The organism is Bacteroides sp. OM08-11, assembly GCF_003438665.1.
GTDB classification, from domain to species: Bacteria; Bacteroidota; Bacteroidia; order Bacteroidales; family Bacteroidaceae; genus Bacteroides; species Bacteroides cutis.
In genome coordinates this window covers 115,344-157,466 of sequence record NZ_QSTJ01000004.1, presented here as the reverse complement: position 1 = coordinate 157,466, position 42,123 = coordinate 115,344, and the positions used below count along the sequence as shown (strand labels likewise).

The 42,123-nt window shown below is 38.7% G+C and carries 28 protein-coding genes and 3 pseudogenes (1 of these 31 cut by a window edge); 13 read left to right on the top strand and 18 right to left on the bottom strand.

Going from position 1 to position 42,123, the window contains the following annotated elements:
* Positions 1–119: 119 nt before the first annotated feature.
* From DXC10_RS09120 to DXC10_RS09100, 5 genes are all read left to right on the top strand, one after another.
* Positions 120–3,269 (top strand): TonB-dependent receptor, encoded by a 3,150-nt coding sequence (locus DXC10_RS09120; RefSeq protein WP_101545103.1) that lies wholly within the window; start codon positions 120–122, stop codon positions 3,267–3,269.
* A 6-nt stretch (positions 3,270–3,275) separates the two neighbouring features.
* Positions 3,276–4,868 (top strand): RagB/SusD family nutrient uptake outer membrane protein, encoded by a 1,593-nt coding sequence (locus DXC10_RS09115; protein ID WP_101545105.1) that lies wholly within the window; start codon positions 3,276–3,278, stop codon positions 4,866–4,868.
* Positions 4,869–4,888: 20 nt separating this feature from the next.
* The gene (locus tag DXC10_RS09110; protein WP_101545107.1) at positions 4,889–5,596 is read left to right on the top strand and encodes a fasciclin domain-containing protein; all 708 of its coding nucleotides are present in this window, start codon (positions 4,889–4,891) and stop codon (positions 5,594–5,596) included.
* A 15-nt stretch (positions 5,597–5,611) separates the two neighbouring features.
* Entirely contained in the window at positions 5,612–6,574 is a 963-nt protein-coding gene (locus DXC10_RS09105; RefSeq protein WP_101545110.1) for a hypothetical protein, read from the top strand.
* Between the two features lie 82 nt (positions 6,575–6,656).
* Positions 6,657–7,325 (top strand): TonB-dependent receptor plug domain-containing protein, encoded by a 669-nt coding sequence (locus tag DXC10_RS09100; RefSeq protein ID WP_101545112.1) that lies wholly within the window; start codon positions 6,657–6,659, stop codon positions 7,323–7,325.
* Between the two features lie 76 nt (positions 7,326–7,401).
* Here DXC10_RS09100 and DXC10_RS09095 read toward each other — a convergent pair whose 3' ends face one another.
* From DXC10_RS09095 to DXC10_RS09070, 6 genes are all read right to left on the bottom strand, one after another.
* Positions 7,402–9,861, bottom strand: a complete 2,460-nt coding sequence (locus DXC10_RS09095) for a hypothetical protein (RefSeq protein WP_101545114.1) — start codon at positions 9,859–9,861, stop codon at positions 7,402–7,404.
* Between the two features lie 197 nt (positions 9,862–10,058).
* Entirely contained in the window at positions 10,059–11,837 is a 1,779-nt protein-coding gene (locus tag DXC10_RS09090; protein ID WP_101545116.1) for a RagB/SusD family nutrient uptake outer membrane protein, read from the bottom strand.
* A 22-nt stretch (positions 11,838–11,859) separates the two neighbouring features.
* Positions 11,860–15,006 carry a TonB-dependent receptor gene (locus DXC10_RS09085; protein WP_117737714.1) on the bottom strand — a complete coding sequence of 1,049 codons (3,147 nt, stop codon included), beginning with the start codon at positions 15,004–15,006 and terminating at the stop codon, positions 11,860–11,862.
* 331 nt (positions 15,007–15,337) lie between these two features.
* A complete protein-coding gene (locus DXC10_RS09080) occupies positions 15,338–16,810 on the bottom strand; it encodes a RagB/SusD family nutrient uptake outer membrane protein (RefSeq protein WP_101545495.1) in 1,473 nt (490 codons plus the stop codon).
* Between the two features lie 18 nt (positions 16,811–16,828).
* Positions 16,829–19,957 carry a TonB-dependent receptor gene (locus DXC10_RS09075; protein WP_117737713.1) on the bottom strand — a complete coding sequence of 1,043 codons (3,129 nt, stop codon included), beginning with the start codon at positions 19,955–19,957 and terminating at the stop codon, positions 16,829–16,831.
* A gap of 221 nt (positions 19,958–20,178) precedes the next feature.
* A complete protein-coding gene (locus DXC10_RS09070) occupies positions 20,179–21,411 on the bottom strand; it encodes a site-specific integrase (protein WP_101545159.1) in 1,233 nt (410 codons plus the stop codon).
* Positions 21,412–21,622: 211 nt separating this feature from the next.
* Here DXC10_RS09070 and galB point away from each other — a divergent pair, with 211 nt between their 5' ends.
* On the top strand, positions 21,623–24,238 hold the full coding sequence (galB, locus tag DXC10_RS09065; RefSeq protein ID WP_117737805.1) for a beta-galactosidase GalB: 2,616 nt from the start codon (positions 21,623–21,625) through the stop codon (positions 24,236–24,238).
* Between the two features lie 125 nt (positions 24,239–24,363).
* On the opposite strand, the gene DXC10_RS09060 is transcribed toward galB, so the two are convergent.
* From DXC10_RS09060 to DXC10_RS09050, 3 genes are all read right to left on the bottom strand, one after another.
* Positions 24,364–25,365 carry a uroporphyrinogen decarboxylase family protein gene (locus tag DXC10_RS09060; protein WP_101545162.1) on the bottom strand — a complete coding sequence of 334 codons (1,002 nt, stop codon included), beginning with the start codon at positions 25,363–25,365 and terminating at the stop codon, positions 24,364–24,366.
* Between the two features lie 190 nt (positions 25,366–25,555).
* Complete coding sequence (locus DXC10_RS09055; protein WP_101545164.1) at positions 25,556–26,029, bottom strand: copper resistance protein NlpE N-terminal domain-containing protein; 474 nt, start codon at positions 26,027–26,029, stop codon at positions 25,556–25,558.
* Positions 26,030–26,074: 45 nt separating this feature from the next.
* Positions 26,075–27,367 carry a hemolysin family protein gene (locus DXC10_RS09050; protein ID WP_101545166.1) on the bottom strand — a complete coding sequence of 431 codons (1,293 nt, stop codon included), beginning with the start codon at positions 27,365–27,367 and terminating at the stop codon, positions 26,075–26,077.
* Between the two features lie 85 nt (positions 27,368–27,452).
* Between DXC10_RS09050 and DXC10_RS09045 the strand changes: the two genes are divergently transcribed.
* Positions 27,453–28,271, top strand: coding sequence for an alpha/beta hydrolase family protein (locus DXC10_RS09045; protein ID WP_117737712.1), 819 nt, complete (start codon positions 27,453–27,455; stop codon positions 28,269–28,271).
* Here the strand turns inward: DXC10_RS09045 and DXC10_RS09040 are convergent, their stop codons facing one another.
* Both DXC10_RS09040 and DXC10_RS16725 read right to left on the bottom strand, forming a co-directional pair.
* On the bottom strand, positions 28,272–29,129 hold the full coding sequence (locus tag DXC10_RS09040; protein WP_101545170.1) for a DUF4595 domain-containing protein: 858 nt from the start codon (positions 29,127–29,129) through the stop codon (positions 28,272–28,274).
* Between the two features lie 8 nt (positions 29,130–29,137).
* Positions 29,138–29,854 (bottom strand): annotated as a pseudogene (locus DXC10_RS16725) (S41 family peptidase); the annotation flags it as partial.
* On the opposite strand from DXC10_RS16725, the gene DXC10_RS16720 reads away from it, so the two are divergent.
* Positions 29,813–30,052, top strand: coding sequence for a hypothetical protein (locus DXC10_RS16720; RefSeq protein WP_370448213.1), 240 nt, complete (start codon positions 29,813–29,815; stop codon positions 30,050–30,052). The pseudogene DXC10_RS16725 and the gene DXC10_RS16720 sit on opposite strands and share 42 nt — an antisense overlap.
* Before the next feature lie 213 nt (positions 30,053–30,265).
* Here DXC10_RS16720 and DXC10_RS16715 read toward each other — a convergent pair.
* Positions 30,266–30,502, bottom strand: a pseudogene (locus DXC10_RS16715) (peptidase S41); the annotation flags it as partial.
* 171 nt (positions 30,503–30,673) lie between these two features.
* Between DXC10_RS16715 and DXC10_RS09030 the strand changes: the two are divergent.
* Entirely contained in the window at positions 30,674–31,960 is a 1,287-nt protein-coding gene (locus tag DXC10_RS09030) for an O-acetylhomoserine aminocarboxypropyltransferase/cysteine synthase family protein (protein WP_101545172.1), read from the top strand.
* A 231-nt stretch (positions 31,961–32,191) separates the two neighbouring features.
* Positions 32,192–33,256 carry a tRNA 2-thiouridine(34) synthase MnmA gene (mnmA, locus tag DXC10_RS09025; RefSeq protein WP_101545174.1) on the top strand — a complete coding sequence of 355 codons (1,065 nt, stop codon included), beginning with the start codon at positions 32,192–32,194 and terminating at the stop codon, positions 33,254–33,256.
* A gap of 16 nt (positions 33,257–33,272) precedes the next feature.
* On the opposite strand, the gene DXC10_RS09020 is transcribed toward mnmA, so the two are convergent.
* Positions 33,273–33,938: a response regulator transcription factor gene (locus tag DXC10_RS09020; RefSeq protein ID WP_101545177.1), complete on the bottom strand. Its 666-nt coding sequence runs from the start codon at positions 33,936–33,938 to the stop codon at positions 33,273–33,275.
* Between the two features lie 86 nt (positions 33,939–34,024).
* Complete coding sequence (locus DXC10_RS09015) at positions 34,025–34,615, bottom strand: DUF4251 domain-containing protein (protein WP_101545179.1); 591 nt, start codon at positions 34,613–34,615, stop codon at positions 34,025–34,027.
* Positions 34,616–34,939: 324 nt separating this feature from the next.
* Between DXC10_RS09015 and DXC10_RS09010 the strand changes: the two genes are divergently transcribed.
* Positions 34,940–36,013 (top strand): sugar kinase, encoded by a 1,074-nt coding sequence (locus tag DXC10_RS09010; RefSeq protein ID WP_101545181.1) that lies wholly within the window; start codon positions 34,940–34,942, stop codon positions 36,011–36,013.
* 82 nt (positions 36,014–36,095) lie between these two features.
* Here DXC10_RS09010 and DXC10_RS09005 read toward each other — a convergent pair whose 3' ends face one another.
* Both DXC10_RS09005 and DXC10_RS09000 read right to left on the bottom strand, forming a co-directional pair.
* A complete protein-coding gene (locus DXC10_RS09005) occupies positions 36,096–38,090 on the bottom strand; it encodes an LruC domain-containing protein (RefSeq protein WP_117737711.1) in 1,995 nt (664 codons plus the stop codon).
* A 145-nt stretch (positions 38,091–38,235) separates the two neighbouring features.
* Positions 38,236–39,414 (bottom strand): MFS transporter, encoded by a 1,179-nt coding sequence (locus DXC10_RS09000; protein WP_117737710.1) that lies wholly within the window; start codon positions 39,412–39,414, stop codon positions 38,236–38,238.
* Positions 39,415–39,494: 80 nt separating this feature from the next.
* Here DXC10_RS09000 and DXC10_RS16520 point away from each other — a divergent pair.
* Positions 39,495–39,681 (top strand): annotated as a pseudogene (locus DXC10_RS16520) (hypothetical protein); the annotation flags it as partial.
* Here DXC10_RS16520 and DXC10_RS08995 read toward each other — a convergent pair.
* Both DXC10_RS08995 and DXC10_RS08990 read right to left on the bottom strand, forming a co-directional pair.
* Entirely contained in the window at positions 39,625–40,521 is an 897-nt protein-coding gene (locus DXC10_RS08995; protein ID WP_101545503.1) for an AraC family transcriptional regulator, read from the bottom strand. The pseudogene DXC10_RS16520 and the gene DXC10_RS08995 overlap by 57 nt on opposite strands.
* Before the next feature lie 8 nt (positions 40,522–40,529).
* Complete coding sequence (locus DXC10_RS08990; protein ID WP_101545188.1) at positions 40,530–41,435, bottom strand: AraC family transcriptional regulator; 906 nt, start codon at positions 41,433–41,435, stop codon at positions 40,530–40,532.
* Between the two features lie 294 nt (positions 41,436–41,729).
* Between DXC10_RS08990 and DXC10_RS08985 the strand changes: the two genes are divergently transcribed.
* Positions 41,730–42,123, top strand: the 5' end (the start) of a protein-coding gene (locus DXC10_RS08985; protein ID WP_117737709.1) for an MATE family efflux transporter. 1,028 nt of this gene lie beyond the right edge of the window; 394 of the gene's 1,422 nt are visible here — the first part of the coding sequence; its start codon is at positions 41,730–41,732; its stop codon lies off the right edge, out of view.

Here is a 42,123-nt window from a genome sequence, read left to right as displayed (position 1 = left end):
CAATGTTTAACTTTAAAAATAACGTATTGATATTATGTAAAGTTATGTGACATGACGATTCTAAAGTTTTTAAGTGAAAAAACTTGTTAAATTAAGTCTAATTTTAAAATGTAAAATTAATGAAACAGAAAGAACACAAATCAAAAGCACCGTTATGGTGCATTTTGTTGTTGCTGTTAAGTTTTTCTTTGAGTACAAATTTATATGCTCAAGAAATTACTGCAACAGGGACGGTTATAGATCAAAATGGGGAGCCTTTGATAGGCGTAACAGTTACAGTATTAAAAGGAACGAATGGAGCCATTACTGATGTAGATGGAAATTTCTCGGTAAAATGTAATAAAGGTGCTACATTAAAATTCAGTTACATAGGTTATAAAGACGTCACTCAAGTAGCTATGGGTACTAAGATGCGGGTAACAATGACAGAAGATGCCCAAGCGTTGGATGAAGTAGTCGTAGTGGGTTATGGTACGCAGAAAAAAAGAGATGTAACAGGATCTATTACCTCTGTAACAGATAAGGCTATTCAAGAGAAACAGCCTATTAATGTATACCAAGCTTTGCAAGGAGAAGCTCCGGGTTTGCAAATATCCAATAATTCAGGTGCTCCCGGTGATACAGGTACAATGTTGATTCGTGGTGCATCAACTATGGGTTCAGGAGTAAATCCATTATTTATAGTAGACGGTGTTCCTGTAGATAATATATCGTATATCAATCCGAGTGATATTGAGAGTATGGAAGTCTTGAAAGATGCTGCATCTGCTGCTATTTATGGTTCTCGTTCTGCTGCCGGTGTAATTATCATTACTACCAAACGTGGAGAAGAAGGTTCACCTGCACGGGTATCAGCCAAGTATAACCATTCCATCAAAATGTTAGATCATAAATTAGATCAAGCAAATGCATTCGATCGTTATATTTTTGAACGTAAGTCTAATGCAGGAACATCTTTGTGGAAAACCAGCAATGACTCTTTACATCCTAACTTCATGGCAGATAATGATTATCAAGATTTGGTTACCCGTGCTGCACATTCCGATCAGTTTGATATCAACATTAGTGGTGCCAAAAACAAGATGAATTATTATACAAGCTTAGGTTATCTGAATGAAAGAGGTTTGGTAGTAAACAGCTTTTATCAACGTATAACATCTAGAACAAATGTTGATTATCAAGCGACCGATCGATTTAAATTACTAAGTCGTTTTAATGTTGCCTATACCCATAAAAATAATATTAATACAGGTAAAGTTCTGCAACAGGCTATGAAACGTCCTCCTCAAATGGCACTTTATTTCCCTGACGGTTCATATGTATATAATAATGGTGGACAGTTTAACCCGATAGCTGATGCATATGAACGAGTTAATGAAACTACAGTATATGATATTCAATTATATCAGGGAGCAGAATATAAAATATTGAAGAATTTGGTTTGGAATGGAAATATCCAAGCTAACTATAAAGTGACGAGAACAGACGAGTTGGAACCGGGTAACTTGGTATCAAGTGGTGTTACGTCAGGTTCAAATGAAGCCAAGTTAGCTCGTAAACTAGCTGCTGAAACTTATGTGAACTGGAATCAGTCCTTCAATGATCATAATGTCAGTGCTATGTTCGGTGCCAGTGTAGAAGATTGGTATGATGAAGAATTTGCATTGGCCGGTAGTAATTACGTGTCAGAATCTATTCTTTCATCTAATGCCCAGGAAGTTAAAGATGCCAAGAATACATTGTCTACTTTTGAAGATCATGCAATGGCTGCATTTTTTGGACGTATTACTTATGATTATAAGAGCCGCTATATGTTCAATACGAACTTACGCTATGATGGTTCTTCTCGCTTTATTGGTAAGCGTTGGGGATTATTCCCATCTATAGGTGCCGGTTGGCGTTTTTCTGATGAATTTTTTATGAAATGGTCTAAGCCTGTATTGACCGATGCCAAGTTCAGAGTTAGCTGGGGTATGAATGGTAATGAAAGAGTTGGCAATTACGATGCAATCAACAGATATCTCATAGGAGCATATTATAATGGTGTATTGGGTGTAACACAAAATTCTCGCGTTGCCAATAGTGATTTAGGTTGGGAAGCGACCGAACAGACAAACTTTGGTTTGGATTTGACATTCTTGGACGGTCGTATTACTTTTGTTGGTGAGTATTACATAAAAAATACTAATGATTTGTTGTCATTGGAAAATATGCCTTCCGAATTAGGAGTAAGCGATATGCGTATAAATTTTGGTAAGATTCAGAATAAAGGTATCGAACTGTCAGTAACTGCATATCCAGTACAGACCAGAGATTTTTCTTGGCAAACTACTGTTAATTACTCACGTAACAAGAATAAAGTTGTGAAATTGTCCGGTGGCACTCCGTTTGTTGAAGATGGAAAATATTGGATTGAAGAAGGTGCTCCACTTGGGCAGTGGTATGGATGGAGACAACAAGGTATCTATCAATATGATGAATCTAACGCATATATAAAGAATAGTGATGGTTCATTTGGTGAACGTTTGACTCCGGTATTTAAGACAGATCCGAATAACTATAACAATATTGTTTATGGAACCAATGGTAAACCTGTTTTTTCTCATTATGAAACCTCTGATGGAAAAGAATATACAGGCCAAGTAGGTCAGATGACTACCTATGGACAGGTACTGAAAGGAGGCGATGTAATTTGGGAAGATAGAGACCATGATGGAGTTATCGGTGACAGTGATCGTAGTATTTTGGGGCAAGGCCTTCCAACTTGGTATATGGGATGGAGTAACTATTTGAATTATAAGAATTTCTCCCTTTCATTCTCATTCTACGGTAGCTTTGGTAATCAGATTTATAATAAGCAACGTCGTGAGTTGAATACTTATTCATCCTCTAATGCGACTCCTTATCATTCTGATATTTATAAGATATGGAAATATCAAGGTCAAATTACTTCCGGATATAGTGGACAAAAAGCCAATACAGGTGTTCAAAATGCCCGTGAATTATCTTCTTACTTCTTGGAAGACGGAGACTATATCCGTTTGACAAATATCCGTCTGGCCTATAGCCTAGAGAGAAAAATAGCACAAAAACTTAAACTTTCAGAGTTGACAGTTTATGTATACGGAAATAATCTCTTGACATGGACAAACTATTCAGGATATGATCCGTCCAGTATCTCCAATAGCAATGTTCTTCGTCCGGGGCAGGATAACGGTCGTTATCCGACAGCTAAAGAAATCGGATTTGGTATAAATGTAAACTTTTAACGAACTATGAAGAAATTAATATATTTAGGACTATTAAGCATGGGGTTGTTGACAACTTCTTGTGAAAATTTCTTGGACAGACAACCCAAGAGTGACTTGTCGGTCGATACATATTGGAAAACAGAGAAAGACTTGCAAACATGGAATGCAGGTATGTACGATGGGTTACAATCTACTTTAAAAACGAACTGGTTTGATTGGGGAGAAGTACGCGGCGGTACATTTGCACCACGTGGAACTGGTTGGGATACAAACTTATTATATAATGGTTTGACTTCTACTTCTGGTACTTCTTCTTGGAAAGACTTATACGCAACTATTTACCGTGCCAATGCAGCTATCAAACACATTCCGGAATGTCCGGTTGGTGAGACAGTTTCAGCACCTTATCTTGCACAAGCATATACAATGCGTGCATTGATGTATTTTTATGCCATACGTGTTTGGGGTGAAGTGCCGATGATTACCGAACCTTTGGAAGATGTAAATAGTCAAGAGCGTTATTATGGTCGTAACAGTTTGGCAGAAATTAAAACATTGATGTTGGGTGATATTGAAAAAGCTATGGATTTATTTGGTCCTGCCACCAATATGAAAGATGCATCTAAATATTCCTTGAACAGAGGATCTGCCTTGGCATTAAAAGTAGATATACTGATGTGGTATAAAGACTTTGATGATGCATTGGATGCTGCAAACGACTTGATTGATGACTATGGTTATAGTCTTGTAAGAGGCGACGCCTATCAAGAACAATTCCTAAAACCGGAATCTTCTCCGGAAATGATTTTCAATCTCTATTGGGATTATACGGAAGATGGTGGCGGATTTGGTTATGCCACGCGCCTTGCTTCAGGTTCCAATACAATTCCTTATCATCCGACAAAGGAAATATTCAATGAGTTGATTGGACGTAAATATGAAGGGGACAGCCGTATTGTGATGGTGATGGATACCATGTGGGTTGCCCATGAACTGACAGCCTATAACGTTTTCTCCATTACAGATGAAACCTATGACAATTTCTATAATAACCAGTATAGTAATCCTGCCGGTTTTATTGTTAAGTGTCCTAAATTCACTCCGTACAGCTCGACAGCCAATGATGGTTACGGTGGATATAATTACGCCAAGAATGGTGAAGACAATACTCGTATGCCACTTTATCGTTTGACGGATATTATGTTATTAAAGGCGGAAGCATTAGTACAATGTTCCACTCCTGATTTACAGGGAGCTATCGACATTGTTAATGATATCCGTCAACGTGCCGGTTGGACTCGTTTAGCAAGTTATACAGAATATAATACTCCCGATAAAGTATTGAACCTAATTATTGATGAACGTACAATTGAACTATGGGCTGAAGGTAAACACTGGTTTGATTTGGTTCGCAATAATAAAGTGAAAGAATATTTAGATCCATACATGCAAAATGCCGGTGATGATTATGGAGAAGAAGAAGGTTTTGTTATTGGCGTACCTGTTCCAACCAATCCTATTGGGGGTTATGGTAGAATTTTATGGCCATTGAATCAAGATGTGTTTAAGAAAAATCCTAATATGGCAGGGAAACAAAACCAGCCGTATACAGAATAAATCCATAAAGAAAGATTGTTATGAAAAAAATAAGCAAAATAATATTAGGTTTATTTCTGATTGTAGGAATGACCTCTTGTGAATTATTTGGACTGGATTTCTCGGAAAGTGCTGATTTTGAAGCCAAGAAATCCGATAATAGAGTAGAGATGAATGCATTGGACTTTATTAAAAGTCGTCCAGATATTTTTAGTTCTTTATTAGATGCTATAGAATATGCTGGTGTGGAAGACATGTATTTGGAATCTGGGAATACTTATATATTATTGACCAACAATGCATTAACTAATTGGGAATCTAATGATAAATGTTATTGGGCTCGTGAGAAAGTAGAAGTAAATGGAAACTTAGTAAGAGCAGGTTCATGGGATCAGTATGATAAAAAACAAGTAGCAGAATTACTGAAATATCATGTTGTCAAAGGAGAATATTCTTATCATAATCTGACTTCTGCCGCAATATGGACGGAAACCTATGGTGAAGGTTCTTTTGACTATAATAAAGATGGACAGACCTTGAAAGGTGATACTGCTGTATTATCCATGATGTTAGGTTATGACCGTAATCTTCCTTTGCAATTAAATAATTATGATTGGAATTACAGAGGTTTATTAGCAGCAAGTGCAGCAAGTTGCCGCACCACAAATTTGCATCTTAATAACGGTTATGCCCATGTGACTGATTACTACTTGGAACGTCCTACACGTAAATTCCTAGGACAAAAATAAATAAAATGATAAGTTATGAAGAAATTAATAATGAATATACTATTACTGTCAGGAGTGTTATTAACCTCTTGTAGTGATGACGGGGATGTAAAGATTGTATCACTTAATACTTTCGGCAATAAAGTGTGCATGAACGATCGCGTAAAAGTATTTGTTTCTGCCGAAACAAGCGGTGATGAGGTTCCTACATACGAATGGGGATGTTCGGAAGGTTCTATGACCAATCCTCAAGGATTATTTGAGAATGTTTGGCAAGCACCTAAGAAACCCGGTGAGTATGAAATTTGGGTAACGGTGAAATGTGGCGGTTCTAAAGAAACCCGGCGTGCCAAAATGACCGTGTTGGACGAATTGTTTTATTCGGACTTTGAAACGCCTTATTATAATGAGGGATATTCCAACTCTAGCATGACTTTGGCGCAAGATAGTAAAACTGGTTCCTTAAAACTGACATCTTCAAAGGACAAAGGTGTTTTCCAACGTAACTGGAATGATGAGACAATTGTGCCACCTTATTCTATGCAGATGCAATATAATCCTCAAACATTTAAAGATGGTAACTCCATTGATTTCCGGATTGCTTTCTCTTCGCTCAGTGAAGGGACAAAAGATTTGCGTAATATCAATTTCTCAATTGAACCGTTGACAGGTAATACTTACATTTATAGCCAATACTTTAATAAGGAGACCGGTGATATTGAATCTTTAGAAACATCTGCAACAGTAATTAATGACTTAAAGTTTACTAAAAGCTGGAAATATGTTTCTGTCTCCATAGATGCTTCTAACAATTTCATCGTGTACTTGAATGGCGTGAAGATTGTAGAAAGTACTTTCCTAAAAACATTCTTTCCACAGAGTTCTTATCCAATCAAGGGTTCCGGGGTTGCATTGTCTAATAAGGCAGTGGTTTTGGTTGATGACATGTCCGTTATTATTAATGGAGAAATTTGTAATGCAACTGAGAGAGTAAGATAAATATACTATATACATATAATAAAAAGAGAGGAAAGGATGTTCTGGATACATTGTTCCTCTCTTTTATTTAATATTAATTGTTATGAGAAAATTGATAATGTGCTTAATAGGTGTTTTGAGTTCTTTGGTTATTGCAGCTCAGGGCAACGTGGAAGGGGTCATCAGCGATGCTTCAGGAAAACCGGTTAAAGGTATAAAAATACGTTTGAATGGCTTATTTAAAACAAGTAAGACTAATTCAAAAGGAGTCTTTCGCCTAAAAAGAATTTTAGAAGGTGATACATTATTGATATATCCCACTGAAGAACAAATTGTGAGAATTCCTATAAAGCCCGACATGTCTCTTTTCCTGCAATTGGGTGATCATTCTTTAAGTTGCAGATATGGCACGAATACAGTAACATATATGTTCCAACAAGCACCTAAAGTCAATTATTCCAATAATATCATTACGAGACGCCAAATTATAGAATTCGCTCCCAATAACCTGATTGAACTATTACGGGGAAGGATTGCCGGATTGCAAATACAGGAAATGGGTGGAACAGCCAAAGCCTCTATTCGTGGTGTATCATCAATGTCATTGAATACAGAACCATTATTTATTATTGGAGGAACTCAATACGAAACACTGGAAGCCGCCAACAATGCAATTTCCATTGAAGACATTATGGAAGTGGAAGTTAAGAAAGATGGTTCCGAATATGGAATGAAAGGGGCAAACGGAGTTATTATAATAAAAATGAGATAGAGAAATCTTATTATAAAAGAATTTATAATGAAATACGTGGGAAAGGATAATTTTATCTTTTCCCACGTGTTCTATATCAATCATGTGGTTGTGGATTAGGATTGGTATGTGCTTCATATACTTTGAAATCCGCTAATTGCAAACTCTCATCTTTAATACCATTATCCGGGCGATCTGAAGTGCTTTGCATTTTTCTACCCAGACTACGATAAATACCGAATTTATTACGGATATTAGTAGCACCACTTCTCCATAAATCAATGTTTGAGAAAGATTTATTTACAAGAACTTTATTGTCACTGATACGGACAAGTTTAATACTGAATGTACCTTGATGGGTATAATGCATTTCTGTCTCTACTTGTATCCATTCATCTTCAAAATCACTTAGTGGAAGGTTATCAATAATGATTCCCTTACTTGAATGACGATTGTCTCCAGTGTGAATTACTTGTACACGCTTATTATTGCCATCACTGTCACTGCGGGTACTGATAGTGATAAGTGGGGCACCATTATTGCCTTCCTGCGCCTTTAATTGGTGGATATGGCAAAAACTCGTTGAAGGTTGAAAACCTTTGGGTAACCGGAATTTCCATTCCAAACGTTGCCATTCATTCCAATTTCCATTCAATTTACGCCAGTCGTAATTTGTCTGACTTTTCATCTCGTTTCTTTGACGGTCACTTAGTAATCTTCCACGATCGCTATCCAGCGCATCGGTTCCAGCGTGATTAGTGAATTTGAAAACATATTGCTGCAAAGTCGGATCAAAAATGATTTCACAATGTACACCTTGGTAATGGTCTTGCCGGGATATATTAGGATGTTCTGAATAATCCCATCCTAAAGAGCGCATATATTCGTGTATAGCTCTATAATCCTTACCTACCAACTTAGCGTCAGCTTGCATACCTCCCTGAAATGTATAGTCAGTAGTTGTAGGTGATAATTGCTGCATTGTCGGTCCATAACCAATATTCTGTAAAGCCGTTTCTCCTAATCGTTCTTTCAGCTGGGTCAGATAAAGGCTTTGAGGTGTTACCCGGGTATTGTGGACATCGAATATGCCAACCGGCAAAGTTGGCCCTGATTGATTGAAGGGACGGCGTAATGGAGTGCTTTCACCGGTACAACCAATAACCCAGTTGTATGTACCCGGTGGAATTTGATTTACATAACTTTTTGCTTCACAATTCCATGCTACAGACCATGCTGTTCCCCATCCATGTCCTGACCCCATTGAACCACGATTTTTAAAATCGATGCCTCCACCAGGTAACTTACAATTATCCAGTAAAAGTCCGGTACTCCAACGCTGATGTCCTTCAATATGGCCGTTACCCTTGAAAATACAGTTTAAGAAAACAATAGGGCCAGTTTGTCCAGCTCCCAAGGCTACGAACCAGATATTATCTCCCTGTACAGAACAATGATCCAATAGTATTTGTCCTCCGTTAGGAGCAAACTCCGCAGGCTTGGAAGCTCCCTGATGTAAAGCTCTTCTTATAACATTTACTTGCTGCAAGGTAATTCTCCGTCCACCGATACCTACACTTTCCATTGTTTCCATTGCATTGATATCTTTTGCCCAGCAATCTTCACCATTTATTCTCAAAGCATAGTATAGTGCTTTCGTATGGTTTACGGCTTGTTGAGGTGATTCGATACGAAGGTTTTCCACACCACATTGTTTAAGCCGTTGAATATTATTTACTACAATAACGGTAGTATTATTATCTGTAAATTTTGCATCATAATTATCCACAAGAGGAACAGTCAAGGTGACGGTATTGCCATCAATGGCAGCGATTGTACGTTCTGTAATCAACAGTTTACCTGCTTTAATCCAAGTTTGAGGTTTTCCGTCACGAACCAAGTCATCCATTTTCATAAATTTGATCCATTTTTCGGTAACAGGCTTACGAATTTCTATATTGTCACCAACCGAAAGTTTGGAAGCATCTGCCACAGTGAATTGATAAGAGCCGGCAGGGATATATTTATCAACCACTTTTATACCTTCCTCATTGGGTGAAATATCTCCCAAACGATTTCCAACACGTTGTCGCAGGCCATTATTCATAATGATAGCTGTATGTTTACTACCGGTCATTACAATAACACTACCACTGGGGTCACTTCCACTACCACGTAATACAACGCCGTCAGTGGTAATCTGTAGCGGGCGTTCACAAACATAGCGTCCAGGGGCTAAAAGCACAGCGCCTCTAAAACCATTTTCATCTTCAGGCAAAGCAGATACCATATCAATGGCTTTCTGAATATAGTCTGTACAATCAGCATTTTCTCCAAGTGGATGTACCGTGATTTTAGCGGGAACATACGGTAATGTTACTCCACCTCCCTTATATCCGGCATGGGAAAAATCAATAATCCGATCTCCTTTTTTTGTTGTTTTGTATACCAACTTTCCGTTGTCATCCGGATATACCCAACTACTCTTTGTAAAAGACTGTTGTGCCATGACAGATATTGAACATAGCAGGTAAACTAAAAATCCAACCTTTTTCATATTTTTCGTGTTTTCTATTTATAAACATTAAGTAATGGCAAATAACGGGATATTGATTTACATTAAATATATATTTTTTCTCAAAAGTTTGCAATATTATGTCTTTGAGTATAAAAAAGCGGAGATTAGTTTCATACTAACCTCCGCTTAATGTCCTTATAATCTACTACTTTTATAATAGTGAATTAAATGTACCTTCATTTCAAGGGATCAAAATTACCACTTTCCCAACCAATGGTCTGTTGTAATTGGGGATTTTGTTCAAAATGCTTGCGAGCCAGTCCCTGGAAATAATAATTGTCTTTTACATCCCATTGATAAGTTTCATCAATTTTCCATTTTTTGGTTGTGAAATATTTAAAATAATTTTCACTCATCAATTTTTCATCTTCTTGAATCATAGTGATGAATTTGTCACGTGCTAAAGAAGCGTATTCATCTTTTACTTGAATTTCTATTCTATAGCGGGAGTATCCGGTCATGTCTGAAAATATTTTACGGCGCATCATATCCCAAAAACGTTTCCCTTCGTATGCCAACTCAATACGACGTTCATAAAGTACTGCTTCTATCAATTCCTGTTGGCTCATATCGGCTTTCAGTCCATAGAGTCCATCTGCATTGGCTGTGATACCGGCACGTTTACGGATATCTTTTAGAATGGTATAAACTTCATCATCTTTATTTCCTATCTCTGCAGCACATTCTGCAAGATTTAGCAGAACTTCTGCATAACGCATTTCAATCCAGTCCATATCACCATGATCTTTGGCTTCTGTCGCTGTTTTCTCAGGGATAGAGAATTTGCATGAATAAAAACCAGTACCTGTTGGGCTATGAGTATCTTCACCACCTTTATAAGTGTACATACAACCTTTAAACCACTCAGGCATACCATTTAAAGGGTATTTAGCACCATTATAAACGATGATGTCATAAAAACGCGGATCACGATTTAGCCAAAATAACCCTCTTGTATCGGTTGCTTCTGGATCGAAAGCTTCTTTTGTACCGTCACCGTCAATATCTACTCCCGGAGCACTACCGTCTGCCATAGGGAAAGCAAGTACCATATCTAAAGTAGGATGATGATTGCCTGTGGCACCAACAGAAAATTCCAACGGACGAAGGCCTGCCATGAAGTTATGTGTACGTGCAGGATCAAGAAAACGAGTCGTAAGCACTGTTTCAGAGGTCGTTTCATTACTCCATATCTCACTGTATTTAGGATGTAGAGAACGTTCACCCGGTCCTGCTAACTCAGTTTTAGCCAATGAACAAGCATTGTATGCATCTTCCCAACGACTACGGTCATTATTCGGATTGAACTGTTCGCTGGCATAGGTCAGCAGTACACGGCCTTTAAATGCCATTGCCGCACCTTTAGTGATACGTCCAAAATCTTTGTCATCCCATTTGCTTGGAAGCGATGCTGCTGCGTTATCCAAATCTTTCACAATTTGTTCGATACATTCTTTGGCTGTATTACGGGTAACATATAAATTATCTACATGTCTGTCTTGCGGCTTAAGTATCAGAGGCACTCCACCGTAAATTTTCACCATCTGAAAATATTGATAGGCTCTCAAAAAAAGTGCTTGTGCCTTAATCCGATCACGTGTGTTTTCCGGAAGACTTCCGCTGTCAATACTAGTCAACAATACATTCAAAGCATATATTTTATCGTATACCCAATATTCTTCAAGAGGTCCTCCAGCGGTAGCAACAGCAGTCAGCCGACCATGAATAAAATCACCACCACCATTTCCTTCATCAGTGTATTTCGCATAATCGCCATCAAATCCCGGCATGTTATCTTTATAGCATTTATCCAAGAAAGCAGTAGCCAATATTTCGCTGTCCCAAGTAGACTTTTCACTAACAGCACTCAAATCATCCTTATCTAATACGGAAGAACAACTGCTCAACCCACCAAGAACGAATGCAGTAATTGTTATTATATATTTAGATTTCATTATATTCAATAGTTTAGTATGATTAAATAGTTACATTTAAACCAAATGAGAAATTTCTCATAACCGGATAATCTGAAATACTTGTTGCTTCAGGATCCATCCATTTTACTTTATTCTGCAATAAGAATAAGTTTGTACCATTCACAAAAATTCTGACCTTATCAATACCTATTGACTGAGTTAAATGTTTAGGTAGGTCATAGGATAATGATATATTTTTACAACGTAAGAAAGAGCCGTTACGTACCCAAAAGCTGGACGCTTCATTATTTTTATATTGCGTAGCACCGGGCATAGAGGCATTTGTATTTTCAGGAGTCCAATGGTCTTTATACCATTCGAAAGTACTAGTGTGCGCATTAATTCCATTACCACGGAAATCCATCAACTTCTTGTTACCTGCCATTCCTTGGAAGAAGATATCCAGCATAAACCCATTCCATTTTCCACCAATGGTGAATCCATAAGTAATAGGCGCTACTTTCTTTTCTATAATTACCACCTTATCGTCATCAGTAATAATACCATCTGGTTCATCACTCTCCGGTCCACGTACATCTTTATAAATTAACATACCTAAACCAGGTTTCTGTCCTTTGATAGTCATATTAGGATTTTCTTCCATATATTGTTTTAACTGTTCCTCTGTACGTATCATGCCAATACATTCAAATCCCCACTCACGTCCCAATGATTGTCCTATTTCAGATTTATACGGACGAATATTCTCGGCTTCATCTTTTTTAGACCACCAACTGTTAGCAAAACTAAAGTTTCCTCTAAAATAATAATCCAGTTTACCAATTCGGTCATTATATCCCAATTCTACTTCAAATCCTCGGGACTTAACTTCTGAGTAGTTTTCCTTAGGCAGACTTGCTCCGAATGTAGTAGGCACACTTACAGTTAAATTATCGAGAATATCATAGGTACGTCTGTAGAAATATTCAAAGCTGAAGTCTAATTTATTATTAAACCAGCGGCTGTCAAAACCAATATTATATGAGGTGGACTTTTCCCAGGTTAATTTCGGATTAGGTACTTCTTTGGGTTCTACACCATATGACAAACCGTTGAATACCGCACCGGTAGTAATACCATAACGTGCCATCCATTGCCATCCACCAATAGCATCATTACCCAATGTAGCTATTGAACCGCGTAATTTCATATAGTCTATAAAAGATATGTTTTCAGAAAAGAACGGTTCACTGGAGATACGCCATCCTGCCGATAGAGAAGGAAAGAATCCCCAACGTTGATCCGGAGCAAACTTGGTAGAACCATCCACGCGAAAAGCTGCTTCCAAAAGATATTTATCATCATAAGCATAATTCAGACGACCAACATAAGAGAGACGCCCACTTTCACCTACAGAACCTGCTCCGACAATTGACTCGGAAGCATCTCCACTCGCTCCAAAAAATTCGGGCATTTCCCAAGTAATTAGGTTATTACGTTGAGCATCGAACTTTTCACTATTACCTTCAGCTTGTTCATATACAAATAAAGCTCCTAAATCATGTTTACCAAATACACGATTATAGGTAACAAAGAAGTTTAATTGATAATCTTCTGCCAATTGATTTTCTTTAAACACATAGTTACCGTCATCACGGGTAGAAGTTGAAACGACTGTATTACTTGGATCTATATAATGATTATTGGTACCTGCTGTCTTAAAACTATACATTTCGTATGGGAAATTCACTTTTTTAATAAGACGATTATCCAAGTTTCTGTTATATTGCATTTTCAACGTCAAACCTTTGATGAAGGGTACACGATATTCAGCGGTGGCATTTACATTGACATTTTGCCATTTCTTTGTATGAAGTCCCGATTGTTCACTAATCAACATCAAGGGATGCCATTCAATAAAGTTACCTACAGGTTTACCGTCAATCATACTTGGAATCATCTTGGTACGTAACAATAACCCTTTGTATAAATCGTTCATACGATCACGGTCACCATCTGACTTCCAGTTCGGTTTTGTATCTTTACGATTATCTGTACTGATATTCAATCCTACTGTAAAGTTTTTACTGATATCAGCATCAATACTTGCGCGGAAATTATATTTTGAATATTTCAAATTATCAAAGGACCCTACATTGTAATAATAAGATCCTCCTATAAAATAGCGGACTTTTTCCGTACCACCTGTGATATTCAACGCGTGGCGAGTTGCCCATGGAGTTTTCCATGCATCATCCAAGAAACTATAATCTGTAGATGCAAAATGTGCTAATTCATCATCTGTATACCAGGAAGATTTTGTTGTGGGATCTTGTTGTTCCACATTCGGATTCCAAATCTTATTGTTAATATAACCTTGAATAGCCCTATCATTTAGATAAGTAGCGTGTTCATAAGCAGTCAAAGTTTCTGGGATCATGGCCGCAACATCAATACCTACCGTACCTGTATAATTGATAGTTGGTTTTACATTACCTCCTTTTTTAGTAGTGACTAATACAACACCATTTGCAGCGCGAGAACCATATACAGCGGCAGATGCACCATCTTTCAATACTGAAATATTAGCAACTTCACTGGCATCAAGTGCATCAAAAGCCATTTTATCTCTTACGACTCCATCTATAACGTAAAGTGGATCCGAGTTATTGGGAGTTCCTTTTGCACGTACACTGAAGGATGCAGATGTTCCAGGTTTACCGGTACCTTGACTAATATAAACACCTGAAAGACGCCCGGCAAGAGCAGAAGATAAGTTTGCGGAAGGAAATTCTTCAATAGCTTTTGCATCAACGCTTGTTACACTACCTGTAACGCTTCCTTTTTTTTGAGTACCATAGCCCACAACTACCACTTCATCTAATGCCTGTGAATCTTCTGTTAATACAATTTTTAATTTAGTACCTGTTGCTGTTTCTGTAACGTCTTTGTATCCAATGTAACTAAATTTAAGAGTAGCTCCTTTAGTACATTTAATTGAAAAATTACCCTCTACATCTGTAATAGCTCCATTAGTAGAGTTCTCTTCCGTGATTGTTACTCCAATCAGTGGATCACCATTAGAATCTACTACTGTTCCCATAACTGTTATACTTTGAGCTTGCGCCATTATACTCAAAGAAAAACCTAACAGTACCAATAAAATACGCCATGTTAGCGATTTTGATTCGTGTTCTTTCTGTTTCATCAATTTTACATTTTAAAATTAGACTTGGTTTAACAAATTTTCTCATTCTTTTTCTGATGTATCATCTTCTGTATTTTCGCATAATATCAATACGGAATTGAAACAGTAAAATTTGTTGCGGTAAAATATTATTATTTATAAGCGTTTGTTTCGTCTTGAAATATTTATTATAGAGAAATGGTATTAACGGATCTCCTTTATATGATTGAAGGTACTATTACTAAAAAATGACAAACTTTAGTTATAAAAATAGTCAATAAAAGAATAAGGTGATGTATCCCTCTGCGGATACATCACCTTATATAAATTCATGGAATATTAGATATAAATATTAGTAATTAGGATTTTGTACTAATATACCATTTGAAAAATCAATTTGTCCTTGTGGTAATGGAAGGTATTCGTGTTTTTTAGACCATGCAGGAATGATATTTGTATAGAGGGGATCTAATACAAGACCATTTAGTTTATCCATGATTTTCCATCGTCTCATATCATAATATCTAATTAACTCAAATGGAGTTTCAACCCGACGTTCATGACGAATAGCTTCACGCATTTGTTCTTGACTTAAGCCTTCGGGAAGGGCTTCCAGACCTGCACGTTTTCTTACAAGTTTTACCATATCTGCTGCTCCAGGTTTGCCCAATTCATTTGCTGCTTCAGCTCTTAGTAAAAGAAGTTCACCCCAACGTAAAATTACAATGTCTTGCTCGCTACGTTCTGTTTGGTTCCAAAAATCACTTTGTTTTAATACTGGACGTAGCCATTTGATCATACGTTTACCATTACTAGATTTAGTCAGATTAATCATATCACCACCTTCCCATTGATATACATCATTAAATGCAATAATCTGATTTAATCGATTATCTCCTTCTTCATATTCTTTAGTCAGATCTTCTACAGGATTTAGCATACCATAATTACCATATGAATTGTCAAAGATATGATAACTATTCGGAGCTAAATATTTAATGGAGAAAATAATCTCATTACTATTTTCCTGATTGGCCGGACGGAAAATATCTGCATAATTATCATCTAAAGAGTATCCCGTTATTGTTCCAAGTAATGTATAAGCTTCTTCCAAATCATCCATATGAGCTACTGTGCCATCGTCGCCATATGCATGAAACATTAAAACACGAGCCTTCAATGCTTTAGCAGCCCCCTTAGTTGCATGTCCCCCTGCTTCTTTATAAGTTTTATCATCCATTTTATTAATAGCGGATTGCAGGTCTGTTGTCAATTTTGTATAAACCTCCTCCAATGTGTTTTTGGGCATATTTTGTGTTTCCAGGGTCAAAGGTTTATCTATATATGGAACTTCTCCATAAAACATATACAATAAATAGTAACAATAAGAACGTAGAAACAGAGCCTCACCTTCCATCTGATTACGTACAGACGCAATGTCTGTACCTTGATATTTATTCAGTTGATCTATGAATATATTTATACGAGCAATAGCTCTATAGGCTTCCTTATAAATATTTTCGATCAAACCAGTGGTAGAAGGGTCTATGTTATCTGCTTGGATCATATCTGCATTGTATATTTTACTGGATCCCTGATTACCGTATGCATTATCTGTCAAACAGTCAAAAGTAGGAATGATCCATGATAAAGTTTCTTCTTGCATACCTTGATAACAAGCTGTTAAAGCTGATTCAAAATCCGCTTTTGATTGCCAATACACACTTTCGGAAGGTGTTGAGGTTGGAGGAGTATCTAGAATACTTGAACAGGAATTTAATCCCAATGCTCCAACGAAAAATGATATATATACTATTTTTTTCATTTTCATGTTTTTTGTATATTAGAACTGAAGATTTACACCAAATGATACAATTCGATTTTGTGGATAATAAACAAGACGGGTGTTAGCTTTGGAAGTGTAGTTACGTTCCGGGTCTCCTCCCTGAGGAAACTTAGTTATCGTCAACAAATTATCACCAGAGAAATAGACACGTAACTTTTCAATTTTAATTTTACGTGTTAATTCTTGAGGAATAGTATAACCAAATGTCAAATTCTTTAGACGGAAATACGACCCATTATACAAGAAAAAAGAATTAGCGCGAGTATTTTTGGTTCCGCCCATATTATCATAATACAAACGCGGATATTTTCCATTTGGATTTTCTTCAGTCCACATATTTTCAATGTAGTCCCAAGAAATCGGGGAACCTTGTCTAAATGGTTGAATACCCCAATCTTTAGCATAGTGTTTTACTCCCTGCACACCTTGTCCCATTATTGAAAGGTCAAATCCTTTCCATGTAGCACCAAGGTTGATCGTATATTCAAAATCGGGGAAACGTCCATCTATTACGGTACGATCGTAGTCATCAATAACACCATCCGGTTTTCCATCTTTACCACTAATATCTTTGAATTTAATATCACCAGGCTGAGTATTGTCGTTATATTGTTTAGGGGAATTTGCCACATCCTCCTCATCTTTAAAAATTCCAATGGCTTCAAGCATGTAGAATGATTCATAAGGTAAACCTTCACGACAGATTGTTCCGTTATTGATGTAGTCAGCTCCATATTTGGTTAACTCATTACGTGATCGGTCAAAGAAAACGCCGGCATTATAAGACAATCCCTGCATTTTACCAGAATTAACATAGCCATTATAAGATAAGCCAACTTCTATTCCTTTATTTACTAGTTCTCCACCATTTATATAAGGTGCATCCAAAGCTAATAAGTTGTTTCCTTGTGCCCTACGGAGAATATCATAAGTTTTTTTCTTATACCAATCAAAAGTAATATTCAATCCATTAAATAAAGTTGCATCAAAACCGAAATCCCCGATAGCTGTAGTCTCCCATTTCAGATCGACATTACTAAAAGCTGTTTGTGCTACACCTGAAGTCAATTCTGAATTATCAAAGCTGTAATCTTTACCAGTAGAAAGTACAGCATAATAAGAGTATAGGTCAATATTTTGATTACCCAGTACACCGTATGAACCACGAAGTTTCAAGCTATTCAACCAATTCCAATTCAGATTTTTCATCCATTGTTCTTCTGTGACACGCCATCCCAAAGAAAATGAAGGAAATAGACCCCAACGAGAGTTTTTGGCAATACGTGAAGTTCCGTCATAGCGAGCGTTAACTTCTAATAAATATCGTTGTTTGAAAGCGTAGTTTGCCCGGAAGAAAGCAGACATCAATCCCCATTCTTCGGATTTTCCTTCATTGGTTTGTACAGCAGCTGTACCGCCATTGATTTCATGTAACGGAAAATCATAGTACTGGCGATAAGCACCAACCATATCATATCTATAGGCTTCCAAATTATATCCAGCCATTAATGAAATATCATGGTCATGTTTCTTTGAAGTCCAATCATATTTAAGATATGTATAAAAGTTGAAGTAGGAACTATAATCCATGTCACTATCCAATCCTGTTCCTCCTGTGTTTAGGTTGTTAGCAGGCTCTCCGGAATGATACCAATATACTGGAGTAACTTGTGCACGCCAATCTTTGGTATGTGTCTGTTTGTAACGCATAGCTCCTTTGCTATACCAAGATAATCCTTTAGCCAGATTTAATTCAATCCATGCTTGTGCGTTAATATCAGTATTTACATATTTCTTGAAGTTCTCGGTTTCAATAATACCTACCATGTTTTTATTATTGCCTTCAAATTGATATGCTTTGTAAGTATATTTACGTATACCTGAACCATCATCCGGTAACCATGGCATATAAGTTGGTGCTTGAGAGATTGTGGACAAGTAGGCATCAGTATCTCCTTGACGGGTTTGTTGACGATAACTACGGCTTCCTGCAAAATACATACCAAACTTAACCCAACTATTGATTTCAGACTTCAAGTCCAATGCAGCATTATATCGCTCATAAGTTTGCCCCTTCATTGTACCAGGTTGTTTTACCATACTGATAGAAGCATTATATGAGGTTTTTCCTACTGTACCGGCTACACTTAAATTATGTTGTTGAACAAATGCTGGATTAAACATATAATCAATCCAATCAAAACTAGGATATTTTTCTCGATCAGATGGATTAGTATAGGCATCAATCATTTCTTGTGAATAACGATCTGTAGCTGGGGCACCAGAATTATCTTTTGCTATATTGAAATATTTCATATAGGTAGGAGAGTCCCATACCAAGTCTAATAAGGTTGTCGGAGTATGTATAGCGTAATTACCGTTATAAGCGACAGATACTTTATCTTTCACTCCAGCACCGTTTTTAGTTGTAATTAATATAACTCCATTAGCTGCACGGGAACCATAAATGGAAGCGGAAGCTGCATCTTTCAATACAGATACAGATTCAATCATATTAGGATCAAGTGTTGCTAAATCACCTTCTACACCGTTTATAAGTATCAAAGGATTAGAACCCGCAGAAGAATATGTACCTTGACCGCGAACACGGATTTGTACATTTTCATCGCCGGGAATACCACGGTCTGAAGTAACACGAAGACCAGGCATTTGTCCTTGTAACATAGTAGAAGTGTTTGCTACAGGTCGTTTAGCAAGTTCTTCTCCTCCGACAGCTGATACTGCTCCCGTTAGGTTTACTTTCTTTTGAGTTCCGTAACCGACTACCACTACTTCCTCTAAAGATTGTGCGTCTTCAATCAACACAATTTTTAAATTAGTTCTTGTTGCTGTTTCTGTTACGTCTTTATAACCAATATAGCTGAATTTGAGGATTGCACCTTTGGCACATTGAATAGAAAAGTTTCCGTCTATATCGGTAATCGTTCCGTTAGTAGTATTTTGTTCAGCGATAGTAACCCCAATAAGAGGATCATTATTGGCATCCACTACTACACCTTTTACCGTTATGTTTTGAGTTTGTGCCAGCGTACTTAAAGAAAAACTTAAAAGTACTAACAAAATACGCCATGATAGCGTTTTTGATCTGCATTCTTTTTTTTCCATTAATAAATTAAATTAAAAAATTAGACTTAAATTAACTAAGGATTCATACCTAATAATCTTTTTGAGTAAAATCATGTTTTGGGTTTTCGCATAATATCAATACGTTATGTGTTTTGTTAATGATTTTCTACTTTTAGTTGATTGATTTAATCTATACAAATAATTTGTGTTATGTGTCTATTTTTGAGTTTTGAACATGCAATTTGCATATACGTTCATTATTATGGATTGAATTTTGTTAATAGTGCCGAGTTCTTTTTTCTTTCATCAGCTTCAAAACTGGCGAGGTAATTCTCGGTGATGATAAGGTTGGAATGCCCGAGACTTTCGGATATATAGGCTATGTTGACTCCACTCCGTTTTAGGACTGTGGCAAATGAGTGGCGGGCAGAATAGGTAGTGATACGGGGAATTCCGATTTCATGAGCTATTTTTTTGAGAATTTGATTACATTCGGTAACAACTTCTCTTATTAGCTTTACCTTTTCAAAAGGATCTTCTGTTCCCTTGGCAAATGGAAAGATGTATGTTTCCGGAGATATATTAGGGTTTCCCCATCTGTTGATTATATGTTGCATTTCGGGGGTGATGACAGCATGTATGATTTTACTATGTTTGGTATTTCTGGCTGTTTTAGCGCGTATAAAACATATTTCCTCATTTATGATGTTGGAATATTGTAAGAAGAGCATATCACGGAAATTAATTCCATTGCAGAGATAGGAGAAAAACCATAAATCCCTGTATTTTTCGGTTGTTTCTGTACCATCACTATACGTTACTAATTGTTTGATCTGTTCCAGAGTTAGTGCGAGTTTTCGTCCGCTTCCGTTGGGAACTTCATATTTCCCTTTTCCAAAAGGATACTGGTTTTCTTTGATAATGCCATCTTTACGAGCCATGTTAATGATACATTTTAGATTTCTGAAATAGAAACTCATACTTGAATAACTACTTCCTGTTGAAAGCCAAAAGTGTTCACATCTGTTTAGCCAGTTTATGGTTACATCCTGAAATGAGATTTGTTTTCCTGCAAACTGTTCAATTTTATTTAGAGTACCTTTATAGGAGAGGTAAGTATTTGCTTGTCCATTTATTTTTAACTCTTCCATTTTTTTGAGGAAAACAGAATTAACGGAGATACCGGAATATCTTCCTAAGCGAGCATTCAAGATATCAAAGCTGAACTCTCCTCGGAAGACAAGAGTTTCAACTTGTTGTTTGATAATCGAAAAGCTATTTTCCAGGTTGGAACGTACCGTTGATAATTTACGAATTTTACTATTGGGAAGTAATTTCCATTCTTCGATGGAAAGTTCTTGTCCTGTTGAGTAATACTTTTGTTTACGATTGTAGATGACTTGTACTTTTACGGGATATAATCCGTTTTTTTTTGCTTTTCTTTTGTCTAGTACAGTGAGTACAGAAACACCGTCTTTTGAGTATTTGTACATAATCTAATTAATTAAATTATTAATATGTTTTCTGGATAAATTGCTGTAACATACAAATTGCATACAAAGTTGATAAATGTAGATAGAATTGGATGTTTTTTGATACGCAATCAATAGTAATTGAAACAAAGTTAATAGTATACGTTATTGTGTTTTTTTATTTTTGTTAAGAGATAGAAATATAATAATTGATAACAATTTTAATGTTATGATGAAGAAATTAATTTTCCTTTGGAGTTTATTGGTATTAGGATGGCAAACCACCTATGCAGATGGAAGTCCAACCCGGGAACGTGTCAACATCAATAGGGATTGGCACTATCAAGAGAATGATCCGGCAGGAGTTGACTCTACTTTACATTACTCTCGATTGAGGTCCTATTTACTTCCGTGTGCTAATGATTTTTTTATTTTTGGAGATAGGTACAAACGTCCTGAAGGAAATCCCGGGAATGATGTACCTTACGTTAAAACGGATTTTGATGACAGTCATTGGAGACAACTGGATTTGCCGCATGATTGGGCTATAGAAGGGCCGTTTAATATTGATTATGTGGGAGCTACCGGGAAATTACCCTATTGGGGAATACGCTGGTATCGTAAAAAGATTGATTTACCGAAGGAGGATGTAGGAAAGCAGATTTATTTGGATATAGATGGTGCCATGTCCTATGCTTCCGTTTGGTGTAATGGGAAGTATGTAGGTGGATGGCCATACGGGTATGCTTCTTTCCGTTTAAATTTGACTCCTTATGTAAAGGCCGGACGGCAAAACGTGTTGGCAATCCGTTTGGAGAACCCGGACGATGCTTCACGTTGGTATCCCGGAGGAGGAATTTATCGGAATGTATGGTTAGTGAAAACTTCACCGGTACATATATCTCAGTGGGGAACAGATATACGTAATAATTCTGTAAATGCTGATAAAGCCGTTATGGAAATGGGAGTGCGTATTGAAAATCATCAGGAGTCTGATGTACAAGCAACGCTTCATACCGTGATATATCATCAGGGTGAAAATGGAAATCCAACAGGAGAAGAAGTGGCTCGGGTAGCAGATAAGAAGATTGATATTAAAAAAGGAAGTTGGGGAACCGCACGTTTTAATTTCAGTGTCAGTAAACCTAAATTTTGGGATGTAGACTCTCCACATTGTTATGTTGCAGTAAATCGTGTATTTGTGGACGGAAAAGAAGTGGAAACTTATCAAACTTCTTTTGGTATCCGTACAGCTGAGTTCACACATGACAATGGTTTTATGTTGAATGGACATAAAGTAGCCATTAAAGGGGTGTGCCTGCATCATGATCTCGGAGCATTAGGTGCTGCGTTCAATGAAGTGGCGGCAGAAAGACAGTTGCGTATTATGAAAGAAATGGGAGCCAATGCGGTACGTACCTCTCATAATCCTCCGGCACCGGAATTGGTGGCTCTTTGTGACCGTCTTGGCTTAATGATGCAATTGGAGTTGGCCGATACATGGCATAAGGGTAAGAGAAAGAATGATTATAGCAGACTTTTTGATGATTGGAATGAAGCTGACATGCGTTCAGTAGTACGTCATTATCGCAATCATCCATCAGTAATTATGTGGAGTATCGGTAATGAAGTGATGGAGCAGATGACGGATATGGGTGTAGAGATAGCACATCGTTTGACTGCCTTCTGCCATGATGAAGATCCTACGCGTCCCACTTCTTTAGGCTGCAATAATCCTAACGCACTTTTCCGGGATATAGTAAATCATGTGGATATATTGGGACAAAATTATCGCCATCAGGCTTATGCTAAGTTTAAAAAGCAAAATCCTACGCGCAGGTACCATGCAAGTGAAACTTCTTCTGCCACCAGTTCTCGGGGAGAGTATTTCTTTCCGGTTACGACAGATCCCAATGACAGTCGTGTCGGGTTTCAGTTATCTTCATACGATATGACTACTATTGGTTGGGGATGTTCTCCCGAAGCACAATTTAAGATGAATGAAGAATATCCTTTTATGAGTGGAGAATTTGTCTGGACCGGATTCGATTATATCGGTGAGCCTACTCCATATAATAAAGATCTGACTAACCTTCTGAACTTCAGCGATCCTAAAGAATTGGAAAAAGCCAAAAGAGAGTTGGAAGAGTTAGGCAAAATCAAAACTCCTTCCCGCAGTTCTTATTTTGGTATAGTGGATTTGTGCGGCTTCCCCAAAGACCGTTATTATAATTATAAAAGTTATTGGCGTCCGGAAGTTCCTACTGTACATATTTTGCCTCATTGGAATTGGGAAGAGCGTATCGGTGAGATTACCCCTGTACATATATATACCTCTGGAGATGCAGTTGAATTGTTTTTGAATAATAAATCATTGGGACGTAAAGAGAAAGTGCATTCTTATGATCGTCTGATTTGGGAGGATGTGCGCTATGAACCCGGAACATTAAAAGCTGTTGCTTATAAGAATGGTGAAAAATGGGCTGAAGAAATTGTTGAAACAACCGGAAAACCAGCCGCCTTGCAAGTAGTGCCTGAAAAGAAGTTTTTGAAAGCAGATGGGGTAGACCTGTCTTTCGTTCGCGTTTTGATTGTAGATTCTAAAGGCCGTATGGTTCCACGTGCTAAAAATCATTTGAAATTTTCTGTTTCAGGTCCTGCCGAGATTGCAGCTACCGATAACGGCGATGCCACTGATCTGACTTCATTCCAAGCGCCGGAACGGAATGCATATAACGGTATGGCATTGGTGATACTTCGTAGTCAATATCAAAAAACGGGTAAAGTAGTGTTGACGGTTGAAGCTAAAGGTTTACCTAAGCAGAAAATTGTATTGGATGTGGAATGAAATCGTCGATAACAAATAAAAAGCGGATGTCTCACAACATCCGCTTTTCCAAACAATCTAACCAAAAATAATCAATCTATGAGATAATACCTATCAATTAACTACGAATTTAAAAAGCCTATGAATTATTTGTGAGTATGATGTGATGTTTGTATTGCAGCCCTCACGTTATCCATTGGAGTTTTGGGCAAAATTGTACAATCCGCTCCCAATATGAAGCGTTTACCTATTAAATCGTGTTTTAATGTGTTTACTTCTTGAATAACTTCGTTTACAGTTCCCTCTAAAATTGTTCCTTTTCTATATAAACCACCCATTACAGGACGTTTAAACAACCTTTCACAATCTTGTAAACTGAATGGTTTGCCATTTACTTCTATGGGAGCATTGACAATCTGTCCCGGATACGATATAAATCGGGTTAAATCATCATAACTGCCCTCATAGTCGCAAATGTGGAGAATATTTAATTTTGTGTTTGTGTTGCATTCTTTCATGACTCTCAGGTCGTATGGTTTAACAAATGTTTCAAAAAAATCAGCTGTTCCATAGAATTTTTGTTCGCCACCCTGAGTAGGAGTGTAGAAACCGTCTACACCAATCTCTTTACAAGCTTTTACATATCCTATTAATGCTTCGGTAAAATATTCGAGCGCACGTTTAATTCGTTCCGGTTCTTTAGTAGCATAGGCTACTACTGTTTTTGCCCCTACACTTTGAATTAGCATCTGGAATGGGGAATACACAGTTGGAAGAACCATTGCATTAGTTCCCGCAATATCATATATTCCTTTTACTATATCTAACGTAGGTTTAAAAAAATCAGCAGGCAGAGGTTTTATCAAATCCCAATCTTCTGCTTTTTCGATACGGACACGTCCGTATCCTTGCTCGAATTGGATTTTCACAAAATCCATTCCTGTTGACAGGAAATACCTCAAATGAGCATTAATTGCATTGTCTCCGACTTTGGCATCTTTACCAAAATGCATAAAGAACGCACAAGGTATGTATGATTTGTCTAAAGTTCCATCTAGAAACTGCTGCATCACTTCCCGTTTATTGGTCGGGATTTGTGCCTGTACCAAAGTGGTGATGCAAAGTAATATGAAGAATAACTTTTTCATTTGTGTTTCTCATTATCAGTTTCGTTGCTGCAAAGATAGGGGCGTAGTTAATATGAGACTTTCAATATCGTTCCATTACTTTGCTTTTTTGTCTCAAAAACGGTTTTTGATATTAAAATGACTGTTTTTTATATGAAAAAAGGACTGAGTTGACACAACCCAGTCCTTTTTAAAAGAATATGTATTAGTTCTATTTCACTTGAATAATATCATAATTCAGATCACTTACCGCTTCTTGCAGGCTGTCGTTGACCAAACGCAAAGTAGTATCGTTTACCACAACAAAGTATACGGGAGCTTCTCCATTGTCTGGGGTCAACTGATAAGCTGTCTTTTTCTTTTTGTTTACCTCTTTCTGGATAACCTTGCTTTTGCCTTTAGAAGTGAAACTCTTGTCTTGTCCTTGTCCGTCTGCATCCAGATAAGTGGTGACCAATGTATAACCACATTCACCGTCAGGGCCTACGCTATCTACACTCAATACATACTGAATACCCGGACCGTCGGCAGCAGGAAGTATGCCTTCGTATACAGCCACAGCAGAAGAATCGTTACCGACTACAGTCATTGCGCCTTCTTCCATTACACCATTGTTTTGATTTCCTTTTGATTGGCAGGACACCAATGCAGCTACGATAGCTACAAACATCATTACTTTTTTCATTGCTTTAACAGTTTAAGTTAATATATAAAGACGCTTACAGCGTGATTATTCTTCATTGTCTCGTTTGATAACAAGTAATTTATCCACTCTTCCGCGGTCCATGTCCACTATTTCGAAATCCAGGTTTTTATAACTGAACAGGTCACCTGCTTTCGGTACACGTCCTATAAGGAACATGGCGAGACCGCTTAAGGTAGTAAAATCCTCTTCTTTCAGGTCATCATAATTCAAGATGTTCATTGCTTCCATAAAATCATCTATGTTCATTGAAGCTTCTACCAGCATTGAACCATCTTGTCTCATTACGATTTCTTCTTCTTCCGTTTCATTCTCTTCCAAGATGTCACCGAAGATACTTTCCGTTAAATCGTGCAGGGTGATGATACCTTCCGTATTTCCATACTCGTCTACAACAACTCCGAACTTATTTTTGTTCTTCTTAAAGAGTTCTAAAACTTTCTTTGCATATAAACTTTCGGGAATAAACAAGGGAGCGCGTGCGATATTCCGCAAGTCGAACGGTTGGTCGTTACCTATCATAAGAATAATATCCTTTACCGAAACTATTCCGATAACCTCATCTTTACCTCTTTCTACCAGTAGATATTTACTGAAATGTTCTTCACGGATGATGCGTAACACTTCTTCTTGCGTATCCGTAGGATGGAGTACGACAATATCACGGCGGTGAGTCATCAAGTCATTGGCTCTTTTGTCTGAGAAACGGAATACATCGCGCAGCATTTCGGTTTCTTCTTTATCAATAACTCCTTGTTCCGAGCTTTGATGCAGGATCATTTTCAGTTCATCTTGCGTCATCTGCCGTTCTTCATCACTGTTCAGCCCGATAAACTTGTTCATTAACTTGGTAGAAGCACTGAGCAGACATACAAACGGATAGGAAATCTTAGTCAGTACAATCATAAAAGGACTAAGCATCGTTGCCCATTTTTCCGGGTTGTTCAAAGCCAAAGACTTAGGTACCAACTCACCGATAATGAGCGAAAGATAAGTGATGACTGCCACTACTGTAACCATGGCAAGCGTGTCGGCATATGCAGCAGTTCCCGGAATCAATTCGAACAATGGTTCTACATCATTAGCAATGGTAGCGCCACCGTATGCACCGGATATAATACCAATCAAAGTAATACCGATTTGAATGGTAGAAAGGAATTTCTCCGGTTCTTCCAGTTGCTTTAAAACTCCTTTAGCTCTTTTGTTCCCTTTACCGACTAACGTTTCTAGACGTGCTTTACTAGACGAGACTAAGGCTATTTCATACATGGCAAAAATGCCATTCAAGATAAGTAGGAATAGAATAATTATAAATTCCATATTAAGTTATGAATAGTTTTGCTGCAAAGATAACGTTTTTCAGATATTTATTGTTAATATTGTCACCTCTTAAGAAGATTAAACAATGAAAAGCAAATTATTCTTATTCAGTCTTTTGTCTGTATTGCCTGTTTTAGTGATGCAGGCTGCACGCGTAGATACCATAAATGTACAAAGTCCGTCCATGAAAAGAAGTGTCAAAGTGGTGTATATCATTCCCGACAGAGCTGTCGGGCAACAGCCTCAAGCTTGTCCGGTGGTTTATCTTTTGCATGGTTATGGAGGGAAGGCTGAAAGTTGGTTACTCTTGAAACCCGAACTCAAAGAGATTGCTGATGAGAAAGGTATTATCTTCGCGTGTCCCGATGGTAAAAACAGTTGGTATTGGGATAGTCCGAAAAATCCGGAATATCGTTATGAAACTTTTGTGTCCTCAGAACTGGTAAACTACACCGATATACATTATGCTACCATACCTTATAGGAGAGGGCGTGCCATCACCGGTCTCAGTATGGGAGGGCATGGAGCATTGTGGAATGCATTCCGTCATAAAGATGTATTTGGGGCAGCAGGTAGTACAAGTGGAGGTGTTGATATCCGTCCTTTCCCAATGAACTGGAAGATGAGTGAACAGTTAGGTGAATATGCCGCTAATAAAGCATCTTGGGATGTACATACCGTCATCAATCAGATAGATAAGATTGAGAATGGAGATTTGGCTTTGATAATAGATTGCGGTGAAAGTGATTTCTTCCTTGAAGTGAATAAGGAGTTTCATAAACGCTTGCTGGCACGTAATATCGATCATGACTTCATCACCCGTCCCGGAGAGCATAACGGTAAGTATTGGAATAATTCTATTGATTATCAAATACTGTTTTTCAGTAAGTTTTTTAAGAAATAATTATTCGATTACATAGTTTATGGTGCGATCGTAGTTCGCATTACCACTTTTTATTGTTTCGTTGCAAGACGTAATAATCCCTTCATTGTTAGTTTTATAGGAATAATGGGTGGTTTCATTGTTTCCCGTATTTCCATCGGGAATAATCTGGGTTATTAGAGTTTCCAATGGTTCTCCCAATAGTTTTCCATAAAGGGCGGCTGAGTGTAAAGACATCGGATACATCTCTGCAAGGAACAGGCATGGTATTTCCGACAGGTTTGCAATTTCATTGCCGGAGGAAGTAGTTGCAGTATATTTTTGCTCGTGAGTGTCTACTTTCTGGGTAATACGCAGTGTCCTGTAACTTTCATAATCAATATCGATGGAAGAATATATCTTTCCTTCATCCAGACTTTCCGTTATCTTCTTCAGATAATATTTATTCTCTGTATTTATGAGATAAGAGAAAGTATATGTACGGGTAGTAACCGCTTCCTGCCGGACACATTTTGTGGCATATCCTTTATCGTTAAATGTATAGGTAGACACATTACCATAATCATCGGTCACTATAGCCTGATGATTGTCATTATAGGTTATGGTTGTAACCGATTTCATTCCGGCCTTTTCACCTGCAACCGTATAAGTTTGTAAGGTAGTGAAGTCTGTTACTTTGCCTTGGTTATAGGAGTAAGTTTGAGTAGTGGTAACCGTAGGGACTCCTACTTCAAAGGGACTATCTTCCGACAGTTGGATTTTAGAAAAAGAAACCTTTGGGTAATTATCCTCTGTAATTCCATTATCTGTATCTTCCTGATTATCGCAAGACGTTACTCCTACAAGAAGAAGTGAAAGAGCAAAGATTACTTTTTTCATTATTGCTTTTACTTTATAATCAGTCCCTTGCGGACATTCCGTTTCATCATGACACTTTTGTCGGCTGTCATGCGTGTATTGCTTGGTTTGGGCAATTCTATGTTTCCAACGATCAGTTGCAATGTTGTGTTGAGTAACGTTTCATCCGGATTTCCCAGGGGAAGATAGTTTGCCAAATAAGCTGTTTCATTGATAGGATAGTCCGGTTTAAAACCTTCGGCATATTCCGACTCTCCGTTGGAGTTGAAGATTTCACATACAACCGGGCGAAGCACCCAAGGGTATCGGGAATTCAGATAAACGGCAGTTCCTACGTTTTCTCCTTTCGTAGTCTGTCCTATGAGAACAACGTTCATATAAGGTTTCAGACAGTTAATAAGCATTTCCGCAGCACCGGCGGTAGTTCCGCTGGTAATTACGTATAAGGTAGATAAATTCAGATTGGCACCTCCCTGTAGCAGTTGGGCATCCAATATGAGATCGCGGTTCTTTGCGCTTTGCTTGTTGTTATATTGCAAGAAAGCCAATGGGCTGTCCAGCTTGTCGGCAGGAGCGAGTATATCTCCTAAAAGTTGCACACACTCCATTTCTCCCCCCGGGTTGTAACGCAAATCAAGTATGAAGTTATTGACGCCTGCCTCTTTGCACTCTGAAGAAAAACTTCTCAGTATGGCATTGTAGTCTTGGCTGCCGTCTGTGGAACCGGGAACAAACTGATTGTATGCCAGATAGCCGACAATCAAGTTTGTATTCTGAAGAGTGAAGATACGGCGGGCATGGATAGCATTGTCCGTTACCGTACGGGCGGCGGGAAGATTGACATTCCGGTCCGATTGGATGATACCCATTTCTTTGTCTTCTTCATCTTTCTGAACCGTATATTTCCCGATAAGCAGTTCACGGTTACCTCCGTCTACCAGTAGTTTTTCTGTTTTCTTGGTAATGGAATCGCCGTCTATCAGCATGATCCATTCTCCTCGTTCCAGTCCGGCATTGGCAGCCGGAGAGTTTGGAATGACGTATGAAATAAGGGCATTATATACCGTATCGCTCGTTGCCAGTTTATATAAAGTATAGTCGAAACCATAACTTGGCACAGGTGTATTGTCTAAAGTATCTACCGTTGAAAAACCTTTGTCATAAGAAGACAAAAGACTTTTCAAGAAAGCCGCCGGTTCTTGGAAATAATTCAGTTCCTTGGGTGAAGGGATATCCTCATACCACAGATAATCTTGTCGCATAACGCTGTCTATCCATAAATCTCGTCCTGTCAAAGGATAATATTCAGGCCAACGGTCTTGTCCGCAGGAAAACAGTGTCGTTAGCGTAAGAATTCCCAATAGAGGGATCAGCAACAGGTTCCTTCTCTTCATCAGTATCTTTTTCATTGATTTTCGTTGCAAAAATAGCGAATAGTTCGCTTATCTACCATAAATATGGTATAAAATTCCCTATACTGTGTCATTGGTTACCCTGCTTTCTCCCTCTATCTTTGCAACATCAGGAGATAGGAACGATTATTAACCATTAAAATACAGACGACAATGGAAACAAAGAAATTGCATTTTGAGACTTTACAGCTTCACGTAGGGCAGGAGCAACCGGATCCTGCAACGGATGCCCGTGCAGTACCCATTTATCAAACCACCTCATACGTATTTCGTAACTCTGCCCATGCGGCGGCGCGTTTCGGCCTGCAAGATGCGGGTAATATCTATGGGCGGTTGACTAACTCTACACAAGGTGTTTTTGAACAACGTGTCGCAGCGCTTGAAGGAGGTGTTGCCGGTTTGGCGGTAGCTTCCGGTGCGGCAGCCATTACATACGCTTTCGAGAACATCACTCGTGCAGGCGACCACATTGTTGCTGCCAAGACAATTTATGGCGGTACCTATAATCTATTGGCACATACATTACCCGGTTATGGAGTCACTGCTACATTCGTCGACCCGTCTGATTTGTCGAACTTTGAGGCAGCTATTCAGGAAAATACGAAAGCCATATTTATTGAAACTTTAGGAAACCCGAACTGTAATATCATTGATATTGAGTCCGTCGCTGAGATTGCCCATCGTCATAAAATTCCTTTGATTGTTGATAACACATTCGGTACTCCCTATCTGATTCGTCCCATTGAGCATGGAGCGGATATTGTGGTGCATTCTGCCACGAAATTTATAGGCGGTCATGGAACGTCACTCGGAGGTGTCATTGTAGATAGTGGTAAGTTCGATTGGGTGGCCTCCGGAAAATTTCCGCAACTCACTGAGTCTGATGCCAGTTATCATGGTGTTCGTTTTGTAGATGCTGCCGGTTCTGCCGCCTATGCAGTACGTATCCGTGCGGTACTGTTACGAGATACGGGGGCTACTATCAGTCCGTTCAACGCTTTTATTCTGTTGCAAGGGCTCGAAACATTGTCACTTCGTGTGGAGCGTCATGTAGAGAATGCCTTGAAAGTAGTTGAGTTCCTGAAAAATCATCCTAAGGTTGCCGCTGTCAATCACCCTTCATTGCCGCAGCATCCCGACCATACTCTCTATGAGAGGTATTTTCCTCAAGGAGCCGGTTCTATCTTTACGTTCGAGGTGAAAGGAGGTGTTGAAGAAGCCCATCGGTTGATTGATAATCTCCGGATTTTCTCTTTGCTGGCAAATGTAGCGGATGTGAAATCACTGGTTATCCATCCTGCCACCACTACCCATTCGCAATTGAATGAACAGGAGTTGGCCGAACAGGGCATCAAACCGGGAACAATCCGCCTTTCCATCGGAACAGAACACATCGATGATTTGTTGGAAGATTTGTCGCAGGCATTGAACAAGTGCTGAAAACGAGTGAAAAGGTGACGGATATATTGAAGAGTGAAAAGTTGATATATAGATGTTTGTAGTTTCCTATGGGTGGAAACGCCCGTTCCCTTTAATGGAAACGACAATTTCCCTTAATAGAAACGCCGGTTTCCCTTAATGGGAACGCCGGTTTCTTACTATGGAAACGAGCGTTCCCCTTTATGGAAACGAAAGTTTCTCTTGGGGAAGGTGATAATTGGATAATTGATTATGGATATTGCTGTACTACTTTCGGGAGGTGTTGACAGTTCGGTTGTTGTACATCTGCTTTGTGAACAAGGTCATCATCCTTCTCTGTTCTACATAAAGATAGGGAAAGATGATGCCGATTTTATGGATTGCTCTACCGAGGAGGACTTGGAGATTGCTTCGGCCATAGCCCGTCGTTATGGGCTTTCACTGGATGTGGTGGATTTGCATCGCGAGTATTGGGACAACGTAGCTGCTTATGCCATCGATAAGGTGCGCCGCGGTTTGACCCCTAATCCGGATGTGATGTGTAACAAACTAATCAAATTCGGCTGCTTTGAACAGCAAGTTGGTAAGGATTTCGATTTTACCGCAACCGGCCATTATGCAACTACCATGCGGCAGAATGGAAAGACTTGGCTCGGTACTGCATTTGATCCTATAAAAGACCAGACGGATTTTCTTGCCCAGATAGACTCCTTGCAAGTTTCCAAGCTCATGTTTCCGTTAGGCGGACTGATGAAACACGAGGTGCGTGACATAGCCCGTAATGTGGGGTTGCCAAGCGCCCGGAGGCGAGATAGCCAGGGGATTTGTTTCTTGGGTAAAATCAATTACAATGATTTCGTCCGTCGTTTTCTTGGCGAAAAGGAAGGAAAAATTGTAGAATTCGAAACAGGGAAGGTGATAGGTATGCATCGCGGTTATTGGTTTCATACAATCGGTCAGCGCAAGGGACTCGGTTTGAGTGGAGGACCCTGGTTTGTGGTACGCAAGGATATAGCGGAAAATGTAATTTATGTTTCACGCGGATATGATACTGATAAACAGTATGGTAATCGGTTCTTTATGCAAGATTTCCATTTTATTACAGAAAATCCGTGGAAAGATATAAAAGGAGAAATACCGGTTACGTTCAAAATACGGCATACTCCGGAGTTCATGACAGGACGATTGTTGCAAGATGGTTCGGGTTATTGTGTTATTTCCGGGAATAGGTTGCAGGGGATTGCCCCGGGACAATTTGGGGTAATTTACGATGAAACTTCCCGTTTTTGTATCGGTAGCGGGGAGATTGGTGTATAGAATAAACCGCTACATCTTATATATAGTATTCCACAAGATCTACAATTCCAGCCTTCATGGCATATTTGGTGGCTTCGTGTGCATTGTTCACCCCTAGTTTCCTAAAGATATTTTTCCGGTGGCTGTTTATCGTGTGGAAGCTGAGGTTTCTTTCGGCGGCTATTTCTTTAGTTGTTTTCCCTAAAGCTATTTCTTTGAGAATATTCCTTTCGGCGGGCGTCAGCAGGTCATCTTTGATGGCGGGATGGGTAGTAGAAGATGTATTGTTGTTTATCGAAAGCAACAGGTTGCTGACATGATTGCAGATAAAACGTTCCTTGCGTGAAGCGCATTGCAAAGCTGTCAATATCTCCTCTTTGGAGTTGTCCTTCATTACTACTCCAAATGCCAGACTGCTGAAAAGTATTTGTCTGAGGAACGGGACACTCAGTTCGTCGGAGAAAAGCAGCCAGTCTACTTCTTTAAATCGCTCGTGCAATACAATGAGTTCCTCAGCTCCGGTGAAGTCGAATAATGTATAGTCTAAAATAACCACCGCTTCGGGATGCAGGCGTAATTGTTGTATCAGTTCTGCCTTGTTGTCAGCTTCCAATAACAGGGAAGTGTCTTTCTGTCTGCCCAGCAAGAACATCATACCTGCTTTGGTAATATCTTGGTTGTCTGCGATGATAAATTCTCTCATAATGAATTAAAATAAAACTCCGTTGCAAATGTACACTTTTTGAGTGATTTGCAACGGAGTTGAGAATATATATATTGTAAAGGGCTTTACCAAGAACGTCCCTTGAAGATATTCGATTGGTTCAACGGTACCAGGTTACCATTCAAGGTCATGGTGTTGGAGTTGAAGTTCGGGCTGATAGTTACGGTCGCATTGTTGCCGCCGTTGGTCAGCGTAAGGAATATCTGTGCGGAGATGCCGATACCTTGAATGCTGAAATTGCAATTTATGTTGCCTTTCTTGTCGGTATTCATCTGGATGTCGGAAACTGTACCGTCTACAGTTACGCCGCCAATTCCGTTAGGACCGGGATATACTGTGTTGAATGCTACCTGGACAGTACCACGCCCTTGATTTACCAATACAAAGTTGGTGTTGGAGGTAACGAAAGCGGTTTGTCCGTTGCGGAACATAACCTGGTTGGCCTCCAATACAAACTGGTGTGCTTTCAGTGCTGCTACGGCGTCGTCGTATGAAACGACATCTGCCGCTTGTTCTTCTGCTTTCAGACGGGCACGTTCTGCGTCTCTCTGTGCCTTGCGGTCTGCACGACGTTCTGTTTTACTCTCTTGCGCATACATGGTGGTTGTCACCATGCTCACCAATACTAATGCTGCTAATGCAATAAACTTTTTCATACTCAATTTTTGTTTAGGTTTAAATAAATTGTTCGTTATAAGTTTATTGCAAAAACAATGCCTAAGCAGGATTGTTCACCGTTTTTTTAATTATTTATATCCACTCAATGAGGTTACGTAATGTAAATGCCCGCTAATAGGCTGATCGGACAATCATCTTTTTCGGCGCCTTTTATGGTATGCTACAAAGGTGTGACAGGTATGTTTAATATTTTTTCTTTCTTTTGTTGTGCAAATAAAAATTGTCAATTCATTACGTTTACTTGGAAATTTGATAGTATATTTGGCTTCCGATTGATGTTTTTGACTATAATAGGATAGTTTATGAATAAGAAATCTCTTGTAACCGGAAAGAAGGTGGTAACTTTTGGTGAAGTAATGCTCAGACTCACCACGTCCGGTTTTTCCCGTTTTTCTCAAGCTAATGAGTTTATTGCAACCTATGGTGGAAGTGAGGCCAATGTTGCCGTATCCCTAGCGCATTTTGGCATTCCAACAGAGTTTGTTACCCGCTTGCCGGATAATGCGGTGGCTCGTGCCTGTTTGGCTTCTCTTCGTGCCAGTGGTTTGGGAACGGAAGGTATCGTTTTTGGTGGTAAACGCTTGGGATTGTATTACTTGGAGAGTGGTGCCGCGTTTCGTAATTCCAATGTAGTGTACGATCGTGAGGGATCTTCCTTTGCAACGCTTCGTCCCGGTATGATCAATTGGGAAGCTATATTTGCCGATGCTGGTTGGTTTCACTGGTCGGGCATTGCCGCCGCCCTTTCTCAAGAGGGGGCTGATGCCTGTCATGAAGCTTTGGAGATAGCAGACCGTATGGGGCTGACTATTTCTTGTGATTTAAATTATCGTAAGAAACTTTGGAACTATGGCCGTCCGGCTGCTGAGGTGATGCAACCTTTGATACAATACAGCGATGTCATCTTTGGTGCCGAACCGGAATATCAGGAAATTTTGGGTATTCAGCCTGTTGGCTTTAAAGCTGTTGATGCCACCGATACTTCTTTTTATTCCAGTCTTCCTGCATTTGAATCTTTCGGACAAAAGGTATCTGAACTTGTTCCCCGATGTCGGAAGACTTTTCTGGAACTTCGCAACTCCATAACTTCCAACCACAATTTGCTCGCTGCCGTTCTTTATTCTGACGGAACATTGAAGCATACGGGGATTTATGACATCGAACATGAAGTAGATCGTGTCGGTGCAGGTGATGCATTTGTCGGTGGATTGATATATGGTTTAATTACATATCCCGATGATGATCAACAAGCTTTAGAGTTTGCACTTGCCGCTTCTGCTTTGAAGAATACTGTTTATGGAGATTTTAATCTGGTAACGGTAGAGGAGGTGGAAAGTTTGATGGGTGGAAATACCTCAGGAAGGGTATCGAGATAGAATGATGAAATAAAAAATCCCCCTTTCGCAACTAAGCTTTATAAAAGGCTTATGTTACGAAAGGAGAAATTAAAAACGAATTTTATTTCTTATACCAGTCCTGGTTATTTTTTCCATTACTGGTTACCCAGCTTTCATAATCTTTATATAATTGGTCGATTGGAACTCTTTCATTTTCGCTTTGCAATAGCTTTTCTATATCTTTTTCATTAGCTCCACTCAGGAAGAAAGCAAAGGGATAGTTGCCACTGCGCACATAATAAATGTTTTTGTTTGGCTGTGAGGCATCATCATTGGTTTGGAATAGAGACATATTCATTTTAGATGTAGGTTTTTCCTTAGGAATATGAACTTCCCAACGTTGTCCGTCCGCTTCATTCTTGAAAATGAATGGTTGGGCTTCCGAAGATGTTGTAATAGGGGAATCATAGTTTAGAATCACCTTGTATTCAGCCCCCATATCATCCTTCACATTGTCAGTCAGAATAAATACATTGTTATCTTTTTCAAAAGTAAAATTAGTCTCGGTAAACTCCTTTTCTCCCGGTTTACGAATAAAATATTGGGTTGAAGATGGATTACCCATATATAGCAATCTGAATGCCAATCCGTTGTTGTTACCTGCTACATTCTGGAATGTCTTGAAGATGAATGATTCTGCATAGATTTTATTATCCTTATCGAAAGTCTTTCCATAATTATAACGAACGACGACATCATTCATATCATAATCACCTTTACTGGGCCAAAGATCCTCGAATGCATAGACACCTTTTAGTATTTCTGTTGTGGTTTGGTTATTATCGGGGTCTACATCAGGATCAACTTCAATAGCTTTTACAGGATTGGATTTCATGGCGACAACAACATCACTGAAATTTCGGTCATTAATGTAATCTTCGAAAGAGACCATCACGAAATCGTTATATCTATATGCTGCTGTACGCGGAGTATCATATGGATTTCCATTATCGTCAATACTTAAACCTCTTGATGTTGCTGCACGATATTTTATGTTTTTATTATATCCGGAAATTCGATTACTCCATGCATTAGTAGCGATGACAAGCCCTACTCTATATCCGGCAGGAAATATTGTAGTTTCTCCTTCTGCGCTACCGGAACTAATTTTAGGATAATATTTTAATTGTACGGCTGTTCCACGATTAATACCGGCGGTAGGCTTTGCTCCCTTTCGATCATTTGCCCATTTGCCATCCTGTGTATTAGGGAACAACATGATAATATTAGCATCGTTGAGACTGGTTGGTTTTTCACCTTCCTTATAATAATAATATCCCATTGAACAGTTCCAACAAGTATTTTGTCCTAAAAATGTTACAGCGATTTCTGTTTTTTCGTTAATACGTATGTCTGAATAACTACGATATTCTTCCGGACAAATAGCATGTGTGTTGATAATTTGAGCATGAGCTGTATATAAATCACCTGCATTTTGGGCTGCTAATTCTCCTGTATATTTGTAGTTTATCTCTCCATTTTTCATATACTCATATGCTCCTAAAAAAGTATGCCAACGCGTATCATTTTTATAAGCTTGAGGGATTTCTTTACTATAATAGGGGTATTTTACCATATAACTATCATGTGGAATACGCGTTGGGCTGACAATTCTCGTAGTAACTTTCTCCTCTATAATATCATCTGAAGCTTTTATGATACCATTTTCCACGTTAGCTTCTATCAGAGTTTGAGCGAAAAAAGCGGGCGTATAAATGTATACCTTCTTCAGATATGTGGGTAGTTCTATAGTACCTTTATAGACGCCATTTTCTGCTGTATAGCTTGCAAAAAGAGGGAAAATATCAGCCTTTTTAGTATACCCATATTCTGTTTTGATGACAGGCATTTCATCGTATAACTCAAAATATACATTAGCTTCTACACCAGAATTAAGATAACTAACTTCCAGGTTAGTAGTTGGGTGAACAGTTGAGAAATCAAAATCATTGAATTTCTTCTCTTCTTCTTTCGGTCCTTGATAAATGTCTTTTTCAAGACAGCTACTCAATGCAAAGAGAGCAATGACAGCAGCTCCAAACCACTTCTTGTTCATAATGTCTGTATAGTTTATTTTTTGATTGGCTTTTTACGCCACAAATATATATCTTTTGATTAGATAATACAACTATATTTGAAGGTTTCTACAATAACATGGCTAATTTAGACAAATTCATAATGAAAGATGATTGTTATTCTTTTTATTTTTCTTTGTAGTATATGGTAATCAACAGTGAAATCAATATTAACACACTACCAATACAAGAAACTCCAGCCCATCCCCATGATTGCCAACAACTTCCAGCGAGGAAGGTTCCCAATGAACCGCCAATGAAATAAGTCGTCATGAAAATAGTATTCACTCGGTTGGAAGCAGAAGGATAAATAGCAAAAATACTGGTTTGATTACTGAGTTGAATGCATTGCATGCCTATATCTATCAATATGACTCCTGCAATAATACCTATATATGTGTTTCCGCAAAAATGAAGAGATGTCCAAGCTAATAACATCAATGTGCAACCTATAAAATTGAAATTACGTATACCTACTTTCTTTACGTATTTTCCGACGAAAGAAGCTGTCAGTGCACCGGCTATTCCGCATAATCCTAATATGCCGATGGTATCGCTATTAGCATAAAACGGTGCTTCTCTCATCTTGAATGCAAGACAAGACCACATGGCAAGGAAAGAACCAAATGCAATCCCGGCACGGATTGAGTAGATACGTAGTGCAGGATATTCTTTTATTAAAAAAAACAGAGACTTCATTAAATCACTGTATTTTCCCTGAAATGTAGGGTGGATATCTGGCAAAACTTTTAAAACGACAATGGAACACACCAACATCATACCTGCTGCAATGGAATACATTTCACGCCATCCAAGTACTTCACCCACAAATCCGCTGATAACGCGTGATGCAAGTATTCCCGTCAATAATCCTGAAATAACAATACCTACATTACGGCCTTTATTTTCGGGTTGGGAGAATTGTGAAGCAATCGGTACAAAAATTTGCGGTATCATAGAACAAATACCAGTGATGAGCGATGCCCCCCAAATTATATAAATGTTAGATGCTACAGCTATGGCTAATAAAGAGAAGATGAGTAGGATAAAATTTGTCAGTATGATCTTTTTGCGTTGATAAAGGTCACCTAATGGTACAATAAATAATAATCCTAACGCATAACCTATTTGCGTGATCATTGCGATCAGGTTTGTTTTGAATTCCGATACTCCCAGTTCGTGGCGTATCACATTCAACAAAGGCTGATTATAGTATAAGTTTGCTACAGAAATACCTGCTACAATAGCGAGTGTCCAAAGTATATGTGCCGGCAGTCCGCCATTTTCTTTCAATTTAGTTTTCATGTTGCAAAGATAATTAAAAGCTTAAAGACTGTAATCTTATTTATGTATCAATATGAATAGGGGACACTCCAAGTTATTATTTGTTCATCAATTCCACGCTGATGTAGCTTGGATACAATATCCTTTGGAAAATGTTCCGTAATGGGAATGATTGGACATCACGGATTGTACCTTAATTTGAAAACAATGAAAGTGAATCCTGTCTTTTTTCTAATTATTAGAATACCGATACTCATTGGGAGAGATACCCATAATTTTCTTAAATAGCAGACTGAAATATTGCACATTGGTATAGCCTAGTTGTCGTGCCACGATGGCTGGGGCGTTTTCTGCTTTGAGTAACATCCTTTTAGCTACTTCAAGCCGTTTCAGTTGGAAATACTCATCTAACGTCTTACCTGTCTCGAATTTCAACAAATCGCTGAAATAAGGAATGGAAAGTCCTAATCCTGTGGCACAATATTCTGATGTAGGCAATATGGCATTACGTAATTTGCCGGAATCTATGTAGTCATCGAGTAAGGTTTCTAACTCTTCAAGTACATTTTTGTTCTTATTCTCCCGTGTGATGAATTGCCGCTCATAGAAACGGGTACAATAGTCCAGCATCAATTCGATATGCCGTGAGAGAATAGTGGCGGTGTGCGCGTCAATGGAATGGTGTAGTTCCTCTTCAATATTTTCAAGACAGCATATAATGGTTGCTGTCTCCCGTTGTGACAAATGCAATGCTTCCTCCTTGCTATAAGAAAAGAATGTGTAGTTCTTGATATGATTCTTCAGTGAGGTGCGATACAGCAAATCGGGATGAAACGTCAATAACCATCCTTTGTCCGGTAACACGTCTGCTTTACTCATACGGAAAATTTCCCCGGGTTTGAGAAACACCATCGTAGCATTGGAATAGTCGTAATACTTGCGGCCGCAGCAGCAATAGCCATCAGAACATTCCTCGATGAGCAGCACGGTATAGAACTCGAATTTCACGGCTTCTTGCTCTAAATCCGGGTGTTCTAGATTGATGATACTTGCTTGGGGATGCAATGTCTTGCACCCCAAACGGCGATTACATTCGCACACGCTCTTTATGTCCAGCGTCTCTTTCATCTGTCCTTTCAACCAATCATCTTTGTCCGATATTCATTCGGTGTGCATCCGACCCGTTTCTTGAACAAACGACACAGATGTTGTGGATATTGAAAACCCAGTGAATAAGCTATCTGGCTTACCATATCTTGAGTGCCGGATATACGATCTTTTGCTATTTCAATCACTTTTTCCTGAATATATTCTTGCGGAGTTTTTCCGGTTTCTTTTTTAAGCATGTCTCCGAAATAGTTAGGTGAGAGAAACAATTTGTCGGCAAAGTATTTCACTGAAGGAAGTCCGTCATGTTCGGCTGTAGATCCTTCGAAATATTCGTCCAGCAGATATTCGAAACGGGTCAGTACATCCCGGTTACTTTTACTACGTGTGATAAACTGTCGTTCGTAGAAACGCATGCAGTAACCGAGTAGCAATTCGATATATGTAGCAATCAGTGTTTTACTGTGCTTGTCTATATCATGTTCCAGCTCTTTTCGGATAATTTTTAGACAATCCAATATAATAGTCTGTTCTTCCTCGGATACATGTAACGCTTCATTGACTTCATACGAGAAAAATGTGTAGTTCTTTATCGTTTTATTCAATGATGTACCGCGAAGTAGGTCGGGATGAAAGATGATGCCGTATGCATTAGTCTGTATATGCCCGATCGTCGATGTTGTCTCTGCTGTTTGTCCAGGAGCGAAACAGACAATAGTCCCTTTTTCGTAATCGTACTTTTGGCGGCCATACTTGATGTCACATGCCTTTTCCAATTTCAAAAATAGGGCGTACACACCATAGTTAAGGCGTATGGTGTCCACCGCGCGGGTTGCTTCATTGAGATTGATGACGCTGACTAACGGATGCAGGGTTTCAAAGCCGTATAAACGGTTGTATTGATCTACGTTGTCTAAGTTGAGTATCTTATCCATATTCTCTATGTCTCTATGTTCTTCACCGCGCAAAATTAGATGATTATATTGATATTGTCATAACCCCAATTACGGATAATGTAACCTTGACTACAGATTCATGCCGTTTTTCCCGAAAATCATGTAATTGAGGTTATAACATCTGTAATTCATCTACATTGTATTTTTAGGCATACGTTTAATTTTGCATCAAGAAACTGAAACACTAAATTCGATAAAATCAAGAGATAATGAAACGTATATCATTCGTCATGATTGCAAGTTCGTTTGTCTTGGGAACAACTACCGTTACGGATGAGGAGACAGACTGATAAAACAAACGCCCTGCTTGCGTCAATCCGTGATGGTAAACCGATGACACTGCGACAACAGCTACGTCTGACCGTATTGCTCAGTATTCCTGCTATCATCGCGCAACTTTCCTCTATTGTCATGCAGTATATCGATGCGGCGATGGTGGGACACCTCGGAGCCGAGGCATCGGCTTCCATCGGACTGGTATCGACGACCACATGGCTCTTCTGGGGGTTGTGCGTGGCTGCTGCTACGGGATTCTCCGTACAGGTGGCACATAAAATCGGAGCGGGTGATATGCAGGGAGCGCGTGTCGTGTTGCGGCAGTCACTGACCGCCACACTTGTTTTCAGTCTGTTGTTGGCCGTGCTTGGTGCTTCAATCAGTGGTATGC

Excerpts from the sequence above, each read along its gene's own strand:
- DXC10_RS09100 (WP_101545112.1), top strand. The coding sequence starts at position 6,657 with ATGAGAAAATTGATAATGTGCTTAATAGGTGTTTTGAGTTCTTTGGTT.
- DXC10_RS09015 (WP_101545179.1), bottom strand. The coding sequence starts at position 34,615 with ATGAAAAAGTTTATTGCATTAGCAGCATTAGTATTGGTGAGCATGGTG.
- DXC10_RS09010 (WP_101545181.1), top strand. The coding sequence starts at position 34,940 with ATGAATAAGAAATCTCTTGTAACCGGAAAGAAGGTGGTAACTTTTGGT.
- DXC10_RS08995 (WP_101545503.1), bottom strand. The coding sequence starts at position 40,521 with ATGAAAGAGACGCTGGACATAAAGAGCGTGTGCGAATGTAATCGCCGT.
- DXC10_RS09115 (WP_101545105.1), top strand. The coding sequence starts at position 3,276 with ATGAAGAAATTAATATATTTAGGACTATTAAGCATGGGGTTGTTGACA.
- DXC10_RS09090 (WP_101545116.1), bottom strand. The coding sequence starts at position 11,837 with ATGAAATCTAAATATATAATAACAATTACTGCATTCGTTCTTGGTGGG.
- DXC10_RS09120 (WP_101545103.1), top strand. The coding sequence starts at position 120 with ATGAAACAGAAAGAACACAAATCAAAAGCACCGTTATGGTGCATTTTG.
- DXC10_RS09095 (WP_101545114.1), bottom strand. The coding sequence starts at position 9,861 with ATGAAAAAGGTTGGATTTTTAGTTTACCTGCTATGTTCAATATCTGTC.
- DXC10_RS09080 (WP_101545495.1), bottom strand. The coding sequence starts at position 16,810 with ATGAAAAAAATAGTATATATATCATTTTTCGTTGGAGCATTGGGATTA.
- DXC10_RS09070 (WP_101545159.1), bottom strand. The coding sequence starts at position 21,411 with ATGTACAAATACTCAAAAGACGGTGTTTCTGTACTCACTGTACTAGAC.
- DXC10_RS09105 (WP_101545110.1), top strand. The coding sequence starts at position 5,612 with ATGAAGAAATTAATAATGAATATACTATTACTGTCAGGAGTGTTATTA.
- DXC10_RS08990 (WP_101545188.1), bottom strand. The coding sequence starts at position 41,435 with ATGGATAAGATACTCAACTTAGACAACGTAGATCAATACAACCGTTTA.
- DXC10_RS09060 (WP_101545162.1), bottom strand. The coding sequence starts at position 25,365 with ATGAAAAAGTTATTCTTCATATTACTTTGCATCACCACTTTGGTACAG.
- DXC10_RS09075 (WP_117737713.1), bottom strand. The coding sequence starts at position 19,957 with ATGGAAAAAAAAGAATGCAGATCAAAAACGCTATCATGGCGTATTTTG.
- DXC10_RS09005 (WP_117737711.1), bottom strand. The coding sequence starts at position 38,090 with ATGAACAAGAAGTGGTTTGGAGCTGCTGTCATTGCTCTCTTTGCATTG.
- DXC10_RS09050 (WP_101545166.1), bottom strand. The coding sequence starts at position 27,367 with ATGGAATTTATAATTATTCTATTCCTACTTATCTTGAATGGCATTTTT.
- mnmA (WP_101545174.1), top strand. The coding sequence starts at position 32,192 with ATGGATATTGCTGTACTACTTTCGGGAGGTGTTGACAGTTCGGTTGTT.
- DXC10_RS09110 (WP_101545107.1), top strand. The coding sequence starts at position 4,889 with ATGAAAAAAATAAGCAAAATAATATTAGGTTTATTTCTGATTGTAGGA.
- DXC10_RS09055 (WP_101545164.1), bottom strand. The coding sequence starts at position 26,029 with ATGAAAAAAGTAATGATGTTTGTAGCTATCGTAGCTGCATTGGTGTCC.
- galB (WP_117737805.1), top strand. The coding sequence starts at position 21,623 with ATGAAGAAATTAATTTTCCTTTGGAGTTTATTGGTATTAGGATGGCAA.
- DXC10_RS09045 (WP_117737712.1), top strand. The coding sequence starts at position 27,453 with ATGAAAAGCAAATTATTCTTATTCAGTCTTTTGTCTGTATTGCCTGTT.
- DXC10_RS09085 (WP_117737714.1), bottom strand. The coding sequence starts at position 15,006 with ATGAAACAGAAAGAACACGAATCAAAATCGCTAACATGGCGTATTTTA.
- DXC10_RS09030 (WP_101545172.1), top strand. The coding sequence starts at position 30,674 with ATGGAAACAAAGAAATTGCATTTTGAGACTTTACAGCTTCACGTAGGG.
- DXC10_RS09040 (WP_101545170.1), bottom strand. The coding sequence starts at position 29,129 with ATGAAAAAAGTAATCTTTGCTCTTTCACTTCTTCTTGTAGGAGTAACG.
- DXC10_RS09020 (WP_101545177.1), bottom strand. The coding sequence starts at position 33,938 with ATGAGAGAATTTATCATCGCAGACAACCAAGATATTACCAAAGCAGGT.
- DXC10_RS09000 (WP_117737710.1), bottom strand. The coding sequence starts at position 39,414 with ATGAAAACTAAATTGAAAGAAAATGGCGGACTGCCGGCACATATACTT.